48 protein-coding genes (1 of these 48 running past the window's edge) are annotated in these 57,451 nt (G+C 65.9%); 28 read left to right on the top strand and 20 right to left on the bottom strand.

All coding sequences use genetic code 11. The annotated features are described in order from the left end of the window. The 3 genes in view from C1924_RS16985 to C1924_RS16975 are tightly spaced (at most 4 nt apart) and all read left to right on the top strand, a layout consistent with a single transcriptional unit that may run on beyond the window. On the top strand, nt 1-379 hold the final stretch of the coding sequence (locus tag C1924_RS16985; protein ID WP_108766355.1) for an ATP-binding protein. The gene continues 1,436 nt to the left of window position 1, outside the view; the window shows 379 of its 1,815 coding nt (coding positions 1,437-1,815); the start codon falls outside the window, past its left edge; the stop codon is at nt 377-379. After that, entirely contained in the window at nt 376-816 is a 441-nt protein-coding gene (locus C1924_RS16980) for a response regulator (RefSeq protein ID WP_108766354.1), read from the top strand. The genes C1924_RS16985 and C1924_RS16980 overlap by 4 nt, the downstream gene beginning before the upstream one ends. Before the next feature lie 4 nt (nt 817-820). Further along, entirely contained in the window at nt 821-2,332 is a 1,512-nt protein-coding gene (locus tag C1924_RS16975) for an ATP-binding protein (RefSeq protein WP_108766353.1), read from the top strand. A 112-nt stretch (nt 2,333-2,444) separates the two neighbouring features. Here C1924_RS16975 and C1924_RS16970 read toward each other — a convergent pair whose 3' ends face one another. Then, nucleotides 2,445-3,194: a 20S proteasome subunit A/B gene (locus C1924_RS16970; RefSeq protein WP_108766352.1), complete on the bottom strand. Its 750-nt coding sequence runs from the start codon at nt 3,192-3,194 to the stop codon at nt 2,445-2,447. A gap of 94 nt (nt 3,195-3,288) precedes the next feature. On the opposite strand from C1924_RS16970, the gene folK reads away from it, so the two are divergent. Continuing rightward, nucleotides 3,289-3,774 carry a 2-amino-4-hydroxy-6-hydroxymethyldihydropteridine diphosphokinase gene (gene folK, locus C1924_RS16965; protein ID WP_108766351.1) on the top strand — a complete coding sequence of 162 codons (486 nt, stop codon included), beginning with the start codon at nt 3,289-3,291 and terminating at the stop codon, nt 3,772-3,774. A 58-nt stretch (nt 3,775-3,832) separates the two neighbouring features. Here folK and C1924_RS16960 read toward each other — a convergent pair whose 3' ends face one another. After that, a complete protein-coding gene (locus C1924_RS16960; RefSeq protein WP_108766350.1) occupies nt 3,833-4,570 on the bottom strand; it encodes a pteridine reductase in 738 nt (245 codons plus the stop codon). Between the two features lie 58 nt (nt 4,571-4,628). Between C1924_RS16960 and C1924_RS16955 the strand changes: the two genes are divergently transcribed. Then, complete coding sequence (locus C1924_RS16955) at nt 4,629-5,813, top strand: SAM-dependent methyltransferase (protein WP_108766349.1); 1,185 nt, start codon at nt 4,629-4,631, stop codon at nt 5,811-5,813. Further along, the gene (locus C1924_RS16950) at nt 5,810-6,202 is read left to right on the top strand and encodes a hypothetical protein (RefSeq protein ID WP_108766348.1); all 393 of its coding nucleotides are present in this window, start codon (nt 5,810-5,812) and stop codon (nt 6,200-6,202) included. The genes C1924_RS16955 and C1924_RS16950 overlap by 4 nt, the downstream gene beginning before the upstream one ends. A gap of 139 nt (nt 6,203-6,341) precedes the next feature. On the opposite strand, the gene C1924_RS16945 is transcribed toward C1924_RS16950, so the two are convergent. The 3 genes from C1924_RS16945 to C1924_RS16935 all read right to left on the bottom strand — a co-directional run bounded on the left by C1924_RS16945 (nt 6,342) and on the right by C1924_RS16935 (nt 12,595). Continuing rightward, nucleotides 6,342-8,678 (bottom strand): family 20 glycosylhydrolase, encoded by a 2,337-nt coding sequence (locus C1924_RS16945; RefSeq protein WP_108766347.1) that lies wholly within the window; start codon nt 8,676-8,678, stop codon nt 6,342-6,344. 125 nt (nt 8,679-8,803) lie between these two features. Continuing rightward, nucleotides 8,804-11,428, bottom strand: a complete 2,625-nt coding sequence (locus C1924_RS16940) for a TonB-dependent receptor (protein ID WP_108766346.1) — start codon at nt 11,426-11,428, stop codon at nt 8,804-8,806. A gap of 150 nt (nt 11,429-11,578) precedes the next feature. Further along, nucleotides 11,579-12,595 carry a glucokinase family protein gene (locus tag C1924_RS16935; RefSeq protein WP_108766345.1) on the bottom strand — a complete coding sequence of 339 codons (1,017 nt, stop codon included), beginning with the start codon at nt 12,593-12,595 and terminating at the stop codon, nt 11,579-11,581. A gap of 370 nt (nt 12,596-12,965) precedes the next feature. On the opposite strand from C1924_RS16935, the gene C1924_RS16930 reads away from it, so the two are divergent. From C1924_RS16930 to C1924_RS16905, 6 genes are all read left to right on the top strand, one after another. Further along, complete coding sequence (locus C1924_RS16930) at nt 12,966-14,255, top strand: sugar MFS transporter (protein ID WP_108766344.1); 1,290 nt, start codon at nt 12,966-12,968, stop codon at nt 14,253-14,255. Nucleotides 14,256-14,294: 39 nt separating this feature from the next. Beyond that, the gene (locus C1924_RS16925) at nt 14,295-15,362 is read left to right on the top strand and encodes a LacI family DNA-binding transcriptional regulator (protein ID WP_079223351.1); all 1,068 of its coding nucleotides are present in this window, start codon (nt 14,295-14,297) and stop codon (nt 15,360-15,362) included. Between the two features lie 7 nt (nt 15,363-15,369). Continuing rightward, nucleotides 15,370-16,398 carry an SIS domain-containing protein gene (locus C1924_RS16920; RefSeq protein WP_108766343.1) on the top strand — a complete coding sequence of 343 codons (1,029 nt, stop codon included), beginning with the start codon at nt 15,370-15,372 and terminating at the stop codon, nt 16,396-16,398. Next, nucleotides 16,398-17,546, top strand: a complete 1,149-nt coding sequence (gene nagA / locus C1924_RS16915; RefSeq protein ID WP_108766342.1) for an N-acetylglucosamine-6-phosphate deacetylase — start codon at nt 16,398-16,400, stop codon at nt 17,544-17,546. The genes C1924_RS16920 and nagA overlap by 1 nt, the downstream gene beginning before the upstream one ends. Further along, complete coding sequence (locus C1924_RS16910) at nt 17,546-18,613, top strand: heparan-alpha-glucosaminide N-acetyltransferase domain-containing protein (protein WP_108766341.1); 1,068 nt, start codon at nt 17,546-17,548, stop codon at nt 18,611-18,613. Before nagA ends, C1924_RS16910 begins: the two co-directional genes overlap by 1 nt. 387 nt (nt 18,614-19,000) lie before the next feature. After that, a complete protein-coding gene (locus tag C1924_RS16905) occupies nt 19,001-22,033 on the top strand; it encodes an autotransporter outer membrane beta-barrel domain-containing protein (protein WP_108766340.1) in 3,033 nt (1,010 codons plus the stop codon). 114 nt (nt 22,034-22,147) lie between these two features. On the opposite strand, the gene C1924_RS16900 is transcribed toward C1924_RS16905, so the two are convergent. Next, nucleotides 22,148-22,579, bottom strand: a complete 432-nt coding sequence (locus C1924_RS16900; protein WP_108766339.1) for a hypothetical protein — start codon at nt 22,577-22,579, stop codon at nt 22,148-22,150. 127 nt (nt 22,580-22,706) lie between these two features. Here C1924_RS16900 and C1924_RS16895 point away from each other — a divergent pair, with 127 nt between their 5' ends. The 11 genes from C1924_RS16895 to C1924_RS20635 all read left to right on the top strand — a co-directional run bounded on the left by C1924_RS16895 (nt 22,707) and on the right by C1924_RS20635 (nt 35,961). Continuing rightward, a complete protein-coding gene (locus tag C1924_RS16895; RefSeq protein ID WP_254051165.1) occupies nt 22,707-23,996 on the top strand; it encodes a S41 family peptidase in 1,290 nt (429 codons plus the stop codon). 6 nt (nt 23,997-24,002) lie between these two features. Then, nucleotides 24,003-24,341: a hypothetical protein gene (locus C1924_RS16890; protein WP_108767107.1), complete on the top strand. Its 339-nt coding sequence runs from the start codon at nt 24,003-24,005 to the stop codon at nt 24,339-24,341. A 60-nt stretch (nt 24,342-24,401) separates the two neighbouring features. Then, nucleotides 24,402-24,761 carry a transcriptional regulator gene (locus C1924_RS16885; protein ID WP_108766337.1) on the top strand — a complete coding sequence of 120 codons (360 nt, stop codon included), beginning with the start codon at nt 24,402-24,404 and terminating at the stop codon, nt 24,759-24,761. 86 nt (nt 24,762-24,847) lie between these two features. Continuing rightward, nucleotides 24,848-25,282, top strand: coding sequence for an SseB family protein (locus C1924_RS16880; protein ID WP_108766336.1), 435 nt, complete (start codon nt 24,848-24,850; stop codon nt 25,280-25,282). A gap of 233 nt (nt 25,283-25,515) precedes the next feature. Beyond that, on the top strand, nt 25,516-28,272 hold the full coding sequence (locus C1924_RS16875) for a type VI secretion system Vgr family protein (protein WP_254051164.1): 2,757 nt from the start codon (nt 25,516-25,518) through the stop codon (nt 28,270-28,272). Continuing rightward, nucleotides 28,262-29,200, top strand: coding sequence for a DUF4123 domain-containing protein (locus tag C1924_RS16870; RefSeq protein ID WP_108766335.1), 939 nt, complete (start codon nt 28,262-28,264; stop codon nt 29,198-29,200). The genes C1924_RS16875 and C1924_RS16870 overlap by 11 nt, the downstream gene beginning before the upstream one ends. Continuing rightward, on the top strand, nt 29,187-32,111 hold the full coding sequence (locus tag C1924_RS16865) for a T6SS effector BTH_I2691 family protein (protein ID WP_254051163.1): 2,925 nt from the start codon (nt 29,187-29,189) through the stop codon (nt 32,109-32,111). Before C1924_RS16870 ends, C1924_RS16865 begins: the two co-directional genes overlap by 14 nt. Before the next feature lie 14 nt (nt 32,112-32,125). Further along, complete coding sequence (locus C1924_RS20375) at nt 32,126-32,854, top strand: putative type VI secretion system effector (protein ID WP_159094830.1); 729 nt, start codon at nt 32,126-32,128, stop codon at nt 32,852-32,854. Nucleotides 32,855-32,927: 73 nt separating this feature from the next. Continuing rightward, nucleotides 32,928-33,641: a putative type VI secretion system effector gene (locus tag C1924_RS20370; RefSeq protein WP_159094829.1), complete on the top strand. Its 714-nt coding sequence runs from the start codon at nt 32,928-32,930 to the stop codon at nt 33,639-33,641. Then, a complete protein-coding gene (locus tag C1924_RS16860) occupies nt 33,638-35,215 on the top strand; it encodes a T6SS effector BTH_I2691 family protein (protein WP_301554013.1) in 1,578 nt (525 codons plus the stop codon). The genes C1924_RS20370 and C1924_RS16860 overlap by 4 nt, the downstream gene beginning before the upstream one ends. Continuing rightward, complete coding sequence (locus C1924_RS20635) at nt 35,212-35,961, top strand: putative type VI secretion system effector (RefSeq protein WP_159094828.1); 750 nt, start codon at nt 35,212-35,214, stop codon at nt 35,959-35,961. Before C1924_RS16860 ends, C1924_RS20635 begins: the two co-directional genes overlap by 4 nt. Before the next feature lie 45 nt (nt 35,962-36,006). Here the strand turns inward: C1924_RS20635 and C1924_RS16850 are convergent, their stop codons facing one another. From C1924_RS16850 to C1924_RS16840, 3 genes are all read right to left on the bottom strand, one after another. Further along, nucleotides 36,007-37,227: a multifunctional CCA addition/repair protein gene (locus C1924_RS16850; protein WP_108766332.1), complete on the bottom strand. Its 1,221-nt coding sequence runs from the start codon at nt 37,225-37,227 to the stop codon at nt 36,007-36,009. Nucleotides 37,228-37,331: 104 nt separating this feature from the next. After that, nucleotides 37,332-37,571 (bottom strand): hypothetical protein, encoded by a 240-nt coding sequence (locus tag C1924_RS16845; RefSeq protein WP_108766331.1) that lies wholly within the window; start codon nt 37,569-37,571, stop codon nt 37,332-37,334. A 51-nt stretch (nt 37,572-37,622) separates the two neighbouring features. After that, nucleotides 37,623-39,596: a transglycosylase SLT domain-containing protein gene (locus C1924_RS16840; protein WP_108766330.1), complete on the bottom strand. Its 1,974-nt coding sequence runs from the start codon at nt 39,594-39,596 to the stop codon at nt 37,623-37,625. A gap of 161 nt (nt 39,597-39,757) precedes the next feature. Between C1924_RS16840 and C1924_RS16835 the strand changes: the two genes are divergently transcribed. Both C1924_RS16835 and C1924_RS16830 read left to right on the top strand, forming a co-directional pair. Continuing rightward, nucleotides 39,758-40,165, top strand: coding sequence for a biopolymer transporter ExbD (locus C1924_RS16835; RefSeq protein WP_108766329.1), 408 nt, complete (start codon nt 39,758-39,760; stop codon nt 40,163-40,165). A gap of 358 nt (nt 40,166-40,523) precedes the next feature. Then, nucleotides 40,524-43,310 (top strand): TonB-dependent receptor, encoded by a 2,787-nt coding sequence (locus C1924_RS16830; RefSeq protein WP_254051290.1) that lies wholly within the window; start codon nt 40,524-40,526, stop codon nt 43,308-43,310. A gap of 271 nt (nt 43,311-43,581) precedes the next feature. Here the strand turns inward: C1924_RS16830 and fhuE are convergent, their stop codons facing one another. From fhuE to C1924_RS16815, 3 genes are all read right to left on the bottom strand, one after another. Then, on the bottom strand, nt 43,582-45,747 hold the full coding sequence (gene fhuE, locus C1924_RS16825) for a ferric-rhodotorulic acid/ferric-coprogen receptor FhuE (RefSeq protein WP_108766327.1): 2,166 nt from the start codon (nt 45,745-45,747) through the stop codon (nt 43,582-43,584). Between the two features lie 192 nt (nt 45,748-45,939). Further along, nucleotides 45,940-46,491, bottom strand: a complete 552-nt coding sequence (locus C1924_RS16820) for a M23 family metallopeptidase (protein WP_108766326.1) — start codon at nt 46,489-46,491, stop codon at nt 45,940-45,942. Between the two features lie 33 nt (nt 46,492-46,524). Beyond that, on the bottom strand, nt 46,525-47,007 hold the full coding sequence (locus C1924_RS16815; protein WP_108766325.1) for an Lrp/AsnC family transcriptional regulator: 483 nt from the start codon (nt 47,005-47,007) through the stop codon (nt 46,525-46,527). 72 nt (nt 47,008-47,079) lie between these two features. Between C1924_RS16815 and C1924_RS16810 the strand changes: the two genes are divergently transcribed. After that, nucleotides 47,080-47,949: an EamA family transporter gene (locus C1924_RS16810; protein ID WP_108766324.1), complete on the top strand. Its 870-nt coding sequence runs from the start codon at nt 47,080-47,082 to the stop codon at nt 47,947-47,949. Nucleotides 47,950-48,028: 79 nt separating this feature from the next. Here C1924_RS16810 and C1924_RS16805 read toward each other — a convergent pair whose 3' ends face one another. The 4 genes from C1924_RS16805 to C1924_RS16790 all read right to left on the bottom strand — a co-directional run bounded on the left by C1924_RS16805 (nt 48,029) and on the right by C1924_RS16790 (nt 51,308). After that, the gene (locus tag C1924_RS16805; RefSeq protein ID WP_174208999.1) at nt 48,029-48,766 is read right to left on the bottom strand and encodes an endonuclease/exonuclease/phosphatase family protein; all 738 of its coding nucleotides are present in this window, start codon (nt 48,764-48,766) and stop codon (nt 48,029-48,031) included. Between the two features lie 53 nt (nt 48,767-48,819). Continuing rightward, complete coding sequence (locus C1924_RS16800; RefSeq protein WP_108766322.1) at nt 48,820-49,644, bottom strand: thiol:disulfide interchange protein DsbA/DsbL; 825 nt, start codon at nt 49,642-49,644, stop codon at nt 48,820-48,822. Between the two features lie 106 nt (nt 49,645-49,750). After that, on the bottom strand, nt 49,751-50,401 hold the full coding sequence (locus C1924_RS16795; protein ID WP_108766321.1) for a thiol:disulfide interchange protein DsbA/DsbL: 651 nt from the start codon (nt 50,399-50,401) through the stop codon (nt 49,751-49,753). Nucleotides 50,402-50,507: 106 nt separating this feature from the next. Further along, complete coding sequence (locus C1924_RS16790; RefSeq protein ID WP_108766320.1) at nt 50,508-51,308, bottom strand: c-type cytochrome; 801 nt, start codon at nt 51,306-51,308, stop codon at nt 50,508-50,510. Between the two features lie 157 nt (nt 51,309-51,465). Between C1924_RS16790 and yihA the strand changes: the two genes are divergently transcribed. Continuing rightward, nucleotides 51,466-52,068, top strand: a complete 603-nt coding sequence (yihA, locus tag C1924_RS16785) for a ribosome biogenesis GTP-binding protein YihA/YsxC (protein WP_108766319.1) — start codon at nt 51,466-51,468, stop codon at nt 52,066-52,068. A 127-nt stretch (nt 52,069-52,195) separates the two neighbouring features. On the opposite strand, the gene C1924_RS16780 is transcribed toward yihA, so the two are convergent. The 3 genes from C1924_RS16780 to C1924_RS16765 all read right to left on the bottom strand — a co-directional run bounded on the left by C1924_RS16780 (nt 52,196) and on the right by C1924_RS16765 (nt 55,396). Then, nucleotides 52,196-53,170 (bottom strand): MBL fold metallo-hydrolase, encoded by a 975-nt coding sequence (locus C1924_RS16780; protein ID WP_108766318.1) that lies wholly within the window; start codon nt 53,168-53,170, stop codon nt 52,196-52,198. Nucleotides 53,171-53,870: 700 nt separating this feature from the next. Continuing rightward, nucleotides 53,871-54,695: a helix-turn-helix transcriptional regulator gene (locus tag C1924_RS16770; RefSeq protein WP_108766317.1), complete on the bottom strand. Its 825-nt coding sequence runs from the start codon at nt 54,693-54,695 to the stop codon at nt 53,871-53,873. Then, on the bottom strand, nt 54,692-55,396 hold the full coding sequence (locus tag C1924_RS16765) for a VIT family protein (RefSeq protein WP_108766316.1): 705 nt from the start codon (nt 55,394-55,396) through the stop codon (nt 54,692-54,694). The genes C1924_RS16770 and C1924_RS16765 overlap by 4 nt, the downstream gene beginning before the upstream one ends. Before the next feature lie 152 nt (nt 55,397-55,548). Between C1924_RS16765 and C1924_RS16760 the strand changes: the two genes are divergently transcribed. Then, entirely contained in the window at nt 55,549-56,913 is a 1,365-nt protein-coding gene (locus C1924_RS16760) for a glutamate--cysteine ligase (protein WP_108766315.1), read from the top strand. A gap of 72 nt (nt 56,914-56,985) precedes the next feature. Here the strand turns inward: C1924_RS16760 and C1924_RS20630 are convergent. Then, a partial coding sequence (locus C1924_RS20630; protein WP_254051162.1) for a transposase occupies nt 56,986-57,451 on the bottom strand: 466 nt, incomplete at its 5' end.

Below are 57,451 nucleotides of genomic sequence, written 5' to 3'. Positions count from 1 at the left end.
CGTGGTGGCCGACGAGAACATGATGCGCCAGGTGTGGCTGAACCTGCTTGGCAACGCGGTGAAGTATTCGGGCAACCGCACCCCGGCGCGGATCCGCGTGGATTACCAGCAGCAGGCCGACGGCGGTCATCAGTTCACCGTCAGCGACAATGGCGCCGGCTTCGACATGGCCTACGCCGGCAAGCTGTTCGGTGTGTTCCAGCGCCTGCACAAGGCCAGTGACTACGCCGGCACCGGCATCGGCCTGGCCAGCGTACGCCGCGTGCTGACCCGCCACGGCGGCCGCATCTGGGCCGAAGCCACGCCCGACGTCGGCGCCACCTTCCACTTCTACCTGCCTCCCTCGCTGGATGCAGTCAACCAAGGGCCCTCCGCATGACGACGCTGCGTACCATTCTCCTGGCCGAAGACAGCCCGGCCGACGCTGAAATGGCCATCGACGCACTGCAGGAAGCCCGCCTGGCCAATCCCATCGTGCACGTCGAGGACGGCGTGGAAGTAATGGACTACCTGCTGCGCCGCGGTGCGTGGTCCGGCCGCGAGGAGGGCCTGCCGGCGGTGCTGCTGCTGGACATCAAGATGCCGCGCATGGACGGACTGGAAGTGCTGCGGCAGATCCGCGAACACGACGAACTCAAGCGCCTGCCGGTGGTCATCCTGTCGTCCTCGCGCGAGGAAAGCGACCTGGCGCGCAGCTGGGACATGGGCGTGAACGCGTACGTGGTGAAGCCGGTGGACGTGGACCAGTTCTTTGGCGCGGTGCAGACCCTGGGCAAGTTCTGGGCGTTGATCAACCAGGCACCGGAACTCGAGTAAGGCCATGCCTTTGACCGGTCCGACCCTTGGGGCACTGCGCATCCTGCTGGTGGAAGATTCAGCGGAAGATGCCGAGCTGATGTCCGAACAGATGCTCGACGCGGGCCTGGATGCGCGGTTCGAGCGCGTGGAAAGCGAGCGCGAGCTGCGCCAGGCGCTGGCCAGCTTCGCGCCGGACATCGTGCTTTCCGACCTCAGCATGCCCGGTTTTTCCGGAGACGAAGCCCTGCGCATCGTGCGCGAGACCGCGCCGGATGTTCCCTTCATCTTCGTCTCCGGCACGATGGGTGAAGAAAACGCAGTGGAGGCGCTGCAGAAGGGCGCCAACGATTACATCATCAAGCACCATCCGGCGCGCCTGCCCTCGGCGGTGGCGCGTGCCGTGCGCGATGCACGCAGCGCGGTGGAACGACTGCGCGTGGAAACCGAGCTGATGCGCGCCCAGCGTTTGGAAAGCCTTTCGCTGCTCGCCGCCGGCCTCAGCCATGACCTGCGCAACATCCTGCAGCCACTGCTGATCATGCCGGACCTGCTCAAGGCGCGTACCGACGACCCGCAGCTGCACCACCTGGCCGATGTCATCGCCGAATGCGGCCGTCGTGGCCACGAGATGGCCGAGTCGATGCTGTCCTTCGTGCGCGGTTCGCGCAATCCCAGCGAGCGGGTCTTCATCGATGATCTGTTCCAGGCCGTGGCGCTGCTGTTGCGCAGCAACGTGCCCGAGACGGTGACCCTGGAACTGGACGTGCGGGACGAGGGGCTGGCGGTCGACGCCAACTACACCGAACTGCAGCAGGTGCTGCTGAACCTGACGCTCAATGCGATCCAGGCGATGCCGCACGGCGGCCGTCTGAGCCTGACCGCTGGCCATGCCGGTGAGCGCGAAGGCGTGGATTGGCTGCGCATCGTGGTGGTCGACGATGGTATCGGCATGGATGGCGATACGCTGTCGCACCTGTTCAATCCCTTCTTCACCACCAAGGCCGACGGTACCGGCCTGGGCCTGATGTCCTGCAAGCGCATCGTGGAAGGGGCCGGCGGCAGCATCCATGTCAGCAGCCAGCTGGGGCAGGGCACGCGCTTCGAGCTGCGGCTGCCCATGCACGAACTGGCCGTGGGCGGTGAACCGGTCGAGCAGCTGGTGGCGCTGGGCAGTGGCCAGTCCATCCTGGTGGTCGATGGCGAGGCCACCCGCCTGTCGCTGCTGGGCAACGCGCTGTCCAGCCAGGGCTACCAGCTGCAGCTTGCCTCGGATGGCCCGGCCGCGCTGCGCTGGATGCAGCAGGAAGCGATGCCGGCGCTGGTCATTGCCGATGCCGGCTCCAAGCTGCTGCCGGCCAGCCAGCTGCTGGGCGAAATGGCCACGCTGGGCTATGCCGGACCGGCGCTGGTGCTGGAAGAGGCGGCGGTGGAACTGGATACCCGCGCCTTCCCGCCGGGCATCGATGTGCACGTGCTGCGCAAGCCGCTGCAGATGCAGCAGGTGTTCCGCGCGGTGGCCGAAGCGCTGGAATAACGGTAGCGCCGGCCGCTGGCCGGCTGCCCGCGCGGCAGGATGGTTGCGGTTGCCGGCCAGCGGCCGGCACTACCCGTCGGTTTCATCTATCGGTCGAGCCGGCTGGCTGGCTTCACGCGTCGGTGCCGGGCGCTTCCCACGGGAACCGCGGCAGGCTCGCTACCGCTTGTTCCAGCCGCCGCGACCAGTTGTTGTGGATTTCAGCATACAGCGGCGAATCAGCGGTGAAGCGCAGTTGCTGGGCCACCCGCAGTTCGCCCTTGCGCAGCATCACCATGTCGATCGGCAGGCCTACCGACAGGTTGGAACGCAGGGTCGAGTCCAGTGACAGCAGCGCCGTGCGCGCGGCATCTTCCAGGCGCGTGGCCGGGCCCAGGATGCGGTCGAGAATGGGCTTGCCATACTTCGATTCACCGATCTGCAGATACGGCGTCTCCGGCGAGGCGGCGATGGCGTTGCCCAGCGGGTAGATCATGTACAGCCCCGGTTGCTCTCCCGCGATCTGCCCGCCGAAGATCAGCGTGGCCTGGGTATTGACCCCATCGTGGCCGTGTTCGGTGTGCTGGCACTTCACTTGGCTGTCCACCAGCAGCCCGCCCACGTAGGCGGCGGCCTCGAAGAGGTGTCGCATCTGCCGGAGATTGGGCGTGCGTGCTTCAGTGGCATCCCGCTGCAGGCGCGATACCAGCAACTGGGTGGTGGCCAGGTTGCCAGCGGCCATCAGCACGAAGGTCGCCTCGCCGGGATACTCGAACACGTGCAGCTTGCGGTGCACGCGGACATCGTCCAGCGCGGCATTGGTCCGGGTGTCGGCGGCGAAGACCAGGCCTTCGTCCACCTCGATTCCAACGCAATAGGTCATGTGGGTGTCCTATCATGTGCGTCCCGGAGTGTAGGCAGGCCGCCGTGATGACGGCATGCCCACGCACCCCCCAGAACGCCGCCACCGGAACCGCATGACCACCGTGCTCCTGAGCCTGGGCAGCAACGTCCAGCCCCGCCGCTACCTCCACGCCGCGGTGACGGCCCTGCGCGAGCGCTTCGGCGCGCTGCGGGTGTCACCGGCCTACCGCACCGCTGCGGTGGGCTTCGATGGCCCGGCCTTCCTCAACAACGGCGTCGCGATCGAAACGGACCTGCCGCTGCAGGAGCTGGATGACTGGCTGCACGCACTGGAAGACGCCCATGGCCGCGACCGCAGCGGACCGCGCTTCTCCGACCGTACGCTGGATATCGACGTGGTGTTCTACGGCGACCTGGTGGTGGAAGGTCCCGGCCATCTGCGCATCCCGCGCCCGGAACTGAAGCACGCCTTCGTGCTGAAGCCGCTGGCGGACATCGCCCCGGAGTTCATCGATCCGGTGACCGGCCAGGATCTGGCCACGCTGTGGCGTGCGCATCGCCAGCATGGCGAAGCGTTCGAGGTTGTTGACCTGGAATGAGGGTTTGCCGGCCAGCGGCCGGCGATACCGGTAGCGCCGGCCGCTGGCCGGCAACAGGTCAACTGACCGTACGCCCACCATCAACGCGCAGGGTATGGCCGGTGACGAAGCTGGCCTCGGCCACCAGCCAGTACACGGCTTCGGCAATCTCTTCGACGGTACCGATGCGCGCCAGCGGCGTCCGGGCCAGCAGCGCCTCGCGGGCGAAGTCATCCTTGCCCTGTTCCGGCCACAGGATCGCGCCCGGTGCCACGGCATTCACCCGCACCTTCGGTGCCAGTTCCAGCGCCAGCGAACGGGTGGCCATTTCCAGCGCCGCCTTGGCCATGGTGTAGGCGATGTGGTCGCGCATCGGGTCGGTGCCGTGCAGGTCGGTCAGGTTGACGATGCAGCCCTGCTGGCGGCGCAGGTGGGGCGCAGCGGCCTGTGACAGCAGCAGGGGCGCGCGGGCGTTCACCGCGTACAGCTCATCCATCGCCTCGGCGGTGATCTGGCCCAGCGGGGTGGGAAAGAAGTTGGAGGCGTTGTTGACCAGCGCGTCCAGGCGGCCGAAGTGGGCCACGGCCTGTTCCACCAGATCGGGCAGGGCCGCGCCGTCGCGCAGATCGGCCTGCAGGGCCAGCACGCTGCCCGGGCGGATATTCTCCAGGTCGAACGCGGCCTGCTGCAGTTCGGCGCTGGACGTATGGGCGTGCAGCACCACCGACCAGCCACAGGCATGGAACTGGCGGGCGATGGCTGCGCCGATACGGCGGGCGCTGCCGGTGATCAGGGCCACGGGGGCGGTGTCACGCATGAGGGTCCTCCAAGGCTCGGCTATCCTGTGCACCATTGTCACCGCATTTGAAGACACCATGCAGCCCACGTTCCCCCTGCCCGACGCCGACGCCCTGGCCCACAGCGACCAGCTGGCGGCCGCCCTGCGTGCTGAAATCCTTGCGCAGGGCGGGGCGATCCCGTTCTCGCGCTTCATGGAACTGTGCCTGTACGCCCCCGGTTGGGGCTACTACAGCGCCGGGGCCAGCAAGTTCGGCGGCAGCGGTGATTTCACCACGGCGCCCGAGCTGGGCAGCCTCTTCGCAGGCAGCGTGGCCAACGCGCTGGCGCCGGTGTTCGGCCAGCTCGATGCACACGCGCGCATGCTGGAACTGGGCGGCGGTACGGGCGCTTTTGCCGAGGCCGTGCTGCTGCGCCTGGCTGAACTGGACGCACTGCCGGCCCGCTACGCCATTCTTGAACCCAGTGCCGATCTGCGCCAGCGCCAGCAGCAGCGCTTGCAGCAGAACCTGCCGGCCGAACTGGCCAGCCGCGTGGAATGGGTCGACCGCCCGTTCGATGACGAATGGGACGGCGTGGTGTTCGCCAACGAGGTGATCGACGCGCTGCCGACCCCACGCTTCCTCATCAAGGAGGGCGAGGTTTACGAGGAAACCGTCGAACTGGATGGGGATGGCAACTTCATGCGCGGCGCGCAGCCGGCCGACATCCTGCTCAACGGCGCGGTGCGCCATCTTGAACGCTATCTGGAAAAGCCCTTCGCCGATGGCTATCGCTCCGAAGTGCTGCCGCAGCTGCCGTACTGGCTGCAGGCGGTGGCCGGTGGCCTGCAGCGGGGGGCAATGCTGTTTGTCGACTACGGCTACAACCGTGGCGAGTTCTACCAGCAGGACCGCGATGACGGCACCGTGCGCGCGTTCTACCGCCACCACGTGCACAACGAGGTGTACCGCTGGCCGGGCCTGCAGGACATCACCGCATCGGTGGATTTCACCGCCATGGCCGAGGCCGGCCTGCACGGTGGATTCGAGCTGGCCGGCTACTGCAGCCAGTCCAGTTTCCTGCTGGGCAACGGACTGGACCAGGTGCTGGTGCTGGCCGAAGAGCGCACCGATGAAGTGGGCCGCATCCAGCTGCGCGACCAGGTCAAGAAGCTGACCCTGCCGACCGAGATGGGTGAGCGCTTCCAGGTGATCGGCCTGCAGCGCGAGGTGGATTTTGAACCGGCGTTCGAGCTGGGTGACTTGAGCTGGCGCCTGTGAGCGCGGCGTTGGCGGCCCTCAAGCCGCTGCGTCGCCCGGTGTTGTGGGCCGGGCTGTGGGGGCTGGCGGTGCTGGTGGTGATCGTGGTCTGCCTGATCCCGCCGCCGCCGTTGCAGCTGCCGGAAAACAGCGACAAGGTCGAGCACTTCCTGGCGTACTTCATCCTGTCCGGCAGTGCAGTGCAGTTGTTCCGCCGTGGCACGCCGCTGCTGTGGGCGGGGGCGGGGCTGGTGCTGATGGGCGTGGGCATCGAATTCGCGCAGGGCGCACTGACCAGCACCCGCAGTGCGGATCCGATGGATGCACTGGCCAATACGGTAGGCGTGTTGTCGGGGCTGGCGACCGCACTGACCCCGCTGCGCGACCTGCTGCTGCGCTGGCGGGGCTGAGGGTGCCGGTCCCGGGGTCAGAGCCCTTTCCTGTGGAAAGGGATCCGACCCCGTAGATCCACGCCATGCGTGGATGGCATGACCCGTAGATCCACGCCATGCGTGGATGGGGCAACGGCAGCCGAGCGTGGGCTCGGCTCTACCGCAGCGTCACCTCATCCAGCACCCACATCGCCGGGCGCGTATCGCCGGTGAAGTTGATGCACAGATCGTCCGTGCCCGACACCCCCTTCGGCAGCGCCGCGCGCAGGGTGACGAAGCCGTCGGCGTCGGGTGCGGCCGGCAGCGGCACCTGCGCGACGACCTTGCCGGTGCAGTCGCCACGACGGATCAGCATTTCGCCAGTGCGGCTCTTCGCTTTCTCGAACTTCCGCGCGGGCTCATCGTGCGCCAGCTGGAAGTAGTACGGAATGCGCCCGGCGCGTACCTCCACTGTGCTGATGCCATCCAGCTGTGCAGCCGGCCAGCGCCAGCAGGGCTGGAAGATGTCCACGGTGAACACGGTACGCGCGCCTTCGCGCGGGCCGTCGTCTTCCAGGCGCAGCACCAGGCCCTTTTCACCCACGCAGCTGCGCAGTTCCTGGCTGTGGCGGCTGAGCAGCGATTGCGCGGTGAACGCAGCCACGGTCGGCGCAGCGGCCAGCGGCTGGCCCTGGAAGAACGCAGCGGCCTGTACGGTGGCCGGCAGCGGCTGGGTCAGCGGCTGCTGGTACAGCGGCGAGGCGGCCGTCACCGGCGTGCCGTTGGTGCTGTAGCGCACTTCATAGCCCAGCGGGTTGGCCAGCGAGACTGTCACGGTGTTGGCGGCACGGTCATCGCTGTAACCCACGCCGACTTCAAACGGGGTCTGCGCATAGGCCAGTCCCCACGCGCGGTAACGCTGCAGCTGCGCGGGCAGACGGGCGAGGAAATCGCGGAAGTCGCGCTGCTCGGTTGCGCTCCAGCCGGTTTCAGCCACCGCGGCCAGGCGCGGGAACAGGTTGTGCTGCAGGCGTGCGTAGCTGCGCGTGTGCTCGGTGAACATGTTCGCCTGCAGGCCGAGGATGTGCCCGCGCTTGTCGGCGGCCAGTTCGGCCGGCACCGGCTCGAAGTTGTACAGCTTGGCCAGGTTGACCTGGGCCGGGCGGCCCGGCGGTTCGTTGGGCGAGCCGGTCTGCAGGTAATCCAGGTACAGGTGGCTGACCGGCGACATCACCACGTCATGGCCGCTGCTGGCGGCGGCCAGGCCGCCTTCGGTGCCGCGCCAGGACATCACCGTGGCCTGCGGTGGCAGGCCGCCTTCGAGGATCTCGTCCCAGCCGATCAGGCGGCGGTCGTGTTCTTCCAGGAAGGTTTCCAGGCGCTTGATGATGTGGCTCTGCATCGCCATCTCATCCTTGATGCCCAGCTCGCGCATGCGCTTCTGCACCTGCCTGGAGGCAATCCACTGGTCCTTGACCGCCTCGTCGCCACCCACGTGCACGTACTTCGCCGGGAACAGCTGGATCACTTCCTCCAGCACGTTTTCCAGGAAAGTGACGGTGCTGTCTTCCACATTGAACAGATTCGGGAACACGCCCCATTCGCTGATCGGCTTCAGCGGGGTGCTGATCGAGCCCAGTTCCGGGTAGGCGGCGATGGCGGCGGTGGCATGGCCGGGCACGTCGATTTCCGGAATCACCTGGATGTGCAGCTTCGCCGCATAGGCGATCACTTCACGGATCTGGTCCTGCGTGTAGAAGCCGCAGTACGGGTATTCCTGCTTCGTCACCGGATCGATGCCGCCGTCTCCGGCCGGCAGGCGGCAGCTGCCCACGTCGGTCAGCTTCGGGTAGCGCTTGATCTCCATGCGCCAGCCCTGGTCATCGGTCAGGTGCCAATGGAAGGTGTTGAGCTTGTGCGCGGCCATCGCATCGAGCACGCGCTTGATTTCATCCAGGCTCTGGAAGTGGCGCGCCGAGTCGAGCATGAAGCCGCGCCAGACAAAGCGCGGTGCATCCTGGATCTGCACGGCGGGCAGTTGGCCCTGGCTGCCACCGGTCGCGAGCTGGGCCAGGGTAGTGGCGCCGTAGAACAGGCCGGTTTCATTGCCGGCCTGCACCAGCACGCCCTGCGCGGTGCTTTCCAGCGTGTAGCCTTCGCCACTGTCGCGGAAGGTGGGGATGATCTGGAAGCGGATGCCACCGGCCTTGGCATCGGCCTTGCCGGTGGCCAGGCGCAGGTGCGGGCCGCCGCTGCGGGCCAGCAGATCGGCGAACTGGCCCGCTACGCGCTGCTCGGCTTCGCTGTCGGCGCGTAGGGATGTGCCTGCAGCCAGGGTGATGCCCTTGCCCTGGCTGCGCTGCACGTTGGCCGGGGCGGGGATGAGCATCAGGCTGCCGGCGCGCAGCTGCGGGCCGGGGCCGGTATCCAGTGCCGGCGCATCGGCGGCATGGACAGCGGCGGGAAGCATCGCCAGGCCCAGCAGCATGCCGGCAAGGGGGAAGGGTCGCATCATCTCACTCCTGTGGTGGGCGGCTCGCTGTGCCGCGCGTGGCCGCCGCGCAGGCGGCGATTCCGGTGTCCCATCGTACGACGGGCCCGGAAATCCGGGCCCGTCGCGATGTGCAGCTGGGTGCAGGCTTAGAACTTGAAGTGCAGGGTGGCCATGTAGCGGCGGCCACTCTTGTACTTGCCGGCCAGGTGTTCCTTGTCGCCCAGGTACTGGAAGTAGGTCTCGTCCAGCAGGTTCTGCGCGTCCACCGTCAGCGACCAGTTGTCGTTGAAGGTGTAGCCGAAGCTGGCACCCAGTTCCGCGTAGTCGTCCACGCTGGACGGGGCGGCACCGGCCACGTAACCGCCGGCCAGGTAGCTGTCACGCCAGTTGTAGGTCAGGCGCGCATTGATCGGGCCCTTCTCGTAGTACGGGCTGAACGCAATGGCATTGCGCGACTGGTACGGCAGCGGATCGCCGGTGTTGTTCTCACCGTTGGCGTAGGTGTAATTGGCGGTCAGGCCGAAGCCGCTTTCGCCGAAGGGCTGCTGGAAGCTGATGTTGAAGCCCTTGACGTGGCCGCTGCCGGCGTTGCGCGGCCGCTGGATGCTGTAATCGCAGTAGCCATCGGCGGTGCAGCCGTTGGTACCGACGAGGTTCGTCCAGGTGGCCGGCGAGGTGTCGCGGATCGAGTTGTACTGGCGCTCGATGGTGGCCGAGGTATCGATGTAGTTGTCGATCTTCTTGTAGAACACCGACCAGGCCACCACGGCCTGCGGCGCGTAGTAGTACTCGGCCGAGGCGTTGAAGTTCCACGACTCATACGGCGACAGATCGGCGTTGCCGCCCGAACCGGTCAGGGTGGTGTCGTTGAGGAAGGTGTTGTTGACCATCTGGTTGTACGGCGCCCAGGCGATCACCTTGGCCGCAGCGAAGCGGAAAACCCAGTCGTTGTCGGTGTCCCACGCGACGTTCAACGACGGCAGCACGAAGTCTTCCTTCTTGGTGCGGGTCTGCCACTTGCTGTCCAGGTCGGTCAGGGTGGGCGTACCGCCGTAGACGAAGCCGCTGCCTTCGGTCTTGGAATCGACGTAGCGCACGCCCAGGTTGCCGCGCAGCGGGCCGTTGGAGAAGTTCAGCTGCGCGTAGGCCGCGTTGTTGGTCTGGGTCAGCGCCCAGCTGTTGTTGAGGTAGCTGGCCGGATCGGGGTTGCTGTAGTCGATCGGGCTGTTGCGCACCCAGTTCAGCACGTTGTCGCGGCCGGCCTGCACGTGGCGGCCCTGGTCGGTGGTGAAGCCCTGGATGTCGGTCAGGCCGATGGTGCCCACGTCGGCCAGCGTGCCCGGGGTGACGCCGCCGTACACGTTGAGGGTGAAGGCTTCATCGTGCTTGCCGTGGCGCACGCCGAACTGCAGCTGGTTGAAGATGCTGTCGAACTGCACGTTGAAATCGAGCTGGGCGTAGGTGTCCTTGCTCTCGGTGGCGAACACGCCGTTGTTGCCGAACCAGCCGCCGGCCGAACCCCAGTTGGCCGGGTCGCGGGCGCCTGCCGGGTCATCGAAGGTGATGCCCTTGTCCATGTTCCAGCTGTAGCCGCCGTTGTAGAACGGCTCGATGAAGTACTGGGCCAAGTTCTTGTTGTCGGACTTGCTCTGGCCGGCCTGGCCGGTCACGCCCCAGCTTTCGCCCTTCCAGGCACCGCGCAGGTCCACGCCCTTGGTGACCACTTCGGACAGGCGCACGTTGTTGTCATAGATCAGCGTACCGCTGTTGGCGATGGCGCTGGCGTTGGAGTGGCCGCTGGTGGCTACGCCATTGCGCACGTCGCCGAGCTGATCGACGGCGTTGACGGTGCCCGGATTCCAGGTCAGGAAGGAATAGAGCGACTGGTTGTAGTTGTCGAACTTTTCCTTGATGTACATGCCGCTCAGGTTGAACTCGAGCTCATCGGTCGGCTTGAACTGCAGGTTGACCACAGCGCTGTCGCGCTTGCGTTCCTGCTGGAACCAGGCGGCATTGAACGAATTCGGCACGTCCACGTCGGCGGCCACGCCCGTGGCATTGGGGAACGTGCTGGCCTTGGTATAGCCGAATACTTCCTTGCCCTGGCGGTCGACGGCTTCTTCGTAGTGCTGGGCCGACACGGCCACGCCGAAGGTCTCGTCGTTGTTCTTCCAGCTGTACAGCACGGCGGCGTTCGGCTTGCCTTCGCTGGCCTGCTGGCTGTAGCTGTAGCCCACCGAGGCGGCCACTTCGTTCTGCTTCAGGTCCAGCGGCTGGCGGGTGTGCATCAGCACGGTGCCGCCGAGGCTGCCTTCGGTCAGTCGCGCTTCGGACGACTTGATGATTTCCGCGCGGCCCAGGATCTGCGGGGCCAGCAGCGTGTAGTCGAAGCCGCGGTTGGGCTGCTCGCCATACAGCCAGATGGCCTGCGCCACCGGGTGGTTGTCGAGGAAGGACAGGTTGAGGCTGGGGTCGGTGCCGTCGATGCTGACGCGCTCACCCTGGCCGAAGCGGCGGTCCAGGGTGACGCCCGGGATCTGCGACAGCGCTTCGGCCACGTTGGTGCTGGGGAACTTGCCGATGTCCTCGGCGGTGATCGCTTCGGACACACCGACGTTGTTGCGCTTGGTGTCCAGCGATTTTTCCAGGCTGGCGCGGATGCCCACCACCTGTACGGTGTCCAGGTCCTGGGGCGTTGCCTGCTGGGCGTGCGCCGAGAAGGCGAGGCAGCCGACGATGGCTGCCGAAAGCAGAGTCTTGCGGGTGTTCATGATGTCTCTCCTCATCACTGGTGTGCGTTGTCGGCGGCGAACGAATGGCAGGTCATGCCTGGCGCCAGCAGGGGCTGCCGGGCGCGATGGTGCGATTACAGCGCGTCGTGCGTACTGCGGTGCTGCGTACTGCTTGCTGCGTACTGCGGTTCAGGCGTTGGCGTGGAGCAGGAACCAGCTGGCGGCGCCGATGACGCCCAGTTGCCCGTGCTCGACCACCTTCACCGGGATGCGTGCCAGTGCTTCGCCCATCGGCCCCTTCTGCAGGTAGCGTTCGACGAAGGCGCTGGCATGGAGGTATTCGCGGATCTGCGGCAGGATGCCGCCGGCCAGGTAGACACCGCCCTGCGCGCCATAGAACAGCGCCATGTCGCCGATGGTGCTGCCGAGCAGGCCGCAGAACACGTCCAGCGCCTGGCGGGCCAGTGCATCGGTGCCGGCCATGGCTGCAGCGGTCACCGCATCGGGGCTGGCCAGTACCGGGGTCTGCCCCTGCAGTGCGCAGATGGCGTGGTACAGGTTCATCAGGCCGGGGCCGGACAGCGCATGTTCGATCGACACGTGCGCGCGCTCGCGCTGCATGTGGCGGACGATGGCCATTTCCAGTTCCGTGCTGGCCGCCAGGGTCGGCTGGCCGGCTTCCGTGGCCAGCACCACCGGGCCATTCGGCGTGGGGATCCACAACGCCGCGCCCAGGCCGGTGCCGGGGCCGACCACCAGGGTCGGGCCGCGCGCTGCGGTCTCGGGGCCGCACAGGTGCAGCACACCGCTGGCGTCGACCTGCGCGGCGGCATAGGCCACCGCTTCAAAGTCGTTGACGATGTGTACGTGCTGCAGGCCCACCTCGGCCTCCACCTGGCGGGCCGACAGCGGCCACGGCAGGTTGGCGGTGATCACCGTGCCGTCTTCGCGGGCGAATCCGGCGGTGGCCACCACGCACTGGCTGGGCCGCGCGTTGTCACCGAGGAAGTCGGTGAGGATCGCGCTCAGGCCAGGGTAGTCGGCATTGCGGTACTTGCGGTACTCCAGCAGCTGCACCGGGTGTGCGTCGTCGCCGCTGGCCTGGGCCCTGGCCACGCGCACATGGGTACCGCCGACGTCGGCGGCCAGGAACGAGGGCGCGACTCGGGACAGGACATGGGCCGGGGCGGGATGGCTGGCGGTCACGCGGGCTCCTGCTGCAGGTGGGAACCGGACCTGCGGAAGGCCCGGCGATGGGGCGAGTCTGTAACTGCGTTGACAACGATGTCAACGAGTTCGTGACACTTTCGTTGCTGCGGCGCAACGGATGCGTGGTCCGGTAAACGTTTACATGATCTTTACCCGGCCTTCACCCGGAAGCCGTTGTGGCAAGAGGCTGTAGGCACGCCGCGTATTCATCGCGGATCGGCAGGACGGCGTTGCGCAATGCACAACCGCCCGCAGCGGGTCTTGAATGAAGTTGACAAACCGCTGGGCTCCATCGAAAGAATGTGACAACGTTGTTCCCAGCCACTCTCCGACACCGCCCGCGGTCGTCGCCGCAGGAGCCCATCCGATGTCCGCCGTCACCGCCGCAAGCGCACGTCCCAATGTTGCCGCCTCCATCGCCATCGTCGGCGTGCTGTTCTTCCTGATCGGCTTCTTCACCTGGCTCAACGGCCCGTTGATCACCTTCGTCAAGCTCGCTTTCGAGCTCAGCGAAGTCGGCGCCTTCCTGGTGCTGATGGTGTTCTACCTGTCCTACTTCTTCCTGGCGTTGCCGTCGTCGTGGATCCTTCGCCGCACCGGCATGAAGAAGGGGCTCAGCCTGAGCCTGCTGGTGATGGCCGGTGGCGCGGCGCTGTTCGGCGAATTCGCTACCCAGCGCTGGTACCCGGGCGCCCTCGGCGGCCTGTTCGTGATCGGCAGTGGCCTGGCGCTGCTGCAGACCGCCATCAACCCCTACATCTCCATTCTCGGCCCGATCGAAACAGCCGCGCGCCGCATCGCGCTGATGGGCATCTGCAACAAGATCGCGGGCATGCTGGCGCCGGTGCTGATCGGCACGCTGGTGCTGCACGGCATCGGCGATCTGTCGGCCAGCGTGGCCGCTGCCGATGAAGCCACCAAGGCGCAGCTGCTCAACGAATTCGCGGCCAAGATCCACGCACCGTACCTGGCCATGGCCGGTGTGCTGGTGGTGCTGGCGGTGGCGGTGCTGTTCTCGCCGCTGCCGGAAATCAAGCCGTCCGAAGCCAACGCCACGCCAGTCGCAGCGGGCGCCGCCGAACGCCGCAGCATCTTCCAGTTCCCGCACCTGTGGCTGGGCGTGCTGTGCCTGTTCGTGTACGTCGGCGTGGAAGTGATGGCCGGTGATGCCATCGGTACCTACGGCCATGGTTTCGACCTGCCGCTGGACCAGACCAAGATGTTCACCTCGCTGACCCTGTTCGCCATGCTCATCGGCTACGTGGTCGGCCTGGCGCTGATTCCCCGCGTGGTGTCGCAGTCGCGCTACCTGACGGTTTCGGCGATGCTGGGCGTGCTGTTCTGCCTGGGGGCCTGGGCAACCCACGGCTATGTCTCGGTGGCCTTCGTGGCGCTGCTGGGCTTTGCCAACGCGATGATGTGGCCGGCCATCTTCCCGCTGGCCATCCGCGGCCTGGGGCGTTTCACCGAAACCGGTTCGGCCCTGCTGGTGATGGGCATCGCGGGCGGCGCCATCATTCCGCAGCTGTTCGCGGTGCTCAAGCAGCACATCGATTTCCAGCTGGTCTTTGTCCTGCTGATGGTGCCCTGCTACCTGTACATCCTGTTCTATTCGGTCATCGGCCATCGCGCCGGGCTGCCGCAGGACCAGGGCTGATCGGCGATGATGGACGGCAGCCAACCCCAGGAAAAACCGATGCGCAGAGCGACCATCAAGGACGTTGCCGAAAAGGCCAAGGTCTCGCTGAAGACGGTGTCGCGGGTCATCAACAACGAACCGTCGGTGATGCAGGCCACCCGCGCGCGGGTGCTGCGTGCCATCGCCGAGCTCGACTATGAACCCGATCCGTCGGCGCGCAACCTGCGCAGCGGCACCACGTTCGTCATCGGGCTGGTGTACGACAACCCCAACCCGTACCACATCATCGGCGTGCAGAACGGCGTGCTTGCCGCCTGCCGCGAAACCGGCTTCGGCCTGCAGATCCATCCGTGTGATTCCAGTTCGCCCATGCTGGCCGATGAACTGGCCGACTGGGTGCAGCGTTCGCGCCTGGCCGGTCTGGTGCTGACCGCGCCGATGTCCGAGCGCCGCGACCTGATCCAGACGCTCACCGCGCGCGGCATCAAGCTGGTGCGCATCATCGCCGCCACCGAAGATCCGGCCGACGGCGCCTGCGTGTTCGTCGACGACCGCGAGGCCGCCTACGAAGTCACCGAACACCTGATCCAGCTCGGCCACCAGCGCATCGGCTTCCTCTGGGGCGGTTCCTCGCACCGGTCATCGGGCGAACGCTACGCCGGTTACGAGGCTGCGCTGAAGGACTACGGCATGACCGTGGACAAGCATCTGGTGGTGCAGGGCGATTACACCTTCGACGATGGTTTCCGGGGTGCGCGCCGTCTGCTGGCGCTGCGCGAACCGCCCACCGCCATCTTCGGTTCCAACGACGAAATCGCGGCCGGCGTGCTGGCCGCCGCCAAGTCGGCCGGCATGAACGTGCCCTACGACCTGTCCATCGCCGGCTTCGAGGACAGCCCGTTCTCGCGCCAGTCCTGGCCGCCGCTGACCACGGCCAAGCAGGCCACCGAGGACATCGCCCGCCACGCCGCGCGCCTGCTCATCGCGCAGCTGCGCAGCGATGCCTACGACGATGCACCGGCCGCCCTGCAGAACCAGGGTTTCGTCCCGCAGCTGGTGGTGCGCGGCTCCACCGCACCGATGCGCCCGGCCAGCGTGCGCCCCCTTCCTTCCGATCCCGCCTGAGTCCGCCATGTCGCTGTCCGACCCCACCGCCACCCTGATGTTCGCCGAGGCTGCTGAAGCGGCCGACGTGGTTGCCCGCCAGTTCGCACGCAACCACGCCACGATGGAAACGCTGGCTGCCAGCCTGCGCGCAGCGCCGCCGCCGTTCGTGGTGACCTGCGCGCGCGGCAGCTCCGACCATGCCGCCACCTATGGCAAGTACCTGCTGGAAACCCAGCTGGGGCTGGTGGTCGCCTCGGCCTCGCCGTCGGTAGGTTCGGTCTACGCCGCGCCGCTGCAGCTGCGCGGTGCGCTGTTCATCGTCATTTCCCAGTCGGGCAAGAGCCCGGACCTGCTGCGCAACGCCGAAGCCGCCAAGGCGGCGGGCGCACGCGTGGTGGCGCTGGTCAACGTCGAGGATTCGCCGCTGGCACAGCTGGCCGACACGGTCATCCCGCTGCATGCCGGCGCGGAAAAGAGCGTCGCGGCCACCAAGAGCTACCTGGCCTCGCTGGCCGCGCTGCTGCAGCTGGCCGCCTACTGGAAGCAGGACAGCAGCCTGCGCAACGCGCTGGACCTGCTGCCCGATGCACTGCGTGCGGCGTGGCAGTGTGACTGGACCGCGCTGTCCGACGGTCTGGTCGATGCCACCAACCTGTTCGTGCTGGGCCGGGGCCTCGGCCTGGGCGCGGCGCAGGAAGCGGCGCTCAAGTTCAAGGAAACCTGCAGCCTGCACGCAGAAGCCTACAGCTCGGCCGAGGTCAAGCATGGCCCGATGGCCCTGGTGGGTCGCGGCTTCCCGGTACTGGCCTTCGCCCAGCCGGATGAAACCGGCGCGGGCACCCGTGCGGTGGTGGAAGAATTCAGTGGACGCGGTGCCCAGGTGTGGATGGCCGGTGCCGGTGGCAACCTGCCGGTGGCCGCCGCGCCGCACCCGCTGTGTGCGCCGCTGCTGACCGTGCAGAGCTTCTACCGCGCCATCAACGCGCTGGCGGTCCGCCGTGGTTTCAACCCGGATCTGCCGCCGCACCTGAACAAGGTCACGGAGACGGTCTGATGGCCACGGTTCTGCGCAACGCCCGCGTGCTCACCGGCGATGATTTCCGTGATGACCTGGCGGTGGTGATCGAGGACGGCCGGATCATCGCCCTGCTGCCCGATGCGGCACCGCAGCTGGGCCAGGCCGGCGAGCAGGTGGATCTGGGCGGCGGCTGGCTGCTGCCCGGCTTCATCGATGTGCAGGTCAACGGCGGCGGCGGTGCGTTGTTCAACAACACGCCCGATGTCGCATCGCTGCGCACCATCGCGCAGGCACATCGCCGCTTTGGTACCACGGCGATGCTGCCGACCCTGATCAGCGACGACGTGGAGGTGATGCGCGAGGCGATCGCCGCGATGCGCGAGGCGATCGCGCAGAGCGTGCCCGGCGTCATCGGCATCCACCTGGAAGGGCCGTACATCGCGCCGGCGCGCAAGGGCACCCACGATGCGAGCAAATTCCGCGTGCCCGATGCGGCGGAAATCGCCCTGGCCGCGTCGCTGGACAACGGCGTGACCCTGCTGACCCTGGCGCCGGAACGCGTCCCGCTGGAGACGATCCGCGCGCTGGTCGAACGTGGGGTGATCGTGGCGGCCGGGCATACCGCCGGCACCTACGAAGAAATCCGCGATGGCCTGGATGCCGGCGTGCGCGGCTTCACCCATCTGTACAACGCGATGTCGCCGCTGCAGGGGCGCGAGCCCGGCGCGGTCGGTGCCGCCCTGGAAGACCGCGACAGCTGGATCGGCATCATTGTCGACGGCGTGCACGTGCACCCGGCCAGCCTGCGTGTGGCCCTGGCCGCCAAGCCGCGTGGCCGCCTGCTGCTGGTGACCGATGCGATGCCACCGGTCGGCGCCGACGACCCCAGCTACGTGCTGTACGGCGAGACCATTACCGCCATCGACGGCGTGGTCCGCAATGCTGCGGGCGCATTGGCAGGTTCGGCGCTGGACATGGCCACGGCCGTGCGCAACACCGTGCAGCTGCTTGGCCTGCCGCTCGCCGAGGCGGCGCGCATGGCATCCACCTATCCGGCGGAGTTCCTCAACGTGGATGACCGCCTGGGCCACATCGCCGAGGGCTACCAGGCCGATCTGGTGCTGCTGGACGACGCCCTGCAGGTGAGGGGCACCTGGATTGCCGGACAGTACGAGGCGGCCTGATGAACGCTGCGCCGCCACGCCGGCTGGGCTCGATCGATGCCCTGCGCGGGCTTACCGTGGCGGCGATGCTGCTGGTCAACAACCCCGGTGACTGGAGTGCGGTGTTCGCACCGCTGCGCCATTCCGAGTGGCATGGCTGCACGCCCACCGACCTGGTGTTTCCGTTCTTCCTGTTCCTGGTCGGCGTGTCGATGGCATTCAGTGTGGCGCCTCGCGCGCATGACCTCGCCGCGCGGGGCGCATTGGCCAGGGGTGTGTTGGAACGGGCGCTGCGCATCGCCATCGCGGGCGTGCTGCTGCACCTGCTCGTGTGGTGGGCGCTGCACACGCCCCATTTCCGCATCTGGGGTGTCCTGCAGCGCATCGCCCTGTGTGCCGGCGTTGTGGGGGTGGTGGCTGTCTACGCGCGGCCACGCACGCAGTGGGCGCTGCTGGTCGCCCTGCTGGTGGGCTACACGGGGCTGCTGCTGGGCATCGGCGATCTGGCGCCATGGACCAACCCGGCCAGCCGCCTGGATACCTTCCTGTTCGCGCCGTTCGTCTACCAGTGGCAGCCTGGCACAGGCCTTGGCCATGACCCGGAAGGGCTGCTGAGCACGCTCGGAGCACTGGCCAGCACGGTGCTGGGCCTGCTGGCCGGTGGCCTGCTGCGCAATGGGCGCGCGGCGGCGCTGGCTGCACTGGGCGTGTCGGCCGGCGTGCTGGGCCTGCTGCTGGCGTCGGTGCTGCCGCTCAACAAGCAGCTGTGGACGCCCAGCTATGTGCTGTGGACCGGCGGCCTGGCGGCGCTGGCGCTGTGGCTGGCGCATGTGTTGATTGACCAGAGGGGCTGGCCCGCACTGGGCCGCCGCTTCGGTGTGAATGCCATCACCGCCTATCTGGGGGCGTCGGTGATGTCGGTGGTGTTGCTGGCCACGGGCGCGTGGGGCTGGGTGTGGCAGCAGTTGGCCACGGCGATGCCGGCGGCGCTGGAACTGGCCTCCATGCTGCAGGCCGTGGCCTTCGTCGCGCTGTGGTGGGGCGTGGCGTGGTGGCTGGACCGGCGTCGCATTTATCTGAAGATCTGAAGGGCTGCGCTATCCACACATGGCGTGGATCTACTGTAGCTCCACGCCATGCGTGGATTCCCGCACCCGTTGCCTGTGCCGGTAGCTCCACGCCACGCGTGGATTCCCGCGCCCGTTGCCCGTGCCGGTAGATCCACGCCATGCGTGGATTCCCGCACCCGTTGCCCGTGCCGGTAGATCCACGCCATGCGTGGATGCGCCATGCACTCAATTCTCGAATACATGAATGCTTTCATGCACATGCAGGCGGCGTGAGCCCCGCGCGATTTCACATCCGCAACGTGATGCATACGGCATAACGTGCCTGCACGAACCCGCCATGGCGCCCTCCCACGCCAGCAGTGTCCATATCCGCAATTCCTGATTCCCCCGGCCCAGGAGTGCTGTATGTCCGTTGCCCTGTCGAGCGCTCCGCGCGTGTGCCGTCTCACCCGCTGCCTGCTGCAGGCGTTGGCACTTCCTGCCGTCCTGGCCGCCACGGTGCCCCTCGCTTGGGCAGGCTGCGACAACGTTGCGCCCGTCGCCGGGCAGACGGTGACCTGCAGCACCGCGGCCCCCAACCCGCAGACCGTGCCCATCAGCGCCAGTGGCCAGGCCGGCATCACCGTCACTGTCGCCAGTGGAGCGCAGCTGCAGCAGGGGGGAGGCGGCAGCGCCATTTCCCTGCTGGGGGCCGGTGGCCATCAGCTTTCCAACCAGGGGGTGATCAGTTCGGTGGGTGGCGTTGCCGTGCAGCTGGGCGGAGGCAGCCGCGTCGACAACCTCGGCAGCATCAGCACCGGCAACAACACGGCACTGCAGTTTGTCGGTGCAGGTGACAGCGTGCTGGTCAACCGGGGCACGATCAGTGGCCGCACTGCGGTGCAGTTCGGTGCCGGCAATGATCGGTTGGAAATGCAGGCCGGCAACATCACCGGGGCGGTGCTGCAGGGCGATGGCAACGATGTGCTCCTGCTCAGCGGCGGCACCCTCGACAGCGTCGACCAGGGCAATGGCGCTGACCAGATGACGGTCAGCGACGGCACGGTGACCGGCGTGGTGGTGCAGGGCAGCGGCAGCGACGATTTCCTCATGACCGGCGGCACCCTCGGCGCGCTGCAACAGGGCGACAACATCGATACCTTCCGCATGAGCGGCGGCCGCATCATCGGCGCCTTCGAGGATGGCGACCAGGCATGGATGACCGGCGGCCGCATCGGCCGGGTCAACATGAAACTGGACAGGAACCTGTGGGACCAGTCAGGCGGCACGGTCGACGGCAACGTGGTCACCGGTTTTGATACCGACACTATCATCATTTCCGGCACGGCCTACATCGGCGGCAACATCAGCGTCAGCGGCGGCAATGACAGCGTGACCATCACCGATGGCACCGTGCGCGGGCAGGTGCTGCTGAGCACCGGCAACGACACCTTCAACTGGAACGGCGGCGGCATCATCTATGGCGCCATCGATGGCGGGCCGGACAATGACGTGGCCACGCTCAGCAATCTCAACCAGGCCAACCTTGGCGCGGTGCCCTTGTTCGATGGCGGCAGCGGCAATGACCGGCTCGACTTCAGCAACGTCAAGACCACGGGCGTCGCGCGCTTCCAGAACTGGGAAGCGATCAGCCTGGCCAACAGCACTGAACTGACATTCGACGGCGATCTGGTGCTCGGCGACAGTGGCACGGGCACCGGCACGCTTACCCTGGATGACACCAGCACGCTCTACGCAGGCAACGGTGCGCATGCGCTGCGGCCGTTTACTGCGGCGGCGCTGGTGGATGTGGTCAACGCCGGCCGTATCGACCTGACCGGCAGCGGCGCGGGCGATGTCTTCACTGTTCGTGGCAACTACCGCGGCGAGAGCGGTGGCCTCTATCTGCGCACCGTGCTGGCAGGGGACGGGGCTGACAGCGACCGCCTGGTGATCGACGGTGGCACCGCCAGCGGCACGACCGGCATCGGCATTCTCAACGCGGGCGGTGGTGGCGCGGCCACGCTCGCCGACGGCATCCTGGTGGTGCAGGCACTGAACGGCGGTACCACGGCGGCCAATGCGTTCTCGCTGTTCGCACCCGTGTCCGCGGGCGCCTACGAGTACTTCCTGTTCAAGGGCGGCGTCAGCGCGGGTACGGGCGAGAACTGGTATCTGCGTTCGACGCTGGTGGCCGGTCCCGTTCCGGCACCCAATGGCATCGGCATCAATGCGGTGCCTCCGCCGCCCACGCCCGATGTGGCACCGCCACCGCCCATCGCGCCGGCCCCGCCACCGCCGTCGGAGGATCCCATCGATCCGGACCTGACGGCCGGTGAGAATGCCCCGCCTCCACCCCCACCGGAGCCGGTGCCGGTGGCACCGCCCAGCGATCCCGCCGTGCCCGACGTGCCGGTGGCCGGCAGCAGCCTCCCCGGCGCCGGTTCCACTCCGCCAAGCCCGGGTGCACGCCCGGCGCAGGGCGATGTGGTGCCTTTGTATCGCTTGGAAACCGCGGCCTACACCGTCGTACCGCCGTTGCTGCGCGAGACGTCGCTGGCCAGCCTGGGCACCTTCCACGAACGCCAGGGCGAACAGCGCCTGCTGTACAGCAACGGCGCCTTCCGCACGGCCTGGGGACGGCTGGTGGGACAGGGCAGCGAGATCCACTGGAAGGGCGACGCGCAGCCGGGCTTTGATGGCGACGTGATGGGGGTACAGGCGGGGCTGGATGTGCGGGCCGCGGCCGCTGACGACCACCGCAACCAGATCGGCGTGTTCGTGGGCCGAACCCGGGCCGAAGGCAGGACGACCGGCCTGGCGCTGGGATGGGAAAACGTACAGGTCGGTCAGAGCCGGTTGGATGACAAGCACGTGGGCCTGTACTGGACGCTGACCGGCAGCGGCGGCGGCTACCTCGACGCCGTGGCGATGCAGAGCCGCTACGACGGCCGCGCGCGCTCCTCGCGCGGGCTGGGTATCGATGTGAAAGGCGATGGCACCACGCTGTCGCTGGAAGCAGGCAAGCCGCTGCTGCGGTTCGGGCAGTCGGCGTGGTGGCTGGAACCACAGGTGCAGGTGATCTGGCAGCGCAGTTCGCTGGATGACCAGCGTGACCTGGTGTCTGCCGTGCGCTTCGACAGCGACAATGCCTGGACCGGCCGCCTCGGCCTGCGCCTGGCCGGTGATTACCAGTTGGCCGACAACGGTTGGCAGCCGTACTTCAAGGTGAACTACTGGCACGGCCGCTCCGGCGAAGATCGCATCCAGTTTGACGGCGACACGATCATCAACTCGCAGCGCTCGCGCGCGCTGGAAGCCGGTGTTGGCGTGGTCGCGCGCTTCAACCGGACGATCAGCGCGTATGCCGTGGCCGACTACACGCGCGAACTGGGCGGTGACAGGAACGAGAAGCGCCGCATCATCGAAGGCAACATCGGCCTGCGTGCCGATTGGTAGAGTCGAGCTTGCTCGACTGCTCAGATTTCGTACAGCCGAGCCTGCGCTCGGCTGCTCTGTGCACCGCCGTCGCCATCCAACAGCAGTCAAGCAAGCTCGACTCTACCGGCAATGTCATGTGCCCGCACACGCATCCGCCGCCACCAGCGCGCCGGCATGGTCGGCCAGCACCATCACCGCATGCAGCGATCCTTCCTCCACCTGCGGTGGACATTGCGCCTGCGCATCATCCAGTTCACGCGCGGCCTGTGCCGCCAGCAGTACACGCCCGCACGCCGATACCGCTGCCAGGCAACGCGTGCTTTCGGCGAACGCACGCATCCGTGTATCGCTGAGCTTCCGTTCGCGCCACGGCTGCCCGTCGGCCGCATGGCCGCGTGCGCTGCCGCGCAACCGGGCAAAGAACGCAGAGGGCGGGGCATCCTCCTCGGCGTCGTTCAAGGCATTTTCCAGCACTTCGGCCGTGGCATCGGGCAAGTCCAGGCCGGCCAGGGCATCGCCCAGCACGGCATGCAGGCAGGGATAGGCAGGGGAAGGCTTTTTCATGGTGACAACCTCACAGGGCAAGGCCACCTGCGGGATGCAAGGTGGCGGGCGGTGCGGGTTGGCGTGCCGGTCAAAATCAAAGCGAAAAAAGCCGACGGATCGCGAGGATCCCCACGCACCGCCCACCATGGGCGAGCAGGTGCATTGTCGTGATTGCCGCTCAGGCGGCAACTCGATCGATTTGATGTTTGATTCAGGACGCCAATCCCGGCCAGTGCAAAGCGCGCTGGCAGAGCCACCAACGCGGTTTCAGTCCGGCAAGGACATGAGTAAAGTTGTAAAAACGCGCGGGCCTGCTGGAGTGCCAAAACCGACACGCCGCGCGCTTTTTGAAGGCGTATGCTGGTGTTTCACTCTTCCGACGAAGGAACGTCGAATGCCCGTCGATTTCCGCATCGCAACGCTGGCCCTGGCCGCTGCGGTTGCCATGAACATGCTGGCGGTACCCGCCGCAGCCATCGAACTGCCCACGCGGCAGGCACAGATCGAACTGGTGGACATGCTGGAGCGCGAAGCGCTCTACCGCGATCGTGTGGACTGGCCGGAAATCCGCGCGCGCATGAGCGCAGCGCAGGGCAACCCGGAAAAGATACGCGACGTACTGAAGGAGGCCATCGGCCGCAGTTCGGGAGGCCACGGCGCCTGGATCAGCGCGGAACGGATGCGGGCGGAAGGGCAGCGGATGGGTCGAGCCAACACCGCACGCGCTGCCGCACCTGGTGCGCCTGCCACCGCCATCGATGCTCCTCCTCTGGATCCTCGTATCGGCTGGGTCAGCATCGGCGGATTCGCTGCCGCGCCGGGTCCGGCCATGCAGCAGCAGATGCAGGAGCGCGCATCGCGCTGGCAGGCGTCGATCCGTGAGCAGGACAACGGCACCCGTTGCGGGTGGATCGTGGATCTGCGTGGTAATACCGGCGGCAACATGTGGCCCATGCTGCTGGGCACCGCGCCGCTGCTGAGGGTCACCGCCGTCGCTGACGAGACCGTGGGTTCGCTCGCCACTGCCGACGGCCCCTCTGTCTGGCAGTTGACGATTTCGGGCGTGCGGCTGGGCGCGCGTGTCATCGTTGACCTGGGCGCGCCGGGGTATCTGCTGAAGCGCAGGGACGCGCCTGTCGCCGTGCTGACCGGGCCGATCACCGCCAGCTCCGGTGAGGCGACCGTGCTGGCCTTCCGTGGCCGCCCGCACACGCGCAGTTTCGGCGAGCCAACCCGCGGCGTGTCTACCGCCAATGTGGTGCGTCCGCTGGTCGATGGCAGTTCGCTGGTGCTGACCACCAGCGTAATGCAGGACCGCACTGGCCACGGCGACGGGCTGAAGATCAAGCCTGACCAGCACACCCGCGGCGATGCAGCGACCGTTGCTGCCGCCCAGGCTTGGCTGCTGGCCCAGCCTGCGTGTGCCGGGGGCTGACCGATGATGATGCTGATCGGGCAGCAGGAACGGGTGATCGTGGTGGGTCCGACCGAGGTCCATCATTGCCTGCGCTGCCAGGCTGAAACCGACTTCGCCCCACAGCTGCGCTACCGCATGGCGCGCATCGACCTGGTGTTCGGCTTCGTTTACCAGCGCCGCTACGAGCTGGCGTGTACCGGTTGCGAGCATGGCTGGGTGCTGGTCACCGAGACCATGGACCAGCAGCGGGGCGGGGTGCCGATTCCGTTCCGGCATCGCTTTGGGCTGCCAGTGATGCTGGTGGTGGTGGCTGGGCTGGCCGTGGCGGGGTGGATGTGGCGGTCAGGGGCTGGGGCAGGCTGATGGCGCTGGATCTGCATATGTCCCAAAGATCGAATAGACAGTCTCGACTGTGGAGGGAAAATGAACATTCGCCCCATCCGTACCGAAAGTGACTACCAGATCGCACTGCGCGAGCTTGAGGCCTATTTCGAGAACGAGCCTGCGATCGGCAGTGAAGAAGGGGATCGTTTCGAGATCCTTGCGACGCTTGTCGAGGCCTATGAAGCGAAGCACTACCCGATCGAGCTGCCAGATCCCATTGAAGCGATCCGTTTCCGCATGGAGCAGGGTGGATTGACGGTAAAGGACCTCGTGCCTTCCATCGGCCAGCTCAATCGGGTCTATGAGGTGCTGAACCGCAAGCGCGGGCTGACCTTGGAAATGATCCGTAATCTCCACCGCAACCTGGGCATTCCTGCCGAGAGCCTGATCGGTCGTTGACCGCTCGCCGGACGGCGGATCCGGCAGGTAGGGCATGCTCCCATCCTGCTAAAGTGGTGCCCTGTAATCACGTACCGGAACCGACCATGGACCACGACACGCCGTTTGAACCCCTCAACGACCTGGAGGTCCGCCTGCTGCAGGCACAGGACGGTACGCTGACCGCGTCGCAGTTCCTGGATGGCCTGCTGACCGCGCCGGTGTTCGTGCTGCTGGACAAGGCCATCGGCGAGGACGGCGCCTGGGACGAGAGCATTTCGCCGCTGGTGCTCACCAGCGAGGGCGGTGAGCCCATGTTCGCCGTGTTCACTGCGCCCGAGCGCGCCGGCCTTTGGCATGAGCAGCTGCCGCAGTTCGCCCACGCCATGCCGATTGCCGTGCATGCGTTGCTGGCGGGCATTGGCGAAGGCGTGGGCCTCGTGCTGAACCCGGGCCTGGACGTGGGCATGGAGATGATTCCCGATGCGGTGACCCAGCTGAAGGAGCGCGCCGCGGCGATTACCCGCGGCATGGCGCACTGATACCACCGGGGTTTCTGGTTGCCGGCCAGCGGCCGGCACTACCTGTGATCGGGTGGGCAACGGCTGACACTGTCTGTACCACCGTAGGCATTTCGTACTACTCCTAGAGCGGCCAGCGCCCCTGCCGCACCTGCGTTTCGCGGATGCGGCGTTTCACGTGTCGCGTTTGCCTCTTCAACTGTCCGTGTTCCCGCAACACGCTCGTGGCCCCTTGGCCCTGCGCGCGCTGCTCCATGGACGGTTCCGCTCCTGCTCTGCACTGGTTTGCCCTGCGCTCGGCGCTGGCGAAGCCACACGATGTGCATCGTTTTCTCAGGCTGCATACGTCGCTGGGAAGTGACGTGCTGGTGGCCGAAACCCTCGATGGCGTCGAGCAGATCGACGGCATCGGCTTCCAGTGGACGATCACGGCGTTGTCGCTGGATGCGGGCCTGTCGCTGGCGCCGCTGATCGGGCAGGGCGCGCTGCTGCAGCTGCAGCAGGCCGATGGCAGCGTGCGTCCGCTGCACGGGCGCATCACCGCCGCTGAGCGCCTGGGCAGCAATGGCGGCCTGGCGCGCTACCGCCTGCGCCTGCAGCCGTGGCTGGCCTTCCTCTCGCAGCGCGTGGACAGCTACGTTTTCCACGACAAGACCGTGGTCGAGATCGTCGAGGACCTGTTCGCCGATTACGGCGCACTGGCGCCGGCCTGGCGCTGGTCGCTGGGTGATGCCAGCCAGTACGCGCGGCGCAGCCTGACCACCCAGTACCAGGAAAGCGACCTGGCCTTCCTCCAGCGCCTGCTGGCCGAGGAAGGCATCTACTACTGGTTCGAGCATGCCGGTGAGCCCGGCGGCACGGACTTCGGCACGCACACGCTGGTGCTGGCCGACCACAGCCACGACACCGCCGAGCTGGGTGTCGTGCGCTTCCATCGCCGCGACGAAAGCGAGCGCAGCGACAGCGTGCAGCAATGGTCCACCGCCAACCGCTGGCGGCCGGGCAAGGTCGAGCGTGCCACCTGGGATTACCGCACTTTGGAGCGCCGCCAGGCCAGTGCCGAGGCCGGGCAGGGCAACGACCTGGGCATCATCGACCGTGACACCTGCGGTCCTTACGGCTGGCAGGACAATGCCCGCGGCCAGCGCCGCGCACAGCAGCACCTGGATGCACTGCGCGTGCGCGCGCAGACCATCGACGGCGCCGGACAGTGGCGCGTGCTGGCGCCCGGTGCACGATTCGGGCTGTCGCAGCACCCGCAGGTAGGCGAGGACGCCCGTTTCCTGTGCCTGTCGGTGCGGCACCAGGCGCGCAACAACCTCGATGCCGAGGTGTTTGATGCGCTGGAGAAGACCCTGGGCCCGGCCAGCGTCGCGGCCCCGGCACTGCCCGGCGCACTGTCCGGGCTGGCCTATGGCGATGCCCCCGGCGAGGTGTCCACCGCGTTCTACGACAACCGCTTCGTGGCCATTCCGGCTGAGGTGGTCTATCGCCCGCAGACTGAGGATGGCCACGGCGCGCACCTGCATCCGCGGCCGACGATCACCGGCACGCTCAGCGCGATCGTGGTCAGCGATGGCGACCCGCTGCTGTCCGACCGCGATCACCGGATCAAAGTGCAGTTCCCCTGGCAGCGCGGTGGCAACGCCAGCAACGGCCTGGCCCATCCCGGCGGGGATGACAACGCCCCGGCCAACGGCGGCGCCTGGACCTGGGTGCGGGTGATGACCCCGTGGGCCGGCGACAACTGGGGCGGCGTGGTGCTGCCACGGCGCGGGCAGGAAGTGCTGGTGGCGTTCCTGGAAGGCGACATCGATCGCCCCGTGGTGGTGGGTGCGGTCTACAACGGCCGTGGCCAGCAGGATGCGCAGCACAACCAGATCAACGGCGGTGGCGGCAACGCCACCGGCAACGCGGCGGCATGGTTCGAGGGCAATGACCACGCGGCGGTGTATACCGGCTTCAAGAGCCAGGCGCTGGCCGACAGCCAGGGCGGCACCGGCGGCTACCAGCAGCTGCGCTTCGACGACACGCCCGGGCAGGGTCGTGCCCAGTTGTCCACCACCCAGCACGAGACCACGCTGACGCTGGGCCACCTGAAGGGCGGCCAGGACAACGTGCGCGACGGCGAGCGTGGCTTTGGCGTGGAGCTGGCCACGCAGGCACAGGGCGCACTGCGCGCAGGCCGCGGCCTGCTGCTGACCACCGAGCAGGGCACGCCGCAGATGGCCGCACCGCAGGCGTTGAGCCAGCTGCAGGAAGGGCAGCAGCTGCTGCAGCAGCTGGCCGAATCGGCCGCCAACCAACAGGCCCAGCTGCCGAGCGATCCGGCCGAGCTGCCCGCAGATACGACCCTGGGCGAACTACAGGAGCACCTGCGCGCCACCCACAGCGGCAGCGTGTCCGGCAGCATCAGCGGTGGCGACGGCGAAGCACCCGGTTGGAGCGCGCCCATCCTGCTGGGCAGCGGCGTGGCCGGCGTGCTGAGCCTGACCCCGGCCGACCAGGTCTGGGTGAGCGGCACGCACACCACCCTGGCCAGCGGCGTGGCGCTGAACTGGATGACGCAGGGATCGCTGACGCTGGCGGTTGCCGGTGGCCTGGTGCTGTACACCGCCGGTGAGCAGCCCAGCGGCGAGAGCCCGAACCAGGAACGCGGCATCGCACTGCACGCCGCGCAGGGCAAGGTGAGCGCACGCGCGCACAAGAACCAGGCGATCGTGGCGGCCAAGACCCAGGTGCGCATTGCCAGCACCGAAGCAGACGTGATGCTGTCGGCGCCGAGCAAGCATCTGCTGGCCACGGCGGCGGGGGCCTACATCCGGATCGAGGGCGACGACATCGAGCTGGGCGCGCCGGGGAAAGTGGAGTTCAAGGCGAGCCAGCGGGAGTGGATGGGGCCGGCGAGTGTGGCGGGGGAGGCAGATGTTCCAACCGGGCGGTTCAAGGGCTGTGAGCCGCACTTGAACGCAGCCGTGTGCCGACAGGAGGGATACGCCGATGTCGGTTGAATCACTGTGCGAAAAGTTGATCGGTACCGACCGCAGCAGCGCAGGGCAATGCCATCTGCTGATGCAGCCCACTGTGGAACGATGTGAGATGGACGAGGCCTTCGACGCGTTGCTGGAATCGGTCGGGATAGCGCCGGTTCCGATTGCCATTCGGCAGATACCGGTTGCCCAGTGGCCGTCCCTGATTCCGCTGGACCTGAGCAAAGGCATGCATTCAGTGCTGTCCGGCGAGGCGGTAGCCATGGCGATGGCGCAGCGCTCCGCAGCGTGGTTGCTGGCCGGCCGGCCACAGCGCGCCTGCGCATGGGTATGGACGCGGTTGCTGACACGACAACTGGCCAGGCAGCTTGCCGAGCGCGCGGTCGCGCACTGCCCGCATGCACAGGGCCGGAAGCGGTGGCTGCGCTTCTACGACCCGATGGTGACGGATCTGTTCCTGCAGTGCTCATCGCGTTCGCAACGGGCGTATCGGTTTGAAGGTGTCACCACGTGGCTGTTCCTGGATCGATGGGCAGAGTGGGCAGTCAGCAATACCGTCGCGCCTGCAGTGCCCGGTGACCCTGCCGTGCCTTGGCCGGAGGTGGAGAGCATTGGTGCATTGAACCAGGCGTGGATTCGCGCGCTGCAAGCCGGAACTCCTCCGGATCGCGTCACCTTCGCACAGGTGCAGCGCAGCGTCGCAGAGGGGCGCCGTTGTGGCGTATCCAGCGGTACTGACCTGGATCTGTTCGCCACGCACGGGCTCTCGATCGGGCCCTACTTCCACAGGCATTCCACGATCCAGACATTGCTTGCGCAAGTCGGCCAGGGCGAGCGGTATGGCGAGCTGGTTCGACGGATTGGAGACAAGGAGTGGCAGGACATCCGTATTGGGGCGTCCGCACACGCAGGTGCGATCAAGGGAGACGGGTCACATGCCGCGCGATAGCAGAGCTGGGTACGACTCCAGCGGGCCCTTCACGGGTGACAGCAATGTGGGGATCCGCAGCACAGGAAGTTCAGACATCGTCGATCTTCCGGCGGTTACTGCAACGCGGCCGGACGAGACAGAGAAATCGGCCTGCGACGTCTGCCGCTCCACAGGGCTGGCCATCCTGCCGGTGCGCTACACGGTAGTGCCTGCCAGCTGCAACGCGGGCCTTGGTGGCCTGTCACCTGCACATGCCACCGATGTTGATGTCAGCGCGGGGGAATACACCTACGCGCTAAGGACGTTGCGCCAAGGTCTGCTGTACCTGTACTACGAGCAGGGCCCCTACGGTCCGGAATACTGGGAATGCTACGCCATCGCCGCGAACGGCACTCTGTGGCGACAGCCCACCGCCTACAGTGCGCGCGCTATCGCAGGCGGTGGCCTGCCCAGTTGCGGCCGTAGTGGCCATGATCCGATGCGCACGGAGTTCATCACTATCCAGCGCCCGTATCTGTGCGGGACGGTCTGGCTCGCCTACTCCCAACACCCCTGGACGCCAGCGACACTGGATCGCTATGGCGCTGATCCGGCCCTCCGCGCCGCGCGGATGCAGTCGATTGAGCCTGCCAGATGGATCACGTCGGCGAGAGCGGAAGGCGACCAGGCGCCACTGAATGATGCCAGTGCCCTGGCATCGATCATGGAGTATCGATGGCTGGACAACCCCTCGGGCGATCCGCCAGACCTTCCGTACAGCGGTGCGCTCCCGGTTGCCTCCAATCCGGACGGAGCGCTTCGCAAGGCACGGTTGCGAGCGCATGGTACGCGTTACCCCTGGTCCCGGCGGGATCACCCTCGTAGCGAAGGTGTCGACCCGCGCCAACAGCGCCTTGAGCGCCTGCAGAAACACAGCAGCAACGGACGCATTGGCAGTGGTCGCCAGGAGTATCCGCCAATGCTGCTGGGTCTGTGGGATGCGGTTGGCGTCGTGCACGAGCTCAGTGGCTACTGCAACGATCTGGTCGGCTGCATCAACCAGTTCAACAGTGAGCGCGAGCTGGAAGTCAGCGCCGTTGATCAGATCGAACAGATCTCGCAGCTGCTGGAGCTCAATGGTGCGGTGATGGCAAAAAACTACGTGTCACAGACGGTGCGCGAAGCGGAGCGGCAGCGCCGGCTAGGCAATCCCTCGCTTCCCTCATGGGATCCCAAGGTAAAGCTTCCCGAGGAGGAAAAGCGGGAACTCGCGCGGGAATATGAGCGGCAGTTCCTGCCGCTCTATCTGCAGGACGCCCAGGACGCGTGGAAAAACAAATACTGGCCGCTGATAGATGAGCCGCGTTTCGCCGCATTCAAGAAGAACATGGATGCGATGGCGCGTCAGGTACTCGACCGGATGGCACCCAAGATGCGTGTGCTGGTTGCCTGGCTCCGCCACGACCTGCTGTTGGTGACGATGGAGGACTTCGATGGTCAGTCTGCGGCGCACGGGGTGTGGTTTGAAGAGATCATCACTGAGGCGATTGCAGTGCTCGGTATGCACGAGATCGGCCGTGAATTGCTGACTGAACTGGCCGACGACCTGAAAGTTACAGGACAACGATCCCTGCTCTGGCGAGTCGTCGCGCACAATCAGGAAGAGCTTCGCCAGGAGTTGGAGCAGACACTCTCGGCAGCGCAGGTCGGGGCCGACACAGTTCTTGAGGTGGCCGGCGCAAGCTGGGCGGCATTCGTCGCAGGCACCGCACATCTGAAGTCTTTCTTGACCCTTTATCGCAAGTTGGAGGTGGCGCAGAAGGAGGCTGCGCCCTCCACCGCCAGTGCCCGCATCCTTCGCGACAGTGGCGTTGATCGCTTCGTCACTACCGCAGGTGCGTACCTCCTGAACCGATTCCCGATGAAAGGCATCCAGGATACCGCCGGCAATGCCATGGTCCGCGTTGTGCTCCTGACGCGGGCATTGATGGAGCGCGATGAGGCGATCAGCCTGGTGGCCGAAGAGCTGAGCAGTGGCCAGCAGGGCAAGCGCTATTTCCTGGAGCGCATCCAGTTCTATCGCAAGAAGGGTAGTGCACTGCCGATGCAGTTCGCGCTCCGCGATCTGGAGCTGCACCATGGTGCACTGGCAATGCGCAAGCGATGGCAGGCAGCGGCGGAGAGCAGCCGTAATGTTGTCCGTCTGAATTCCCTTACTGGCGTGTTGGAGATGGTGAACTTCATCCATCTGGCAACAAAGGTCGATAAGGACACTCGCGACTATGCGACGTTATTGGCGTCCGGCATGTCGCTTTTGGCTGTGTACACCAGTGTGCATGAAACCGTAGCCAAGGAGTTCTTTGGGGCGGGTAGTGTCAGTGCCATTCGGATGAAGGCTGCCGGCAGTGTGCTGGCGGGAGCGGGTAGTTTTATTGGGGCAGCCTACAGCTTGTCGGACTTCAAAAGTCGGCTTGAAGATGGGCAGCACTGGTCTGCCGCGGCTTTGCTGATGAAGGCAGCGCTAACGTCAGCGGTTGGTAGTGCGAACTTTCTCACCGCGCTGGCCTATTCCTCTCCAGTTCTAGAGCGTCATCTGGGGCGAAACAAGTTGAGTTTAGGTCTTCGTGGGTTGAGGGCCGGGATAGAGGCTGCGGCCGCGAGGGAAGGGGAACTCGTTTTGTCCAGTCAGGCTATGAAGCGCCTTGGCACTTGGATACTGCGCTTGGGCGGTTGGGAGATTACGTTGGCACTGCTTGTGATTGAAGCGACCGTGTGGGCAATCAGCCCGAACGATCTCGAGAAGTGGTGCGAGTCCAATGTATTCGGGAGGGCAGCTAGTAAAGTTCCTCCCTCGGCCAGCGATAGTAGGAACCGGCAGGTGGCCGTTCTGAAGCAGAAGGACGCGTTTGACAAAGCAGTCGGGAAAGTAACTACGAGGTCGCAGTCGTGAAAGGCGCACGTTACATGGATGTTCCGAGCAACATTCCGCTGGATACAGAGGCCGGTGTGATCTCGGAACTTTTCGTTGAACATGCGTTCGAGGATGTTCTGTCCCGTTCTGACGATCGAGAGCAAATGGCCGCAGTGGGTGTAGTTGCAGCGGCGCTTGGCTTGAGCGGGCCATCAGCAGGCATGGCCGTGATGTCAAGCGAAGGGGGGGCGGAGCCAGTGGTGCGAGTTAGGTTCATGCTGGGAGATCTATCGGTGTCTGCGCTGCTGTGGAACTGGCCGTTTAGGGAGGGGCAGAGCGTTAGAGTGGTGGGCAAGCGATGGCCCGACGGAACGTTCTTTGCGATCTCTGTATTGGACGAGGATGAGAGGCTGATCGTTTCCTATCCTCATGTTACGGCAGGCAGTGCCTCGCACTGGCTGCGTGTCTTCTGGATTTCCTTGGCGATCTCAGTTGTTTGGTGGGGGGGGGCGGCTGTTCTCGCAACTGCCTTTGTTTGGGACGTCAAATCCGATAGTAAGTTAGAAGTTATTTCTGGCGCCTGCATTGCCGGAGCCTCAATTTTTGGAGTGATTGGATGGAGGATCGGGCGTCGTCTATCTAGATTTGCGAGGATGGCAGACCGCGTGTTCACTGCGCTGGATTGGAGCGATCCCACGAAGATTAATCTCAGGTCTGGAAAGTTCGCTCAGGCGCGAAAGGGCGATGCTTCAGGCGTTGGGGATACCTACTTCAGATACTAGTGGCTATCAAATAGGCAGTGTGGGGGCGCTGCTGGCCTGGTTTCGATCCGGCCCCTCAGGGAGTGGTATGCAAATGAGTGACGGCAAAGAGGCTTTGCTTGAAATGGAGAGCGGAGTTATCTCCGGTCTCAAAGTTCAACACGTGATGGAAAACATTTTCTGGCGAGAAGACGATCGAGTAGGAATGGCTGCGACCGGTGCGCTGTCCGCCGCATTAGGTCTCAGTGGTTCGGCTGCCGGCATGGCCATGATGTCTGCGGAGGAAACGGAAGAGCCAGTTGCCAAAGTTGAGTTCAGACTTGATGAAATGGATGTGGAAGGGCTTCTCTGGAACTGGCCTTTCAACGAGGGTGAGGTTGTTCGCGTTGTCGGTGCACAGAACGACGAAGGAAGGTTCTTTGCTATCTCAGTTATTGATGAGGATAGAAGGATTATTGTTTCCTATCCTCATGTCAGTGCTGATACGTTGGCGCATTGGATTTCGGTGCTTAAATATTCGCTTGTGATCTCAATTTCGTGGTGGGGGTTGGTAATAGCTTTCTATGCATGGAAATTTTATGCGCCATTTTACCTTTTGGTTCAGTCGTATTTGGTGGGAGTTCTTGTTTTTTGTGTAATTGGGTATCGAGTTGGTCGTAGATTTGTCAGGTACGCTAAATTGGCGGATTCGGTTTTTTCTACGCTTGGGTGGAAGGGGGCTAGGGGGATTAATCTTCGTATAATGACTAAGAAGAAGCGTCGGGCGGGTGATCATGTCGCTTTGGGTGATACCTATTTCAGATATTGAATTTTGAGCATCAATGTTGGAGCGGTGGCCGGAAAGTTTCAGACCAGTTGGACCCAAGGATGACTGTGCTGGTCGCTTGGCGCCGCCATGAGTTGCTTCCTGTGACGCTGGAGGACTTCGATGGTCAGTCGGCGGCGCACGGGGTGTGGTTTGAAGAGATCATCACTGAGGCGATTGCGGTGCTCGGTATGCACGAGATCGGCCGTGAATTGCTGACTGAACTGGCCGACGACCTGAAAGTTACAGGACGACGATCCCTGCTCTGGCGAGTCGTCGCGCACAATCAGGAAGAGCTTCGCCAGGAGTTGGAGCAGACACTCTCGGCAGCGCAGGTCGGGGCCGACACAGTTCTTGAGGTGGCCGGCGCAAGCTGGGCGGCATTCGTCGCAGGCACCGCACATCTGAAGTCTTTCTTGACCCTTTATCGCAAGTTGGAGGTGGCGCAGAAGGAGGCTGCGCCCTCCACCGCCAGTGCCCGCATCCTTCGCGACACTGGCGTTGATCGCTTCGTCACCACGGCCGGCGCGTACCTTCTGAACCGATTCCCGATGAAAGGCATCCAGGATACCGCCGGCAATGCCATGGTCCGGTTCGTGCTTCTGACGCGTGCGTTGATGGAGCGCGATGAGGCAATCAGCCTGGTGGCCGATGAACTAAGCCATGGCCAGCAGGGCAAGCGCTACTTTCTGGAACGGATCCGGTTCTATCGCGGCAAAGGCAGTGCGCTGCCGATGCAGTTCGCGCTTCGGGACCTGGAACTGAATCACGGCGCTTTGGCGATGCGCAAGCGGTGGCAAACCGCGGCGGAGAGCAGCCGCAACGCAGTCCGGCTGAGCTCGCTGACAGGTGTGCTGGAGATGGTGAACTTCATCAATCTGGCAGCGAAGGTGGACAAGGATACGCGCGATTACGCGACGTTACTGGCGTCCGGTATGTCGCTGGTGGTTGTGTACACCAGTGTGCATGAAACGGTGGCCAAGGAGTTTTTTGGTGTGGGTAGTACGAGTGCCATGCGGATGAAAGCTGCCGGGAGTGTGATGGCGGGAGCAGGGAGTTTTATTGGGGCGTACTACAGTTATTCAGACGCCCAAGATGCTCGCGAGCAGCAAGAGATCGCTGTCAGTGTTCTTTTGAATATTAAAGCATTTGTTACTTTTAATGGGGGCGGAGCGCAGTTTCTGACCGCACTCGCCTACTCGTCTCCGGTCATCGAGCGCAGTCTGGGGCGCAACTCATTGACTTTGGCGCTCAGAGGGGTGAGAGCAGGGCTTGAAGCGGCAGCGGCTACGGAGGGTGGGAGTGTCGTTGCGTCGCAGGCCATGAAGCGCCTTGGCGTATGGATTCTGCGATTGAGTGGCTGGCAAGTTGCCTTGGCTCTGCTCGTCATTGAAGTCTTGATATGGGCCATCAGTCCGAACGATTTGGAAAAGTGGTGTATGAACAATGCATTCGGAAGAAACGCTGCGCGTGGAAAAGGTGAGCGCATCTTTGGTGGAAATCCATATTCCACAACGCGAGAACAGAAGCTGGCGTTTGACCAGGCTATTGGCTCGGTTACGTTGAGGGCGCGATGAAAATCGAAGCTGATGTGTCATCCGGGAATGGGGGGCTTGATATCGAAACCGGCATCATCTCCGATCTTCGAGTCAGACACGTTGTGGAAACTGTATTCTGGCAAGACGGCGATCGATCAGGCATCGCGGCTACTGGTGCCATTGCAGCCGCGCTGGGGCTGAGCGGGCCTGCAGCTGGGATGGCGATGATGTCAGCTGAGGAGATGGCTGAGCCGGTTACCAGAGTCGAGTTCCGACTTGGCGAAATTCAGGTGGAAGGATTGCTTTGGAACTGGCCCTTCAGTGAGGGGGATCGAGTAAAGATCGTTGGAAGTATGGGCGAAGATAAAAGATTTTTTGCTCTATCGGTACTGGATGAGGATAAGAGGCTGATTGTGTCATACCCCTATATCAGCTCTGGGAGCGGGGCACACTGGATCGGTGTTTTGAAATACACGCTGATGTTCTCATTGCCTAGTGCTGCGGCATTTACTATCGCGGTCGGAATGGGGTCGATTGACGAGGCGCCATTGGACTGGATGTTCCTGAAGTGGTTGATTTACACATTTGCTGGTTGCGTTTTTGTGTCTTGCATTATTGGTATCAGGATTGGATCTCGCTTCACGCGTTATGCAAGGATGGCTGACTCAATATTCAAATCTCTTGGTTGGGTAAATTGGAGGTATCTGAATCTGAGGCGCATCACCAATTTGAGTAAAAGAGTGGGCGATCACCCCGCCTTGGGCGATACCTACTTCAGGTATTGAGCATCGACTTCTGACACCGCACTGCCGTAAGCAAACCGCACGTCTCTACCGCGCGGCTGCAATCGCCTTCACCCGCGCCCTCGCCAGCGCCTCGCCCACCACAGGGCCCTTCAGGTGGGTCAGGTCCAGATCACGCGCCTGTACCGACAGCGCCGCTTGGTGCAGGCGCTTGAGCGTTTCGCCCTGCGGGTAATCGCCTTCTTCAAAGCCCAGACGGCCGCGCTTGTCGGCCTCGCAGCACAGGGCGATGCGGGCCACGCGCTCGGGCCGGCGCAGCGCGTCGCAGCGGCACAGCAGTTCCAGCACGGTGGCATCGCGTAGTTCGTCGATGCGGTGCACGTTCAAGTGTTCGCGGCAGACGGCTTCGGCCAGTTGCTGGTGCTCGGTGGGAATCTTCAGGCGCGCGCACAGCGCCTTGAGCGGCTTCAGGCCACGCTGCTCGTGCATGATGTGGCGCGGCCATTCGTCCGGCGGGGTCAGGCCCTTGCCGAGGTCGTGGGTGAGCGCGGCGAAGCCGACCAGATCGTCGCCTGGTGCCAGCCGGGCGGCCATGTCGCTGACCATCTCCTGGTGGATGCCGGTATCCACTTCGGGGTGGAACTCAGCACGCTGCGGTACGCCGTACAGCGCTTCCAGTTCGGGCAGGATCGGGCCCAGCGCATGCGCGTCATGCAGGGTGCGCAGGAAGGCCGACGGGCGTTCGCAGGCCAGTGCCTTGCGCAGTTCCTGCCACACGCGTTCGGGCACCAGCGCGTCCAGCTCGCCACTGGCGGCGACCTCGCGCATCAGCGCCATGGTCTCTTCGGCAACGGTGAAACCCAGCGGAGCGAAGCGCGCCATGAAGCGCGCCGCACGCAGCACGCGCAGGGGATCCTCGACGAAGGCCGGGCCGACGTGGCGCAGCACGCGCTGCTGGATGTCACGCGCGCCACCATAGGGATCAACCAGCGTGCCGTCGGCTTCGTCGCAGGCGATGGCATTGATGGTGAAATCGCGGCGCTGCAGGTCTTCTTCCAGGGTGACCGCTGGATCGGCATCGACCACGAACCCGCGATAGCCGCGGCCGGATTTGCGCTCGGTGCGCGCCAGCGCGTACTCCTCACCGGTTTTCGGGTGAAGGAACACTGGGAAATCACGGCCCACAGCGGTGTAGCCCTGCGCTTCCATCTGCGCGGGCGTGGCACCGACCACCACCCAGTCACGGTCGCCGGCGGGGCGCTGCAGCAGGCGGTCGCGTACCGCGCCGCCGACAAGATAGATCTTCATGGTGCGGATGATCGCATGGCCATTCGTAGAGTCGAGCTTGCTCGACTGCTCGGATTCAGTCGAGCAGGCTCGACTCTACCAAAGCCAGTCGAGCAGGCTCGGCGCTACAGGGGCAGGCTGCGCCATTCCGGTACGAATACCCCGGCCAGGAACCACAGCGCGTACACAATCCACAGGCAGAGGAAATACAGCTTGATCTGCGCCTCGTCCCACAGGCTGCCCCAGCTGTCGACGAAGGCCAGTGATTTCCAGCCTTCCATCCAGGCTGCGCCTCCCCAGCGCAGCACCCAGGTGGCCAGCAGGCACCAGGCGGCGAACAGTGTGGTCCAGGCCAGCAGGCTCATCGGTGTTCCCAGGCAGCGCCGGGCTGTGCCCGGCAGGATATGCCGCGTCGGTCAGTCCCCGCCCTGGTCCGCATCGGTAGCGCAGGTGAACGCCTTTCGCTTGTCCACCAGGCGGCCCATCAGGCGGTCGCTCAGCGGCAGTGCATTGCCGTTGAGGCGCCAGTCGTAGATCACGCTGAAGGCCAGCACGCGGGCGACGTACTCGCGCGTTTCCTTGTAGCTGATGGTCTCGATCCACAGGTCCGGATCGAAGCCCGGGCGCTGGGTCTGCCAGCGTGCGGTCGGGGTCGGCCCGGCGTTGTACGCGGCGATGGTCACATAGGGCAGGCCGTCGTACTTGTTCATCAGCTGGCGCAGGTAGGCCGTGCCGATGGCGATGTTGGTGTCCGGGTCGTACAGGCTGTCGGCGCCGCCGTAGGCGGTCAGGCCGATGTTGCGGGCGACGCTGGCACCGGTGGCGGGCAGCACCTGCATCAGGCCCATGGCGTTGGCAGGCGAGCGCGCGCGCGGGGTGAACGTACTCTCGGCGCGGATTTCGGCGGCCACCCAGGCCGGGTCGATGGCGTTGCGTGCCGATTCGCGGCGGATGGTGCTGTCGTGGTGCAGCGGGAAGCGCAGATCGTACAGGCGCTGTTCCTGCGGCTGCTTGCCCAGCGCGAACACGGCGCGGTCGAACCAGCCGTTGTCCTGCGCCACGCGCACGGCCAGGCGGCGCTGGGTGTCATCGAAGCGGGCCAGTGCGCTGTTCCACTCGGCCACGGCCCAACCGGTGCGATCAATCTGGTACAGCGCCATGGCACGCTGGATGGCGGGGTCGCGGGCGATGGTGGCCTGCGCCTGCGAGCCGTCGTTCGGCTTCCACGGGCACAGCGTGTAGTTCTGCTGCAGCTTGTCGGCCGCCAGGAACCCATGGAACGTGGGGGCACGCGCTGCGGTGCGGAACAGCGGCTGCGCCTGCTGTGCCTGCCCTGTCTTTTCCAGCATGCGCCCTTCAAAGTAGGCCCAGCGCGAATCGCTGCGCTGCTTGTTGCCCATCTTGCGGATGGCAGCGAGCGCGGCCGGCCAGTCGCCGCGCGACATCGCCTCGCGCACGCGCCATTCGTGCAGGCGCTCGTCGTAGGCTGATTCGGGCACGGCGTTGAGACGGCGCGCGGAATCGGGCAGGTACGAGGCGACCGTCCACAGTGCAATCTGGTAACGCACCTGGCCCTGCTGTTCGGCACTCAGGCCCAGCGCCTGGGCGTACTGGGGCAGCTGTTGTTCGGTGGCATCGGGGTCGGCCTTGGCCAGTTTTTCCAGTCCGTCGGTGGCGATGCGCCGGCTGCGCTCATTGCGCGGCCAGTTCAGTGCACTGGCATTGGGCTTGTCGACGAAGGCGGCATAGGTGTTTGCCAGTGTCAGATCGGCGGCGGGCAGGCCGCGCGCGGCGCTGCGCATCACGGCCGGCTGCTGCGCATCGGCGGCCGCGTCGATGCGCTCCCAGCGCAATGCGTCGCTCAAGCCGCCCTGCGCCTGCAGCACGGCGAACACGGCGTCGCAGGCATCGGGCAGTGATTTGCCGTTCTTGCGCCACAGGTCCTGCGCTTCGCTGATCCACTGCGGGTCGACCTTGCCGGTGGTCTGGCGTGCAGTCAGCTGGGCGCATCGCAGGCCAAGGTTGTCGGTGGGTGCCCAGTTGGCCAGCAGGGTGGGCCAGTCCTGGCGGCGGGCCACCGAGGGCAGCCAGACGCTGCGGAAGCTGTTGGCCACGGCCTGCCCGTCATAGCGCTTGAGGAAGGCCTGCGCCTGGCTGGTATCGACCGTATCGATGTTGCGGCGAAGCTGGGCGAACTCGACCCAGCCATAGGCCGGATGGCGGCTGAGGGCGGCGGCCTGGCCGGGATCGAGCTGGCCGCGTTCGGCCGCGTCGATGGCGGCCTTCAGCGAGCCGCTCTGGGCATCGAGTGACTGGGCGCTGGCGCAGCCGATCAGCAGCGATGCGGACAGCGGGAGCAGGGACAGGGCGGTCGAAGAGCGTCGGGTCATGGCTCCAGCATAGCGGGGCCTGCCTGAATTCAGTTTCGCATCGCGTGCACGTACGGCGCGGGCAACGGCAGCTGAATGTTTCTCCGGCGAGCACTGCCCTTGGCCTGTGCAGGCGACGTACTGTCGGCTTGGGCGAACGGCCCGGGTGCAAGGAGTGGCACATGGCGTTCAGTAGCGCAGGAAAGAGCGGCCCCTTGGCGGAGATCAATGTCACGCCGCTGGTGGATGTGATGCTGGTGTTGTTGATCATCTTCATCGTTACCGCGCCGATGCTGTCGCGGCCCATTGCGGTGCAGTTGCCGCAGGCGACCGACCGGGTGGTCGACCGCCCCGATCCACCGCCACCGATCGAGCTGCGGCTGGATGCGTCCAACCAGCTGAACTGGAATGGCCAGCCGATGGCCATCGGTGATCTGCAGGCCCGCCTGCGGACCGAAGCCGGCCAGCACGCCGGTAACCTGCCGGAGCTGCGCATTGCGACCGATCCGTCTGCCGAGTACGAAGGCATGGCGCGGATCCTGGCGGCGGCCGAGGCGACGGGGATGGAGCGCATCGCGTTCGTGCGATGACGGTTGCAGGGCGGTCCGACCATGGGTCGGCCGCCTTTCTGGGCATCCTCGCGTGGCCGTCCATCGGGCAGAAGGGGTCAGGAGGGGAGGGCCATGCGCCCGCGAGCACGTGTTTCCCTGCCATGAATTGAGGGGTTCGTTCGGAAAATCCGTCAATTCCGCGTGAAAGAGTGTCTGCCGTCACGTCGTGATTTTTACCGCTTGTTTACAAAGGAGACACTGCCGCCATTGCAGGGGGGAGCGCGGCAGTCCATGTCCCGACATTCCTTTGGAGAGAGAGCGAATGAATCACCTGCATCACCGCCCGTTGGCGGTTGCTGTTGCCCTGTGCGTGACCGCCCTGGCCCCACTGGCCGCAATGGCGCAGACCGCCACGACGCTGGATGCCGTGGAAGTGACCGGCACGCGCATCAAGCGCGCTGAGGTGGAAGGCCAGGTGCCGATCCAGACCCTCACCCGCAGCGAGATCGAACGCACCGGCCTGAACTCCATCGGTGAAGTGCTGCAGCAGCTCACCGGTTCCGGTTCGGCGTTGAATGCCAAGTTCAACTCTTCCGGCAACTTCGGCTTCCCACCCGATGGCAGCGGCGTCGGTGCGGGTTCGGCGCAGGTCGATCTGCGCCACCTGGGTGCCAAGCGCGTGCTGGTGCTGGTCGATGGCATCCGTTGGGTCAATGAATCCTCCGCCTCGGGCGTGGGTGCGGCGACCGATCTGAACACCATTCCGCTGGCGATTGTTGAACGCATCGAGGTGCTCGAAGACGGAGCCTCCTCGCTGTACGGTTCCGACGCCATTGCCGGCGTGGTCAACATCATCACCCGCCGTGATTTCGATGGCGGCCAGGTGACACTGAATTACGGCGAATACAGCAAGGGCGATGGTACGCAGAAGGGCGTGGACCTGGCCTGGGGCACGCGGGGCGATCGCTACAGCGTGTTCGTGGGCGGCAGCTGGACCAAGCAGGATCCGGTGTATGCACGCGATCGCGAGCAGTCGCGATTGCCAATTCCTGGTACTGGACTTGCCTTTGGCAGTGGCGGCATTCCGCAGGGCCGCTTCATGTTCATCGATCCCAACACCGGGGCAGTGCAGAACATTGTTCCCAACTCTGGAGCCAGTAACCCAAGTTATGACGGCAGCGCCGGCTGCGACCGTAGCGACAGCTATCACTGTTTCACTACCGCCGATCGCTTCAACTTCGCCGAATACAACATGGTGCTGACGCCGTCCGAGCGCAAAGGCATCTTCGGGCAGTTCCGCTTCGACGTCAGCGACAACGTGCAGTGGTATGTGAAGGCGCTGGGCAACCGCCGCGAGTCGACCAACCAGGCCGCGCCGGAGCCGCTGTTCTTCGGTCCCGAGGCGGGCACCGGCAATCCGCTGGCGGACAACATCGTCATCTCCGCATTGAACCCGTACAACCCGTTCGGCTTCACCCTGGACTCGTCGGACAACCTGATCATGATCGGCCGTCGCCCGGTGGAAGGCGGCGCGCGCGTGTTTGAACAGAAGGTGGATACGCAGTATGTCGCCACCGGTCTGGAGGGGAGTTTCCAGGCGGCGGACCGACAGTGGTACTGGGACGTCAATGGCATGTACAGCAAGAACAAGGCCACCCAGACCAACTACGGCAGCTACAACATCTACAACATCAACCTGGCGCTGGGCGATCCGGCGCTCTGTGCCGCCACGGCAGGCTGCGTGCCGCTGGACATCTTCGGCGGCGCCGGTTCGATCACCCCGGAGATGCTGCAGTGGATCCAGCCGGTGGTGCGCGACCGCAGCCAGAACGAACTGACCCTGTTCACCGCCAATCTGTCCAGCGAGCTGTTCAACCTGCCGGCCGGCGCGGTGTCCTTCGCGACCGGTCTGGAACATCGCAAATATGAGGGCTGGTACCAGCCCGATCCGCTGACGGTGATCGGCCACTACAACGGCGTGCCATCGCAACCGACGTCCGGCTCCTATGACGTCAATGAAGCCTATCTGGAATTGAACGTCCCGCTGTTTGCCGCGCCCTCCTATGGCGGCAAGCTGGACCTGAGTCTGGCCGGGCGCTATTCGGATTACTCGACCTTTGGCGGCGAGTTCACCCCCAAGTACGGCCTGCGCTGGCAGGTGACCAATGACTTCGTGCTGCGTACGACTTACGCCGAAGGCTTCCGTGCGCCGTCGATCGGTGAGCTGTACGGCTCTGCCGCGCGTGCCGACCTGCAGATCTTCGATCCGTGCTCGATCGGCCTGGGGGGCACGGCGCCTCGAGGCAGTGCCGCCAACTGTGCTGCGCTGGGCGTGCCCACGGGCTTCCAGCAGGCCAACTCGCAGATCTCAGTCACCACCGGTGGCAACCGCGAGCTGGACCCGGAGCGCTCGCGCAGCTTCAGCGCCGGCTTTGTCTGGAGCCCGTGGTTCGGCAACAACACCGGCTGGTCGGAGCGCTTCGACGTGGATGTGACGTTCTACCGGCACACCATTGATGGTGCGATCCAGGCCATCAACGCGCAGACCCAGCTGGACCTGTGCGTGGACACGCTGGACCCCCTGTACTGCGATGGCATTACCCGCGCCAGTACCGGTGGCATCAACGGGTTCAACAACCGGCTGACCAACCTGGGTTCGATCAAGACCGATGGCTGGGATGTGGATCTGCACTGGACGCTGCCGCAGAGCGCGGCGGGCCAGTTCAAGATTGGCTGGCAGAACACCTTCGTGGGCCGTTACGAAGCCACGGGCGCGGCCGGGCAGAAGCAGCCGCAGGGGCCGGGCATCGAAGTGGCCGACAGCTCCATTCCCGAGTGGACCAGCAATCTCTCGCTGGGCTGGACGCTGGGCAACTGGAGCGCCAACTGGACGGTGCGCCACATTTCCGAGCTGACGGAAGACTGCGGTGATGCGGTCGCCTTCCCGGTGTGCAGCAACCAGACCGCAGGCACCAACACGCTGGCGGCAACCACGTTCCATGATGCCCAGGTGGGCTACAGGATCGAGTGGATGAAGGGGCTGCAGCTGACTGCTGGGTTGAACAACGTGTTCGACAAGGATCCGCCGATCTGCCTGTCGTGCTCGTTGAACGGCTACGACGCCTCCACCTATGACATCCCGCGTGGCCGCTACTGGTACATGCGCGCGGACCTGCGGTTCTGATGGAAGGGTGCCGCGCCGGGATCATCCCGGCGCGGCGCTTGCTGTGCTGGGGCCGGGCGGCGACGGGGCGCGCTGTGTTGGGCCGACTGCGCGGGGTGCATGCCGCACTTTGGACCGACCGGGCGGGGTGCATGCTGCGCTGTGACCGATCGGGCGGGGTGCTTGCGGCGCTTTGGTAGAGTCGAGCTTGCTCGACTGCTTTTCGCGGTTCAGTCGAGCAAGCTCGACGCTACAAGAGCGATGGCGCCGGGTTGCCCCGGCGCCATGGACATCAGAACGACCAGGTGAAGGTGATCGAGCCGTTGCGGCCGTCGCCGAATGCACCGTAGCCATTGATCTGCGAGTAGTACTTCTTGTCCAGCAGATTGTTGAGGTTGGCCTGCACGCTGAACTCCGGCGAGATGCGGTAGCGCACGAAGGCGCTGACCAGCGCGTAGCCGTCCTGCTCGATGCGGCCGTAGGCCGGCACCGCGTAGTAGATGCGGTTCTGCCAGTTGGCGCCACCGCCCACGGTCAGTTCCTGCAGCGACTGCGGGGTGTAGCTGGTGAACAGCTTCAGCGTGGTCTGCGGCAGGTTGGTGTTGATGTCCGCATCGTTGATGTCCTTGGCGACGTAACGCGATGCGCCAAAGGTGGCATTCCAGCCCGGCGCCAGTTCGCCGTTCAGCTCGAACTCGAAGCCACGGCTGACGGTGCCGCGTGCGGCGATGTAGGCGGTCTCGCCACCGGTTCCACCGATCACTGGCTCGCCGGTGGACTGGCCAACATTGTCCTGCTCGATGCGGAACACGGCGACCGAGGCGTTCAGCCGGTTGTCGAACCACGCGCCCTTGACGCCCACTTCGTAGCTCTTGCCGTCGACCGGATCAAGGTAGCTGCCGTTGCGGTCCTTCAGCATCTGCGGCTGGAAGATTTCGGTGTAGGACGCATAGGTCGAGTAGGTGTCATTGATGTCGAACACCAGGCCCGCATAAGGCGTGGTCACCTTGTGCGAGCGGTCGGCCCCTTCGCCTTCGCTCTTCCAGTCGGTGTAACGCGCACCGATGATCAGCTTCAGCGGATCAGCCAGCGACAGGCGTGCGGCGGCGTAGCCGGCCTTCTGGGTGATGGTGCCTTCGCTGGCCAGGGCCAGTGCGTTCCAGTTCGGCTCGCTGATGTTGCCGTTCCAGTTCAGGTAGCTGGAGAAGGGATCCCAGGCGAGGCCGGCGCCGCCGATCTGGTAATCGCCGTAGTTGGCGTACTCGCGCTTGTTGTAGCTCAGGCCGCCCATCACTTCGTGCTTGCGGCCAAACAGCTCGAACGCGCCGCTGAAGTAGCCGTCCACCGCATTGACCTTGCGTTCGGTGTTGTAGAAGCCGGCCGACGGCGAGATGCCGGCACCGGTGTTCTTGTCGAAGAACGAAGCGCCGGTGACCCAGTCGTTGTAGGCCGGGTAGAACAGCTTGTCGTCGGCCTTGGTTTCGTCATGGGTCGCGCCGATGCGGACTTTCCAGTCATCGTTGAAGGCGTGTTCCAACGTGGCGAAGGCGCGCTTGCTGGTGGTATCCCAGTAGGTCCAGTTCGGGCTGGCGTTGAACGATTCGTCGTAGCCGGTGCTGGTGCCATCGGAGAACAGCATCGGGAAACCGCCCCAGGTGGCGCCGTTGGCGCGCTTCTGCTGGTAGTCGTAACCCACGCTCAGCTGGGTATCCGGGGTCAGGTCGGCGTCGATGACCGCATAGCCCAGCGTCTTGTGCTGGTTGTAGCGGTCCATCTGCGCATCGGTGTCCAGGTAGCTGCCGATCACGCGGGCGCGCACCGAACCACTGGCGTTCAGCGGGGTGGTGACGTCCACGGTGCTGCGGGTACGGCCCCAGCTGCCAACGTTCACCGACACGCTGCCGGTCAGCTCGGCGCTGTCAGCGTGCTTGCGGATCAGATTGACCGATGCCGACGGATTGCCTGCGCCGGTCAGCAGGCCGGTGGCGCCGCGGACCACTTCGACGCGGTCGTACAGGGCCAGATCCAGGCCGGAATCGCCGTAGCTCCAGTTCTGCACCATCTGCGTGGGCAGGCCGTCGAACTGGTAGCTGTCGATGTAGAAGCCGCGTGCATAGAACTCGGTGCGCTCGGTGTCCGACTGGGTGCTGCTGACGCCGGTGGTGTTGCCCAGCACGTCGATGATGTCGTCGAGGTTCTGGTCCTCGATGCGCTGGTGGCTGATGATGCTGACCGACTGCGGGATCTCGCGCGGGGTGAGGTCGAATCGGGTACCGGCGGACGTCCTGCGTACCGAGTAGCCTTCGGCGCGCTCGCCCTTCACCACGACCTTGTCGAGGGTGGTCGGGTCGGCGGCGGTTTCGGCGAAGGCGGCCGGCGCGGCGGCCAGGCACAGAGCAGTGAACACGGCGGCCGACAGCCGGCGCGGCTGCGGAAGACGGGGGGTATGACGGTACATGAGCGTTCCTGGACGAGCACGTGCGGTGGGCCGACCGGAATCCGCGGGGGCGTGGCGCAACGGGAAGTGAGGGGGGCCGGCCGTCCTGGCCCAACCGTAAACGGCCGGAATAATAATGCGAACTATTCCTGTTTACAAATCCTGAACGTTCAGGCGGATGGAGCGGCGGGTATGCCTGGCGGCGGCCGGCCGTCAGCGGAGGAGTGGTAACGGGTCGCGGGCGCCGTCCTTGCCGTAGATGCCCCAGTGCAGGTGCGGCGGCGTGCCCTTGGCATTGCCGGTGTCCCCCACATAGCCCAGCAGCTGCCCGGCCTGCACCACCTGGCCGCGTGCCAGGCCCTCGGCCCAGCCTTCCAGATGCGCGTAGTAGTAGCGCTCGCGTCCGGGCCCGATCACCCACACCTGGCGGCCGCCCAGCCCGCTCTCGCGCACATCGCTGATGACCCCAACCGTAGCGCTGCGCACCGGGGTGCCGCGCTTGCCAAAGATGTCGATGCCGGCGTGGCTGCGGTCGCGCCCGCGCGGGGCGCCGAAGGTGTCGGCGATCTGCCTGGGCTGCACGCCATCCACCGGCACCGGCAAAGCGGTTGCGGGCGGCATGCGTGCCAACGACCAGAGCATCCTGGGGGCGGCGGCCCACGGGCTGTTCCACACGGCCAGTGCGGCAATGCACGCGATCAGCAGCGATGCGCCGCGTAGCAGCCAGCGGCGGAGGCGTCGGGCAGGGGAGGGCAATGTGCTCATGGTATGGGTGTGTAGAGTCGAGCTTGCTCGACTCTACACAAGCGGTGCCAGCGGTACCGAGAAACTGCGCTTCAATGTGCCCAGCGCCACCGAGGTGCGGAAGCGTTCGATGTTGTCATCGCCGCCGAACAGTCGTTCGGTGATCGCTTCGTACTCCTCCATTGAGGCCGCCGAAAGCAGCAGCAGGAAATCGCCGTCGCCGGTGATCGAGTAGCACTGCTGCACGGCGGGGTCGTCCTGCACGCGGCGGCGGAACGGGGCCACCCGGTCACGCTGCTCGCTGACCACGCGGACCTCGACGATGATGGTCAACGGCCGGCCGACCTTCGCGGCGTCGACCACGGCCACGTTGGCCGCGATCACGCCGCCGTCCTGCAGGCGCTTGATGCGCCGCTGCACGGCGGGCGTGGACAGGTGCACGGCCTCGGCGATCTGCCGTTGCGGCAGGGCGTTGTCCTGCTGCAGCAGGCCGAGGATGGCGCGGTCGAAACTGTCCAGCACGGGAGCGGTGGCCATGGCGAGCAGAAGTTGCACGAACGGGTCGTCAATTGAGCCAAGTGCTCGGCGCCAGCGCAATAGACTGGGCGCATGCAGACTTCCCGATTCGCGCCGCTGTTGCCGGTGCTGGCGGTGCTCGGCTCGGTTACCGCGCTGGCCATCGGCACCTCCTATGCCAAACACCTGTTCCCGCTGGTCGGTGCGCAGGGCACCAGCGCGCTGCGCGTAGGTTTTTCGGCGCTCTTGCTGCTGCTGTTCTGGCGGCCGTGGCGCTGGAAGACCGGTCGCGTGGATGCGATGACCATCCTGCGCTACGGGCTGACCCTGGGCCTGATGAACCTGCTGTTCTACATGGCCATCCGCACCATTCCGTTCGGCATTGCGGTGGCCATCGAGTTCACCGGTCCGCTGACGGTGGCGATGCTGTCCTCGCGGCGGCCGATCGACTTCCTCTGGGTGGGCTGCGCGCTGGTGGGCCTGTTGCTGCTGCTGCCGCTGGGCGGCGGGCCGGCGCTGGACCCGGCCGGGGTGCTGTACGCGATGGGTGCGGCCGCGTGCTGGGGGCTGTACATCGTATTCGGCAAGCGTGCCAGTCACCTGCATGCCGGCCATACGGTGTCGCTCGGGCTGTTGGCCGCGTCGCTGGTGGTGGTGCCGGTGGGCGTGGCCCACGCTGGCATGGCGCTGCTGCAGCCGGACATCCTGCTGGCGGGGCTGCTGGTGGCGCTGGTGTCCAGTGCGATCCCGATGTCGCTGGAAATGATGGCGCTCAAGCGCCTGCCCAAGGAAACCTTCGGCATCCTGATCAGCATGGAACCGGCGGTGGCCGCGCTGTGGGCGATGCTGCTGCTGCACGAGCACCTGCAGGGCGTGCAGTGGCTGGCCATCGGTTGCACCGTGGTGGCTTCGGTGGGCAGCACGATGACCGCGCGGCGGTTGAGAACCCCGGTGGTCGCATGAAAATGGGGACGGAGGGGATCAAGTCGTTTGTGGAACAAGCGACTTGATCCCCACCGTCCCCTTTTCCAGGGGCGGTGAGTCAGCGCAGGGCGTCGGCCGGTACGTCGATGGACATGGCCAGGGCCAGATGGTCGGAGAACGCGGCCGGTACGGCTTCCACGCTGCGGGTCTGCAGGTTGCTGCTGACCAGGATGTGGTCGATGGCCCGGTCCGGGCGCCAGCTGGGGAAGGTCGGCACCACGCAGCCCGGCGGCTGCAGCCGGGTCTTCTGGTACAGCACCTGCATTTCCGGGCGTTCGGCCAGGCAGTTGAAATCGCCCATCAGCACGGCATTGGGGTGGTCGGACAGCAGCTCGGCGATGAAGCCGAGCTGGGACATCCTCGAACCGGCGCCCAGTGACAGGTGGGCCACGGCCACGGCCAGGCCGTCTTCGCCATCGCCGAATTTGGCCAGCAGCACGCCGCGCCCGCCGATACGGCCGGGCAGGGCGTGGTCCTGTACTTCCACCGGTTCCAGCTTGCTCAACAGGCCGTTGGCGCTGGATGCAACCCCGCCCATGCGCCGGTTCGGCTGGTGGCTCCAGTAATTGAAGCCGGCACGCTGGGCCAGGTAGTGGGTCTGGTTGGTGAAGCCCGACCGCAGGCTGCCCGGGTCGGCCTCCTGCAGGCCGACGATGTCATGGCCGCGGGCCAGGGTGGCGATCGCGTCCAGGCTGCTGCGCTTGCGCCCCGCCGGCAGCGCATGTGACCAGCTGCGGGTCACATAGTCGCTGTAGCGGCGGGTGCTTGAGCCGGCCTGGATGTTGGCCGTCAGCAAGCGCAGGGTCCGTGTGGCGGGGGAAGTCACGGCCGGTAATGCTTTCTCTTGGATCAGTGAGCCTGGGCCGCACCGCGTTCGCGGGCGATCAGGTGGTCGGCAATGCGCAGCATGTCCGGGAAGCTCTTGCCCTTCACCAGGTACTTGCCGTTGATGATGATCGACGGGGTGCCGCTGATCTGGCTGCGCTGGGCGAACTGCTTGGCCGAGTTGGTCTTGGCATTCACCGCGAAGCTGCCCATGGTGGCGGCGAACTGCTTGGGATCCACACCGTAGCCGGCGTAGAACTTGGCGATGTCCTCGACCGGGTCGACGCCGCGCTCACCCTTCAGGGTCTGCTGCGAGTGGATGGCGGCGTACAGCGCTTCGTGGGTCTTCTCCTGCACCCCCAGGGTCTGCGCGGCGTAGAAGGCACGGGCGTAGTTGTCCCACGTGCCGCCGAACATGGCAGGCACGTAGACGAAGTTCACGTCGCTGGGCAGGCCGGCCTTCCACGGGCCGACCAGCGGCTGGAAGGCGGCGCACGCCGGGCAGACGTAGCCGAAGATCTCGACCACTTCGACCTTGCCGGTGGCCGGCTGGAACGGCTGGCCGTTGCTGATGACCTGGTAGTCGCTGCCTTCCACCGGGGCCGGGCCGGTCAGCGCGGTGGTGGTCGGGGCCGGTGCGGCGGCCGGGGCAGCCTCGGCGGCGGCCGGGGCTGCGCTTTCGGTGCTGGCAGCGGCGTCGGCAGCCGGGGCTGCAGCGGGCTCGGCCGCAGCCGGGGTCGCGGCCGGCTCAGCCGGGGCAGTGGTGTTGGCGGTGCCGTCGTCGGCCTTGCAGGCCGCCAGGATCGGCAGCAGGGCTGCAAGTGCGAAAGCAGCAATACGGGTCTTCATCGAAACGTCTCCAGCATCTGGAAAGGCGGGGCCGGCGGCGGGCGCCGGCCAGGGGGAAATGATGACATGCGGCGGCAACAGCGCCGTGTCGATGGTCGGGATTGGTTCAGCGGCCGCCGCGGGCGCGGGCGTCGGAAATCAGCCGGGAGGCGATGCGCAGCTGATCCTCGAAGCTGTTGCCGCGTACCAGGTACTGGCCATTGATGATGATGGCCGGGGTGCCGGGCACCTGGGTGCGCTGGGCGAAGGCACGGGCCTCGGCGACTTTCTTCTGCACCGCATCGCCACGCAGGGCCTGCTTGTAGCGGTCGGCGCTCACGCCATAGGCGGTGTAGAAGGTAGCAAGCTCATCGGCAGAGACGTTCTGCATGGGCAGCGAGCCCTGTTCGTGCAGGGCCTTGAACACGGCCGCGTGGCTGCGCTTGGCCACGCCCACTTCCTCGGCAGCGTAATAGGCCAGGGCCCAGGCATCCCAGGCACCGCCGAAGGCGGCCGGGACCGGGGTGAAGCGCACGTCAGCCGGCAGCTTGGCGGCCCAGGCTTCCAGCTGGGGCTCGAAGTGGGCGCAGTGCGGGCAGGTGTAGCCGAAGACTTCAACCACCTCGATCTTGCCGGCCAGCGGCTGGAACGGGCCGGGCTTGGCGATGCGTTCGTAGTCTTTGCCTTCAACCAGCGGGGTAGTGGCAGGGGTGGCGGCGCAGACGGCCAACGGCAGCATCACCAGCAGGGACAGCAGAAGGCGGGGAATAAACCTCATCGACACGCATCTCCATTGAAAATAACAACGCCGGCGCAGCCGCCGGCGTGAAAGAAACATACCGCAGCCGCGGGCCGCCGTGGCGACCTGGGCCGACCAGTGGCGGTCAGGGGGCGGCGGCCGGTGCTGGGGCGGCGGCTTCGGCGGCGATGTCATCGGCCTTGTTGTGCAGGCCCTGCAGGTAGCTGGACAGTGCCTGGACCTCCTGCTCGCTCAGCTTCTGGGCGATGGCGGCCATGATCTGGAAGTGTGCCTTGTCGGTTTCGTTGGTCTGCCCTGCCTGGTATTCCTGGAGCCGGCGGGCGACGTAGCTGGCGTGCTGGCCGCCGATGTGCGGGTAGGCCGGGCCGGGGTTGCCGGCGCCGCTGGGCCCATGGCAGGCCATGCAGGCTGGCAGGCCGCGCGTGGCGTCGCCGCCGCGGTACAGCTGCTGGCCGATCTCGTAGAATTTCATGCCCTTGTAGGGACCGTCGGCGACCACCGTATCGTCGGCGATGCCAGCGGTGGCCTTCTGGGTTGCGAAGAACGCGCCGATATCGCGCATGTCCTGCGGGGTGAGGTTCTGCACGAAGGGCACCATCGCCACCGCTGCGCCGGAACTGCGCTGGCCGTTGGCGATCAGGGCCATCTGCTGGGCCACGTAGCGTTCGCTCTGGCCGGCGATGGACGGGTACATCTCCACCGTGGCATTGCCGTCGGCGCCATGGCAGGCCGCGCAGGCCGAGGCCTTGGTCTGGCCGGCCTTGGCATCCCCCCAGGTGGTCTTGCTGAAATCCACTTCCAGCGAGGCGGTGCGGATCGGCCCGTTGTCGGGCAGCGGGGTCAGCGTGGTCTGCGCGAAGGCAGCAGCGGCAACGACGACAGCGGTGGCAAGAGCGGATACGGCAAGAACGCGAGCGTGGCGCATGCTAAAGCTCCGTATGGACCGGGCCGGGCGGCGGCCGCCGGCATCGCCCGGATTATCAACGCCGTTTCCGCGCACGGTCAACGAAGCAGTGCAGCATTTTCCCCACCCGTGGGGCCTGGAACGGGCGCGCGGCGCCGCAACATGCGATCCTACGCACATGTCATTGCTCATCGAACGCGCCCGTTACCACCTCTCGGCCCACAACGTGCGGCAGCTGCCGCCCGATGAAGGGGCCGAAGTGGCCTTCGCCGGCCGCTCCAACGCCGGCAAGTCCAGCGCCCTCAACGCGCTGACCCGGCAGAACGCCCTGGCCCGCGTGTCCAAGACCCCCGGCCGCACCCAGCAGCTGGTGTTCTTCCAGATCACCCCGGAAGCGCACCTGGTCGACCTGCCGGGCTACGGCTATGCCAAGGTGCCGCTTGACCTGCAGGCGCACTGGCAGGCCTTCATCGACAAGTATTTCCGCACCCGCGAAGCCCTCAAGGGCCTGGTGGTGGTGATGGACATCCGCCACCCGCTGAAGGACTACGACCGGCAGATGCTGTCCTACGCGGTGCAGCGCGGCATGCCGGCGCACGCGCTGCTGACCAAGGCCGACAAGCTCAGCCGCAGCCAGCAGATGCAGACCCTGCAGAAGGTGCGCAAGGAACTGCATGCGGCCTACGGCGACAGCGTCAGCGTGCAGGTGTTCTCCGGTGAGGACCGTACCGGCGTGGAAGAAGCCCGCGGCGTGATCGGCGGCTGGTTGGGTCTGGCGTAACAATGGAGCGTGCCGGGCGTTGCCCGGCCGCATTCCTGTAGAGCCGAGCCCACGCTCGGCTGCCGCGCGCAGCGCGGTGCGGCCCCGGTAGCCGAGCATGGGCTCGGCTCTACAAGGGCTCACCGGCTCATTTCAACGGCGAATACTCCGCCGGTACCCACGCATAGGCCTCGCCCTCGCGGCGCACATGACCCAGCCCGGGGAACGGCAGGTGCGCGCCGGCCACCCACCATCCCTTGGCCGACGCCTGCTGCAGCAAGCCGCGACGGCTGGCGATGGCCGCTGGGCGGTCTGCATCGGCCTCGAATGCCGCCTCCGGATGTGCGAACTGCACCGCGTGGAAATGCAGCACATCGCCCCAGACCAGCAACGACTCCCCCTGGCTGTCGAACCGGTAGGAGACATGGCCGGGGGTATGGCCGTGGGTATCCATGGCGACCGCGCCACCGGGCAGCGCATCCCCCGGCTGGAACGTGCGCAGCCTGCCGTGGGCCTGGTACGGCGCCACCGCATTGCGTGCCAAGGGGAAGGCGAAGCGGACGCCTTCCGGCGCGCCGGCCTCGCTGGCCGGGTCAAGCCAGTAATCGGCATCGGCCTTGGACAGCCACACCGTGGCGTTGGGATAGGCCGGTTGGCCCTGGGCATCCAGCACGCCGCACAGATGGTCCGGGTGGGCGTGGGTGAGCAGGACGTCGTCGATCCCGGCCGGGTCCACCCCGGCGGCACGCAGGTTGCCCAGCACCTGGCCCAGGCCGGGGCCGAAGCATTGCGCGGTGCCGGTGTCGACCAGGGTCAGGTGCTTGCCCTGGCGGACCAGGAAGGCGTTGACCGCGGTCTGCAGGCCCTTCTTGTCCTCGGGCACGTAGCGGCCATCCAGCAGGCGGGTGACCAGGGCGGGGGAAACATCGACCACCTGCTGGCGGCCCAACGCGACCACGCCGTCGAACAGGGCGGTGACCTGCAGGCTGCCGATGCGCTGGTGGTAGACGCCCGGAACCTGTTGGGTGGGGGCAGGGGAGGTGGCTTCGGCCATGGCGGCCAGCGGCAGGGAAGACAGGGCCAACAGCAGGGCGCCGCGCAGGGGCAGGTGACGCAGGGTCATGAGGTGGGGCTCGGTAAGGCGGGTTGTTCCGTCGCTGTGCAGCGTGCCGGGTGGGGCGCGCGCGATGCGCTCAAACCACTGCGTGGAATGCTCAGGGGGGGGGCGGCAGGGCTTGCAGCCCTGCACCTGCTCAATGCAACGGCAACGGCCGAAGCAACGTCAAAGGCTGGTTTCCTGAGGGATGGCGGGGTGGGTCCGGTTGAGGGGGACGCCGTAAATACGTCCATGTAGGCTTGGTCGCGGCATCCATGCCGCTCACACCCCCTCAACCGGACCCACCCCGCCTTCGACAGTTCCCCGCGATCTGTCGGAACGGCGTTCTGCTTTGGTGGGTGCCGACCGTTGGTCGGCACGGGGTCGGATGTCGATATCTGACAGAAAAATCGTGTCGACCAAGGTCGACACCTACCAACCGCCTGTCGCAGTAGATCCACGCCGTGCGTGGATGATTTATCCGATATCCGACAGATGTGCCGACCAACGGTCGGCACCCACCATCAGCCGCCGGCCAACTGTCGAAGGCGGGGCACTGTGGGTTTGCGGGGTGTGAGCCGCATGGATGCGGCGACCAAGCCTACATGGACGTATTTACGGCGTCCCCGCAAACCCACAGTGCCCCGCCATCCCACGGAATGCAGGCTTTTGATTTTGACGTTGATTGCAGCAGGTGCAGGGCTGCAAGCCCTGCCGACCCCCACCCTTAGATGTCTGCCGGGGACAGCCCGTACTGCTCGGCGAAGCGCTTGCTGAAACTCGCCGCCGATCGATAGCCCGCGCGTGCAGCCACGGTCTTCAGCGGCAGCTCGGTCGTGTACAGCAGCATCATGCCGTGCGCCAGCCGTGCCTCGGTCAGCAACTGCCGCAGGCTGGTGCGCTCGGCCGCCAGGCGCCGACGCAGGGTCGCGCCGCTCAGTGCGAAGTGGTCTTCCACATCGCGCGACTGCCAATCACGTGCCGGCTCGGCCGCAATGCGGTCGCGGATCTGTTCGCCCAGGCTGGGCACCTGTGGCAGCAGCAGGTTGCCGTGGCCCTGCCGGCACCAGGCCAGTACCAGCTCGGCCAGCGCCAGCCGCGCTTCGCTGTAATGCCCATCCTGAAGTGCCTGGCGCCAGCGTCGCAGCACCGTGCCGTGGTTGACCAGGCGGGGCTGGGCGATCGCCGCGCCAGCCGAAGGCAATGCTTCGCTCCAGAGCGTGCGCGCCGCAGCCAGTACTTCCGCGCACAGCGGCACGATGGCGCTGAGGTAGCGGCCCGTGGCTGCATCGGGTGTATTGACCACATCGATGCGGCAGCGCTGGGTGAACAGCAGCATGTCGCCCGCATGGGCGGTGAGGGACTGGTGCGCGGTACGCACCTGCTTGCTGCCTTCCAGCAGGATCACGAACTGGGGCTGCGGTATCTCCACCGAACTGGCGCCATGTTCGCGGCGCGCGGTGATGCAGGCATAGCCTTCGGCGCGATCACAGCCGGCCAGGCTCGCCATCTCGGCCAGCAGGGCAACGTCGGGCGGCAGCATCGTGGTCATGGCAGGTGCGCTCCCAACAGTGTGCCGATGCCGGCAGCGGCAACCATCGCCAGTGCGCCCCAGAACATCACCCGCACCGCGCCACGAACGGCCGGTGCGCCGCCGGCACGGGCGGCCATGGCGCCAGTCAGGCACAGGCCCAGCAGGGTGCTGGCGGTGGTGGTCAGGCTGACCTGGTCTGCGCTGGAAAACAGTGCGGTCAGCACCGGCAGTGCAGCGCCACAGGTGAAGGCGCCCGCCGAGGCCAGCGCCGCCTGCAGCGGGCGTGCCCGCAGGGTATCGGTGATGCCGAGTTCATCGCGCGCGTGCGCGCCCAGTGCGTCGTGTGCGGTCAGCTGCTCGGCCACCTGCCGGGCCAGTGCAGGCTCCAGCGCGCGATGGCGGTAGATGGCGGTCAGCTCGTCCAGCTCGCTGTGCGGGTCTTCGTGCAGCTCGCGCTTTTCCACGGCCAGATCGGCCGCTTCGGTGTCGGCCTGGGTCTGCACCGAGACGTATTCTCCGGCGGCCATCGACATCGCACCGGCCACCGTGCCAGCCACGCCGGTGGCCAGGATCGTCCCGGCCGAGGCGCCGCTGGCAGCCACGCCGACCACCAGGCCGGCGACCGAGACGATGCCGTCGTTGGCCCCCAGCACGGCGGCGCGCAGCCAACCGACGCGGTCGGCGCGGTGCAGTTCCGGGTGTCGTGAATGGCGGCTCATGGCCTGAGTGTACGGGGGTCAAGAGGTCGTCGGTAGGATGCTGAAACCCGTCACCGTCGCATGATGCGAAGGGCCGCCACGCTATAGTGCGCCCTTGCGATGGAAGGCCCCCAGCCCCACATCCCCTGCCACTGTCCAGCGAGTCCTCCCCCTTGTCGAGCCCCAGCCACGTCGCCGATACGCCCATTACCGACCGCTCGCAGCTGGTCGAGGTGCTCGCCTCCGGTGAGAAGCCCCGCGCGCAGTGGCGCATCGGTACCGAGCATGAAAAGTTCGGGTTCCGCCTGGATGACCTGCGTCCGCCGACCTTCGAGGGCGAGCGTGGCATCGAAGCCCTGCTCAACGGCCTGACCCGCTTCGGCTGGGAGCCGGTGCAGGAGAACGGCAACACCATCGCCCTGCTGCGCGACAACGCGTCGGTGACGCTGGAACCGGCCGGGCAGCTGGAGCTGTCCGGTGCGGCACTGGAAACCATCCACCAGACCTGTGTGGAAACCGGCACCCACTTGAATGAAGTGGCGCAGGTGGCCGGCGAGCTTCAGCTGGGCTTCCTCGGCATGGGCTTCCAGCCGAAGTGGAAGCGCGATGAAATGCCGTGGATGCCCAAGGGCCGCTACAAGATCATGCGTTCGTACATGCCCAAGGTCGGTTCGCTGGGCCTGGACATGATGACCCGCACCTCCACCGTGCAGGTGAACCTGGATTACGCCACCGAAGCGGACATGGTGAAGAAGTTCCGCGTGTCGCTGGCGCTGCAGCCGATCGCCACCGCGCTGTTCGCCGATTCGCCGTTCACCGAAGGCAAGCCGAACGGCTATCTCAGCTACCGCTCGCACATCTGGACCGACACCGACGCTGACCGCACCGGCATGCTCGACTTCGTGTTCGAGGACGGCTTTGGTTACGAGCGTTATGTCGATTATCTGCTCGACGTGCCGATGTACTTCTCCTACCGCGATGGCATCTACCACGACGCCAGCGGGCAGAGCTTCCGCGATTTCATGCAGGGCAAGCTGCCGGTGCTGCCGGGCGCGCTGCCGACGCTGCGCGACTGGTCGGACCACATGACCACCGCCTTCCCGGAAGTGCGCCTGAAGAAGTACCTGGAAATGCGCGGTGCCGACGGTGGCCCGTGGAGCCGCCTGTGTGCGCTGCCGGCGTTCTGGGTGGGCCTGCTGTACGACGACGCTGCACTGGATGCGGCCTGGGACCTGGTGCGTGATTTCACCCTGGCCGAGCGCCACGCGCTGCGCGATGGCGTGCCGAAGCATGCGATGGGCCTGCCGTTCCGCACTGGTACCGTGCGTGATCTGGCCCGCGAAGCAGTGAAGATTTCCGTGGAAGGCCTCAAGCGCCGCGCCGCGCGCAATGCCGATGGCCAGGACGAAAGCAAGTTCCTGGACGTGCTGCAGGAAATCGTCGAGTCGGGCCTGACCCCGGCCGAGCGCAAGCTGGCGCTGTTCCATGGCCGTTGGCACGGCGACGTGGACCCGGTGTTCCGCGAGTTCGCTTATTGATCGCGTTGCGGGATTGCCGGCCAGCGGCCGGCACTACCAACAAAAAAAACCCCGGCAGTGCCGTAATGCTGTTCACTTAAGCGGTGCAGCCTTGCGATCTACCGGATAGCGGATCTTGGAAATCTTCACCGTCCTCGGCGTTGTCGGCCGGGGACGGTGTTCCAGGAAGAGGCTGGCAACTCCTGACCGCAGTTGGGACAGGCGCCTCCCGGTAGCCGATGCCGGTTGCGCCGCAGCCATCACGATCAGCTGTGCGCCGATGTAGTGGCAGGCAGTTTTGAAGCGTATTTCCGAGGGTGCGCGGCCGTAGGCAACGGCCGCTTGGCTCGCCTCGCGGCGGATGATGTTGTACGCCAGCAGCAGGCCCCAGACTTCCTGATACACCAGCTCGACGGTCTTGCTGCGCAGGGTCACTGCATTTCGCTGCATCGAGCTTTTGAGATCGCCGAAGCCCAGTTCGATTTCCCAGCGCTCCTGGTAGAGCTCGGCTACGGCCTTTGTGCTGTATGCAGCTGCCGGCAGCGACGTCAGTACCGTC

This window comes from Stenotrophomonas sp. ESTM1D_MKCIP4_1 (assembly GCF_003086895.1).
Taxonomy (GTDB): Bacteria; Pseudomonadota; Gammaproteobacteria; order Xanthomonadales; family Xanthomonadaceae; genus Stenotrophomonas.
Note: the sequence above shows the minus strand (reverse complement) of the source record. Positions and strands in the feature narration are given on the sequence as shown.

Excerpts from the sequence above, each read along its gene's own strand:
- C1924_RS16870 (WP_108766335.1), top strand. The coding sequence starts at position 28,262 with ATGTCGGTTGAATCACTGTGCGAAAAGTTGATCGGTACCGACCGCAGC.
- C1924_RS16810 (WP_108766324.1), top strand. The coding sequence starts at position 47,080 with ATGCAGACTTCCCGATTCGCGCCGCTGTTGCCGGTGCTGGCGGTGCTC.
- C1924_RS16925 (WP_079223351.1), top strand. The coding sequence starts at position 14,295 with ATGCGCAGAGCGACCATCAAGGACGTTGCCGAAAAGGCCAAGGTCTCG.
- C1924_RS16840 (WP_108766330.1), bottom strand. The coding sequence starts at position 39,596 with ATGACCCGACGCTCTTCGACCGCCCTGTCCCTGCTCCCGCTGTCCGCA.
- nagA (WP_108766342.1), top strand. The coding sequence starts at position 16,398 with ATGGCCACGGTTCTGCGCAACGCCCGCGTGCTCACCGGCGATGATTTC.
- C1924_RS16885 (WP_108766337.1), top strand. The coding sequence starts at position 24,402 with ATGAACATTCGCCCCATCCGTACCGAAAGTGACTACCAGATCGCACTG.
- C1924_RS16795 (WP_108766321.1), bottom strand. The coding sequence starts at position 50,401 with ATGAGGTTTATTCCCCGCCTTCTGCTGTCCCTGCTGGTGATGCTGCCG.
- C1924_RS16770 (WP_108766317.1), bottom strand. The coding sequence starts at position 54,695 with ATGACCACGATGCTGCCGCCCGACGTTGCCCTGCTGGCCGAGATGGCG.
- C1924_RS16780 (WP_108766318.1), bottom strand. The coding sequence starts at position 53,170 with ATGACCCTGCGTCACCTGCCCCTGCGCGGCGCCCTGCTGTTGGCCCTG.
- C1924_RS16940 (WP_108766346.1), bottom strand. The coding sequence starts at position 11,428 with ATGAACACCCGCAAGACTCTGCTTTCGGCAGCCATCGTCGGCTGCCTC.
- C1924_RS16920 (WP_108766343.1), top strand. The coding sequence starts at position 15,370 with ATGTCGCTGTCCGACCCCACCGCCACCCTGATGTTCGCCGAGGCTGCT.
- C1924_RS16930 (WP_108766344.1), top strand. The coding sequence starts at position 12,966 with ATGTCCGCCGTCACCGCCGCAAGCGCACGTCCCAATGTTGCCGCCTCC.
- C1924_RS16955 (WP_108766349.1), top strand. The coding sequence starts at position 4,629 with ATGCAGCCCACGTTCCCCCTGCCCGACGCCGACGCCCTGGCCCACAGC.
- folK (WP_108766351.1), top strand. The coding sequence starts at position 3,289 with ATGACCACCGTGCTCCTGAGCCTGGGCAGCAACGTCCAGCCCCGCCGC.
- C1924_RS16960 (WP_108766350.1), bottom strand. The coding sequence starts at position 4,570 with ATGCGTGACACCGCCCCCGTGGCCCTGATCACCGGCAGCGCCCGCCGT.
- C1924_RS20375 (WP_159094830.1), top strand. The coding sequence starts at position 32,126 with ATGGATGTTCCGAGCAACATTCCGCTGGATACAGAGGCCGGTGTGATC.
- C1924_RS16790 (WP_108766320.1), bottom strand. The coding sequence starts at position 51,308 with ATGCGCCACGCTCGCGTTCTTGCCGTATCCGCTCTTGCCACCGCTGTC.
- yihA (WP_108766319.1), top strand. The coding sequence starts at position 51,466 with ATGTCATTGCTCATCGAACGCGCCCGTTACCACCTCTCGGCCCACAAC.
- C1924_RS16850 (WP_108766332.1), bottom strand. The coding sequence starts at position 37,227 with ATGAAGATCTATCTTGTCGGCGGCGCGGTACGCGACCGCCTGCTGCAG.
- C1924_RS16765 (WP_108766316.1), bottom strand. The coding sequence starts at position 55,396 with ATGAGCCGCCATTCACGACACCCGGAACTGCACCGCGCCGACCGCGTC.
- C1924_RS16835 (WP_108766329.1), top strand. The coding sequence starts at position 39,758 with ATGGCGTTCAGTAGCGCAGGAAAGAGCGGCCCCTTGGCGGAGATCAAT.
- C1924_RS16820 (WP_108766326.1), bottom strand. The coding sequence starts at position 46,491 with ATGAGCACATTGCCCTCCCCTGCCCGACGCCTCCGCCGCTGGCTGCTA.
- C1924_RS16865 (WP_254051163.1), top strand. The coding sequence starts at position 29,187 with ATGCCGCGCGATAGCAGAGCTGGGTACGACTCCAGCGGGCCCTTCACG.
- C1924_RS16880 (WP_108766336.1), top strand. The coding sequence starts at position 24,848 with ATGGACCACGACACGCCGTTTGAACCCCTCAACGACCTGGAGGTCCGC.
- fhuE (WP_108766327.1), bottom strand. The coding sequence starts at position 45,747 with ATGTACCGTCATACCCCCCGTCTTCCGCAGCCGCGCCGGCTGTCGGCC.
- C1924_RS16970 (WP_108766352.1), bottom strand. The coding sequence starts at position 3,194 with ATGACCTATTGCGTTGGAATCGAGGTGGACGAAGGCCTGGTCTTCGCC.
- C1924_RS16800 (WP_108766322.1), bottom strand. The coding sequence starts at position 49,644 with ATGAAGACCCGTATTGCTGCTTTCGCACTTGCAGCCCTGCTGCCGATC.
- C1924_RS20370 (WP_159094829.1), top strand. The coding sequence starts at position 32,928 with ATGAGTGACGGCAAAGAGGCTTTGCTTGAAATGGAGAGCGGAGTTATC.
- C1924_RS16890 (WP_108767107.1), top strand. The coding sequence starts at position 24,003 with ATGATGCTGATCGGGCAGCAGGAACGGGTGATCGTGGTGGGTCCGACC.
- C1924_RS16830 (WP_254051290.1), top strand. The coding sequence starts at position 40,524 with ATGGCGCAGACCGCCACGACGCTGGATGCCGTGGAAGTGACCGGCACG.
- C1924_RS16945 (WP_108766347.1), bottom strand. The coding sequence starts at position 8,678 with ATGATGCGACCCTTCCCCCTTGCCGGCATGCTGCTGGGCCTGGCGATG.
- C1924_RS20635 (WP_159094828.1), top strand. The coding sequence starts at position 35,212 with ATGAAAATCGAAGCTGATGTGTCATCCGGGAATGGGGGGCTTGATATC.
- C1924_RS16845 (WP_108766331.1), bottom strand. The coding sequence starts at position 37,571 with ATGAGCCTGCTGGCCTGGACCACACTGTTCGCCGCCTGGTGCCTGCTG.
- C1924_RS16815 (WP_108766325.1), bottom strand. The coding sequence starts at position 47,007 with ATGGCCACCGCTCCCGTGCTGGACAGTTTCGACCGCGCCATCCTCGGC.
- C1924_RS16905 (WP_108766340.1), top strand. The coding sequence starts at position 19,001 with ATGTCCGTTGCCCTGTCGAGCGCTCCGCGCGTGTGCCGTCTCACCCGC.
- C1924_RS16895 (WP_254051165.1), top strand. The coding sequence starts at position 22,707 with ATGGGCGAGCAGGTGCATTGTCGTGATTGCCGCTCAGGCGGCAACTCG.
- C1924_RS16900 (WP_108766339.1), bottom strand. The coding sequence starts at position 22,579 with ATGAAAAAGCCTTCCCCTGCCTATCCCTGCCTGCATGCCGTGCTGGGC.
- C1924_RS16980 (WP_108766354.1), top strand. The coding sequence starts at position 376 with ATGACGACGCTGCGTACCATTCTCCTGGCCGAAGACAGCCCGGCCGAC.
- C1924_RS16875 (WP_254051164.1), top strand. The coding sequence starts at position 25,516 with ATGGACGGTTCCGCTCCTGCTCTGCACTGGTTTGCCCTGCGCTCGGCG.
- C1924_RS16910 (WP_108766341.1), top strand. The coding sequence starts at position 17,546 with ATGAACGCTGCGCCGCCACGCCGGCTGGGCTCGATCGATGCCCTGCGC.
- C1924_RS16975 (WP_108766353.1), top strand. The coding sequence starts at position 821 with ATGCCTTTGACCGGTCCGACCCTTGGGGCACTGCGCATCCTGCTGGTG.